Raw genomic sequence first — 57,671 nt, 5'->3', positions numbered from 1 at the left:
TACTGTTTGCCAATTTTGCAGAAGCGATAGCCGAAGCAAGAGGGAAAGCTCAAGCCGATAGTTTGAGAAAGACAAGAGAGGAAACTCCGGCAAAGAGGTTGTCTGGAGATAAAATTAAAGTCGTACCGAGTTCTGAATTGAAAAAAGGAGATATCTTTTTGTGCGAAGCCGGAGATGTTATTCCGGCAGACGGGGAAATTATCGAAGGTTTGGCTTCTATCGATGAGAGTGCAATAACTGGAGAAAGTGCCCCAGTCATTCGTGAAGCCGGAGGAGATAAGAGTTCTGTAACAGGCGGTACTAAGGTCCTTTCCGATGTTATAAAAGTTTTGGTGACGAGTCGTCCCGGTGAAAGTTTTTTGGATAAGATGATTGCCCTTGTTGAGGGGGCTTCTCGTAAAAAAACACCGAATGAAATAGCTTTGACTATATTGTTGGCAGGATTTACTCTTGTTTTTGTGATTGTTTGTGTAACCTTAAAACCGTTTGCAGATTATAGCGGTGCTACAATTGCAGTCGGATCACTTATCGCACTGTTTGTCTGTCTTATCCCTACGACGATCGGAGGATTGCTTTCTGCAATTGGTATAGCCGGTATGGATCGTGCTTTGCGGGCTAATGTGATTACGAAATCAGGTAAAGCTGTTGAGACTGCCGGTGATATAGACACATTACTTTTGGATAAAACGGGTACGATAACGATCGGTAACCGGAAAGCGACGAAAATGTATTGTACAGATGCTTCGGTAGATTTTAAAACATTTGTTTCATGGTGTGTGCTCTCTTCACTTTCTGATGAAACACCGGAAGGCAAATCTATCGTTGAGTTAGGTAAAGGGCTTGATGTAAATGCTTCAAGACAAGGTATGATGGTAGAACGGATGATCCGGTTTACTGCCGAAACAAAGTGTTCAGGAGTAGATATGAAAGACGGTATGCAGATCAGAAAGGGTTCTTTTGATGCAATCCGTACGATTACTACTCAAGCCGGATATACATTCCCGAAAGATGCCGAAGAATTGGTCAATGTGATTTCAAGTAACGGGGGAACTCCTTTGGTTGTCAGTGTAGATCGCAAAGTAGTAGGAGTTATTGAGTTGCAAGATATTATTAAGCCGGGAATACAAGAACGTTTTGAACGTCTGCGTAAAATGGGAGTGAAGACCGTTATGGTGACCGGGGATAATCCTCTTACAGCTAAATATATTGCAGCAAAAGCCGGAGTTGATGATTATATTGCAGAAGCTAAACCGGAAGATAAGATGGAATATATCAAGAAAGAGCAAAACAGCGGCAAGTTGGTTGCAATGATGGGAGACGGAACAAATGACGCTCCTGCTCTGGCACAGGCTAATGTCGGTGTTGCTATGAATAGTGGGACACAAGCTGCTAAAGAAGCCGGTAATATGGTAGATTTGGACAACGACCCTACAAAATTGATAGAAATCGTGGAGATAGGAAAACAGTTGTTGATGACACGTGGAACTTTGACAACTTTCTCTATTGCGAATGATGTGGCAAAATATTTTGCAATTGTCCCGGCTCTGTTCATGATTGCCATTCCGCAACTTGCAGCGTTAAATATAATGAATCTGCATAGTCCTGAAACGGCTATCCTCTCGGCAGTGATATTCAATGCATTGATTATTCCGGCGTTAATTCCTCTGGCTTTGAAGGGTGTAACGTATAAGCCAATAGGAGCATCCGCTCTTCTTCGCAGAAATCTGTTGATATACGGACTTGGAGGTATTATCGTGCCTTTTATAGGAATTAAATTGATAGATATGTTTGTAAGTTTATTCTTTTAAATAATAATGATAGAGATGAAATCAATAGTTTGGAAATCGATAAAGATAACGCTGGTATTCTGTGTATTCTTTTCTTTATGCTACATCTTCGTTTTATGGGCTTTTGCCAAAGTAGCAGGACCGGGAAACGGAAATGCCGAAGTTGTGACGTTGGATGGAAAAGTCGTTGGAGCGGCGAATGTCGGACAAAAATTTACTAAGGATATTTACTTTTGGGGACGTCCTTCTGCTGCCGATTATACAGCAGATGCGTCTGCCGGAAGTAATAAAGGTCCTACAAATCCCGAATATCTCGAAGAAGTAGAAGTGCGTATTGATACTTTTTTGGTGCATCACCCTTATTTAAAACGGAATGAAGTACCTGCAGAAATGGTAACAGCCAGCGGTTCGGGACTTGATCCTCACATAACACCGCAAAGTGCAGAAGTGCAAATAAAACGAGTAGCAAAAGCTCGGGGTATGCAAGAAGATAAGGTCCGTAAAATTGTAGAGGAAAATACCGAAGCTCCATTATTAGGACTTTTCGGAACGGCAAAAGTAAATGTCTTGAAACTGAACGTTGCGTTGGACCAACAAAATAAATAATTAATATTAATAATAGAATATATCAAAGATAAGAAAATTGGAAATGAAAAAGTTTATAATTATATTGTTGAGTGTTATATCTCCCGTAGTTCTCAAAGCACAAGAAGAAAATAAAGGAGTAAGTTTTAATGTACAGGGAGATTTAGTAAGTTCTTATATTTGGAGGGGTATGTACCAGTCTGGTGCTGCTGTTCAGCCTACATTAGGTCTTCAAGTAGCCGGGTTTTCTCTGACAGCATGGGGTAGTGTCGATTTTACAGGACAAGGTCATAAAGAAGCCGATATTACGGCTGCTTATTCTATTGCCGGTTTGACTATTTCTGTTGCCGATTTGTGGTGGGCAGGTCAGTCTGGTATTTATAATGATCGAGAAAATGGTAAAAATAACTATTTCAATTTTGATAATCACACTACAGATCATATTTTTGAAGCGGGATTGTCCTATGCGCTTCCGGTTGAGAAATTTCCGTTAAGTATTTCTTGGTATACGATGTTTGCAGGAGGTGACCGTAAGACGATTTCTGATGGTAGCCGTGTCAACGCTTATTCTTCTTATATGGAATTCGGGTATCCTTTTACCGTTAAGGGGGTACAGTTGAATGCTGCCGTCGGTTGTAGTCCTTGGCGTTCAGAACAATATAAAAATGATGATTTTGCCGTTACGAATGTGTCATTGAAAGCGACAAAGGAGATCCATTTTAATGAGCGTTTTTCCTTGCCGGTTTATACGCAAGTAATTTGGAATCCTAATCGTGAAGACGTACATTTCGTTTTCGGGATTACTATACGATGATAAAGTTGTGTTGTTCTATTTAAATATGTTTTGTTTATACCCCTCGGTGATTAGCGACACCGGGGGTATATGTATTTTATAAAGCGGTGGAGATGGATAAAGAAAAAAGTGTCCAGCATTTTTTAGATTTAATAAAGCAATCGAGACGGGGTAAGTTTAAGATATATATCGGCATGATTGCTGGAGTAGGGAAAACTTATCGAATGCTTCAGGAAGCGCACCAATTGTTGGAAAGCGGTGTAGATGTACAGATCGGTTACGTTGAGACTCATGGTCGTACAGATACGGATGCACAGTTGAAAGGGCTTCCCGTAATACCACGTCGGAAAATCTTTTATAAAGGCAAGGAATTGGAAGAAATGGATGTGGAAGCGATTATCCGGATACGTCCTGAAATTGTAATCGTCGATGAATTGGCGCATACTAATGTGGAGGGAAGCCTGAATGAAAAAAGGTGGCAAGATGTCCTTCAGCTTCTTGATGAGGGAATCAATGTAATCAGTGCGGTTAATATCCAGCATATAGAGGCGTTGAACGATGAAATTCAGCGAATATCGGGAATAGAAGTAAAAGAGCGTATTCCGGATAGCGTTTTGGAAGAAGCCGATGAAGTCGTAAATATAGACTTGACGGCAGAAGAACTTTTGGCACGTCTGAAGGCAGGGAAGATATATCGTTCGGATAAAGTGGAGTGGGCGTTGTCCCATTTTTTTAATGCCGATAATATTTTACAATTGAGAGAGCTGGCATTGAAAGAGGTCGCTTTGCGTGTCGCAAAAAAAGTCGAAGATGAAGTCGTAGTAGGTAATGTAGGAGTAAGACATGAAAAAATATTAGTGTGTATTAGTACCAATGAAAAAACACCTCGTAAGCTGATACGGAAAGCTGCACGGTTGGCAATTCATCATAATACGCAGTTCTCGGTTTTATATGTTCAGACACCGAAAGAAAGTGCCGACAGAATTCCGCTGGCGGTGCAGCGTCACTTGTTGAATCATTTTAAATTGGCGACGGAACTTGGGGGAGAAGTAATTCAGTTGCAGAAGTCAAATGTAATAGACGGAATTATAGAAACATGTGCAAATAATCATATTACTAAATGTTGTATAGGAAAACCTGAATTATCCTTTTTCTCGGCAATCTTTTCTATTATGAATTATAAAAAATTAGTGGACTTTTTATCAACTTCCAATATAGATTTAATTATTTTGGCTTAGATTTGGATTTCAAAATCTGAAAGAGTATGAGAATAAAAAATAAACTTACGTTAGGCATTTGCATCCTTTTTGCGATGATTCTTATGTTAGGTACGCTTGCCATAAGTTCGGTATATGAATTAGACCGGAATTCAAGAAATATTTATGATGCGAATAATAATTCTCTGAATTATGCCCGTAGTATGCTTGTGGCATTGGAAAAGATCGATTCAGATCCTGCCGCTTTAGATGTTTTTATTGAAAATTTTAGGTTGCAGGAGAAAAATATTACAGAAACAGACGAATTGCAGGCAACCCGTATTTTGAAGGAGCATTTAGAAGAATATCAAAAGAATCTGGATCGAAAATCTATCGGGAAAATGCGTGCCGATTTATATCGTATCATGGAGTTGAATATGATATCTATTTCTCATAAAAACCAGATGGCGGAAGCGGCGGCGGAGAACTCTCTATTATGGATTTCTGTTTTGTTCGTTTTCTGTATTTTGGTTTCCATAGGTCTTTTAGCCTATTTCCCTAAATATATCGTTAAGCCGATAAAAGAGTTGATCAAAGGAATTCAAGAAGTTGCTGATCAGAATTATAAAAAAAGGCTACCAACTGGGTTGGGTGTAGAGTTCGGCGGTGTTGCGGCTTCTTTTAATAAAATGGCAGAAAGGCTTGAAGAGTTTCATGATAGTTCAATATCCGATATTTTGTCGGGGAAAAAATACATCGAGGCGATTGTAAATAGTATCACAGAACCTATTATAGGTTTGAATGAAGAGATGCAGATTGTATTTGTCAATGAAGAAGCTCTTAATTTGTTGCATTTGAAAAAAGGTGATTTGTTATATCGTTCGGCAACAGAAGTTGCGTTAAAAAATGATCTGCTTCGTCGTTTAGTGAAAGAGTTGGTGTCTCCGAATGAAAAACAAGAACCTCTGAAGATATATGCAGATAATAAAGAAAGTTATTTTCAGGCAAAATATATTCCGATTCGGATTGTTGAAGCCGGTGAAAATGAACAGAAGAACATAGGAAATATTATTTTGTTGAATAATATCACGGAGTTTAAAGAGCGGGATTCGGCAAAGACAACGCTTATCTCTACTATATCTCATGAGTTGAAGACTCCTATTTCGGCGATTTTAATGAGTCTTAAACTATTAGAAGACAATCGGGTTGGAGAACTGAATGATGAGCAGAAACAACTTTCTGAGAGCATAAAAGAAAATAGTAACCGGCTTTTGAGTATCACGGGAGAGTTGTTGAATATGACTCAGGTCGAGACCGGCCGGTTGCAACTGATGCCTAAAATAACAAAACCGATAGAATTGATAGAATATGCGATAAAAGCAAATAAGGTTCAGGCAGATAAATTCGGTTGCCAGATAGAAGTCGAATATCCAGAAAAGATCAGCAAGCTGTTTGTTGATAGTGAAAAGATTGCTTGGGTGATCACGAATTTATTAAGTAATGCAATACGCTATACTCCGCAAAACGGACGTATAATTATCGGAGCGAAACAAGAGGGCGATATTGTGGAAATTTATGTACAAGATTTTGGTAAGGGAATAGATCCCCGTTATCATCAAAGCATATTCGACCGTTATTTCCGAGTTCCCGGAACAAAGGTGCAAGGTAGCGGTTTGGGGTTATCTATATCTAAAGATTTTGTCGAAGCCCATAACGGAACATTGACTGTAGATAGTGAATTGGGAAAAGGTAGTCGGTTCACTCTTCGTTTTAAAGTTTAATAAAGTATTCAGCCAAATGAAACAACACACCATTTAATTTTCTCTTGAGAGATTGTATAAAAACTCAAAAACAAATAATAATTCATCTGTTTTCATTCTAAAATAGGAATGAAAACAGGAATACCCCTTTTGGACTGTACAAGCTTTTATTTCACAACCTATTCGGTTCAAGTAATCGTAAAAGTAGAGTTCGGGCGAATAGGCCTTACGTCCTGTCGCATTATTACCGGTTGTATTATACTGTATTTATCGGAATACGCCTGATAAATTTGTCTATTAACAAATCTATCAGGCGTATACTGATTATCTCTGCTAATCCAGTCTTCTATGTTGTTGAACAGAAAACTTTGGCTGCGGAGTTGTAGTCTCCGGTATTATATCTCTTGGATTTGGATAACCGTAAGTAATTGCTTCTTACTAATTAACAAAATTTTACTCTCTTTTCCCCTATATGACTTTTTATACAGTATCTCAAGAGAAAAACCGACTATTCATGCGGATTTCTATCAAACTTGATCCGAACAAGATTTAGACAGGCTCTTAGAATTTATTCCGACCGGTCAAGTTTTTCATATTCTTTATCTGAAACAGGTTCAAGCCATTCGTTGGAAGCATCCTTACCGGGAATTTCGAACGCAAGGTGGGCAAACCAGCTATCGGATGCAGCTCCGTGCCAGTGTTTGACATTCGCGGGAATATGAATAATTGTTCCGGGAAGAATTTTTACTGCCGGTTTCCCTTCTTCTTGATACCAGCCACGTCCGGCTACTCCGATGAGCATTTGTCCACCACCATCTGTTGCACGGTGGATATGCCAGTTATTGCGGCAACGAGGTTCGAATGTAACATTGGATATATTTACCTGCTCGCGTGAAATAGGAGCAAGATAGCTGTTACCTATAAAATATTGAGCGTATGCGGTGTTTGGCTCTCCAATAGGGAAAATCATTTCACGCTGAAATTTGGCTTTTGCGTCGTTGCCGACACTGTCTTTTGCCCATACCTCTTTTGCGAGGTTGAAGGCAGCCCAAGCTTTTGGCCAACCTGCATAAAAGCCGATATGAGTGATAATTTCGGCAATTTCAGTTCGTGTAATTCCATTTTTCTTTGCTGATTGAAGATGGAAAATCAGAGAATTATCTGTAATACCTTGACTGATAAGGGATGTGATCGTAACCAGACTCCGGTCACGTAGCCCGAGTTTGTCAGTACGACTCCACACCTCACCGAAAAGAACATCGTCATTAAGTTCTGCAAATTTAGGAGCAAATTCTCCCAATTGATCACGTCCGGCCGTTTGTTTGATTTTTTCTTGTGCCATAATAAAAGGGATATTTATAACTAATGCAATAAACGTATATAAAATTTTATTTCTCATAGTGATTCTTATTTAATTATTTACTGTTATAAGTTCAGAAAAAATCAGTATAGTACTATTTTTGCAAGAATGTGAGAAAAGCTCAGTAGTTGTTTCGGTTATACATGAAACATCGTTTACTCCTTTTTCCCGGAAAAATTTGTGATCCATAGCTTTCTATTTTTTTTGTTAAGATTTCTGATTACAAAATTATTATGATAAGACAAATGGACTTGTATATGATTTACGGATAATTGTACCCGAATCCCTGATTTTGAAACGAAATATATTTATTTTAGGAGCGATAGAATCTTTTTATTTGAAAATTAGTTATAAAGATTTTCAGATATAGGGGGAGATAGAGATGTTGTTCAAAACTAAAAACAGATCAATGTGCTAATCTTATGTATTATCCAAATAAATTTCGAATCGACTATGGGTCGCGAAAGCATGTCTTTTTGTGACCTTTTGTGTCTTAGGTCATGGATTTATATAAAGAAAAAATATGTATTTTTAAAACATAAAACCTATATTTGCAACGATGAGAGTGATTTATTTATCCGAATGCGAGCAAATTATTTATGTACAGTCTCCAAAAATTACTACAACTACGTAATTTAATTAAGAACCCTGTACATAGAGAAAAGCTCCATTTGTCCCCTAAGTATAATTAAGCCTTTCTTTTTAGAAAAGCGGTATATTTTATTTATAGGGGGCGGGGCTGATTTCTTTTGGGTTTAAGGCCGTAGCAAGTTTTGGAGACGACAGATGTTCGGCTTCCGCCCTTTTTTTATGAATACCGAGCAAATATAAATGATGAATGAGGATATGAAAATCTTTTCCAGCTGTATTGAAAATCGTTATGAGTTGCCGAAAGGTAATGTATCAGAGGAATTTAGTAAAAATCAGTATTATAAATAAAAAGAATACTATATTTTTGTATTTGATAACCACGAATTTTAGTACATCCAATAAAATTATGTATATAGAAAATATTATTAACAGAATAAATAATGCTAATAAATCCAGATCTGGGTTTTACTTTGAGTTGTTGATTCAAAACTTGCTCAAATTACATTTTAGTAAGCAAGGGAAAAATTTTATTACTGACTTTCAGATTGGCAAGATTAGATTAGATGGCTATATTGAAACGGGTATAGATATTTATGATGGTCCGATTGGCTTTGAGATAAAGTATGTTCATCAGATGAACTGTACGATGATGAACTCTATGTTAAAGCGATTTACGGAATTGTTACATACGTCTCCTATTAAATATATTATTATTATTTGCCTTAGCCCTTCAATAGGAGTACGTTATAAAGAGATAACAAACAAATCCCCCAAAATTATTTTCTGGGATAATAAGAAAATAGATGAATTAATAGAGGAAAATGCTGACGCTATAGAGTCTATTGTGAATAGCTTGTTTAAGTTAGATATAGAAAATGAAATAAGAAAAAGTAGTGATGATTGGAAAAAGTCAAGATTAGATATCCTCAATGAAATAAAGAAAGCATATAAAAAAGGTAATATGTCATTGCTTTTAGGTGCTGGCGTATCTTGCAGTGCAGGTTTCCCAAACTGGAGGACTTTATTAAACTCTTTATATGCTAATTTTGTTAATAAGGTTTTCAATAATGATGTTGTAGCAGATGAAACTCTTCAGTCTATTACGAAGAAATTTATTGAAATTAATAACAGCTCAACCTTAGCAGCGGCTCGTTATCTGAAAGCAGGATTATCTCAAAAAGATAATGATGTACATTTTATAACAGCTGTAAAAAAAGCTCTCTATGATTCACCGAAAAAACCGTCACCATTGATGGATGCGATTATAAATTTATGTACCCCAAAAAGAAGTGGTGCAAAAATTAAATCTGTAATTACATATAATTTTGATGACTTAGTCGAAGAATATTTAGACAAAGTAAAGCTGGAATATAAAACGATATATAAGGATGAAGAGCAACATGATTCAGACGAGCTGCCTATATATCATGTGCATGGTTTTATTTCAAGTAGAGGAGATATTGAAAAAGATGTTTCTTTAATCTTTTCAGAGGAAGCATATCATAAGGTTTATTCAGAGCCTTACCATTGGTCTAATCTTGTCCAATTAGCAACGTTACGTGAAAATAACTGTTTAATGATTGGATTGTCACTAAGTGACCCTAATTTACGTCGTTTATTAGAAATTGCAGCTCAAAAGCATTCTAAGAATAATCGACATTATGTTTTTATGCAACGGTTAAGCAATGATAATCTTATAGATGAGGAAAATAAGGAGAGAATAGATATAATATCTGCCAATAAAATAATACAAACTCATCATGTTATTCAAGAGATGATGATGTCAAGTTTGGGAACAAACATTATTTGGTTTGAAGATTATGATGAAATTCCTAAGTTATTAGATTCTATAAAAAAGTAAGTATATTTGATTCCTTATTATAGAACCTTCTTTTTCAGTCTGATAAATGGTATTTTCCCTGTGTCCCTTTAGTTTTGGAGGGTACAAGATGAGATGCGCAAGAATTGGTAAACCTATCGGTTAGTGAGGTCCTTTTCGTCATTAAGGTGCGGTGTTTGATTTTGCAGGGTTTGTTGAATGGTATCTGAAAGCTCATTCAAAGTCATAAAAATGAACCCATTTGCGGAGATTTATTGTCAAGTATATCCATGATTCATTGATTCTTAGTTTCTCATATAATCGCCTATCGTGGCATTTATATTCATTCTTGGTTTAACTCTCGGTTTAACTGAACCATGTAAACCAACGCAATTTGAGCGTAAAAAAAGAGAGTTACTTTGGTATAACTCTCTGATTTTCTGGTGATCCGCCTGGGATTCTCCAAAGAGAGTTACCACGCTGATATTTAAAACTTTATATTTTTAGCTTCAAGCATATCCCATGATTTTTCCTACTTATTTTTTGCACACTTTTGCAGTAGTTTTCATCATGTAGAATACTAATACAAAGATAGTTATTTTTATTGATTTTACAAGAGTAAAAAATGCTTTTATTTAAAACTTATATAACAGATCTTTATCACTTCTATATAATAATGTTCTTTATTTGATTATGACTTATTTCCAGTTAGGATAATCAATAAGATGAATTAACTCTCCTATAACTATTCGTATATCATCTTTTATAGAATCTAAATCAGCTTTTAAAGCAACATAACGTCGATTATGTGCAGACATATCTCCTATTTTCTTTATTTTAGGAAATGCTTGTTTTGCATTTCTTGTTATATTCCATTTTGGGTCTTTTAGAAGTTCTGTAATAAGATCACTTAAGAAATAAAAAGAGCCATCACTTTTTTTTATTCGATTTTCTATTGAATGTTTTTCGAAACATTCAATAATTAATATCTCAATAAGTTTACGGGTAAGTACAGAACACCCATCATATATTCCTTTATTATATGAAGCTAAAGCTTGATTTGCAACGTTGACAAGATATCCACGTGTGTTTAATAACAGATCTATTGGGAAAAACTCGGAAGTAACCTTTGCGGGTAATACAGGAGAGCCGAATCTTTCATCTAATTTTTGCTTAAAAGTCCTTTGAATATAATATTTCCCATTTTGTTTAATAAACTTGCTGTTTTTATCTTTTGAGTTAGATGATAAATAATAAGGGATATTGGTATGAGGCTTTAAACGAAGAAGATGAAAACATAATGCAATCTCTTTAGCAATAAAACCATCGTATTTCTGATTGATTAATATAAAATATGCGAATGTATCTATTTGTTCACTCAATGAAAAGTTTTCAAATCCTTCTAAATTACTAATAAAATCATCAAGTTTTTTCTCCATTTTTAATTATCTTTTTTAGGCAAGTCAAATTTAATTGCATTTCGCCCCTTTATTGATAAATCAATGTCTTCTAAACTATCATATTCAAGCCAACCATTTCTGTTTTTAGTGTTATTTATTACAGTATTCAATGCTGATGGTATCCTAATATTTAATTCATTCAGACAAGTATAAATTGCACTCATATTTATGTTATCTACCTTTAATATCTCTTTTAAATAATAGACTATTATAACGATGAATTTAGGAGTAGAATCACAATTAAATTTTGTCGAAAATTCTATTAAACTTTCCGTTCCTTCTGGATATAGGTTTAAAGATCGGTCTAGCAATGTGGATTTTGTTACCTTAGTATTTTTTCTGTTTCCATTATTAGTTGTTTCTTTAGAGAGTTTCTTGCTCTTGTTAGTTGATGAAGATTTGCTATTTGAGTTCCCTTTAATAATTTCCATAGCATATTTAATTCCTGCTTCCTTTATAAGAAAATCATCATCATTATGTACTCCTATAAAGTCCCTTGAAACAAGAGATTTTATATTATTGGATAAGTTTGCTACTCTATTATCATTTTTCCGATTTGTTTGCTCATATAAAGCTTTGATTTTTTCTTTGGTAAATGTGTCTTTTCCAAAGTCGGATGCAAAATAGCAATATATGAGTAACCAATCAGTTTCGGTTTTAGGAAGTCCTTTAAGAGCAATTTCTTTCAATGAAGGGATTGGTAATTCTTCGAAACTATTAGTATCTTTAGATTCTATTAATTGGACTTGTGTATTAGTTTTGTCAATAGCCCCTTCATTATACACAGTATTGTTTATTCGTGGTAATAAGTCATCTGTTACAAAAGCTTTGAAATTCTCGAATTGTTTAGTTACAATATCTTGATTTCCTTCAAGTTCAAATTCCATTTGATTTAATTTGAACTTCATTTTTAAAGTATTATTATCTCCCATTATGAAAGTTTATTTATTGTTTTAAATAAAATGAATATTGCAAATATATTAAAATAACCATTAAAATACAACAGCTTATTGAATATTTTTTAAATAATGTATATATATTCGAATATTATATCCTCTTCCCCAGCTTCTTCTTTTTCATCCTCACTCTCCATTCCATATCCCTAATTAGAGAATCATCCGGCGCAGGGCTGTAATAAGGCTCGAAAAATCCGTCGAGCAGATTCGAGAAAGTTTGGACGATGTTTTCCACAGGTGGCGGGGTATATCGGGTCTCGTACCGGGTCTGTTGAATAAGAGTACCGGAAGAAGTATAATTTACCGGGACTCTTCGGGTCGCATTTGTTTCCGCATTCTGTTTAATTAGTTTATCGAGATTGGCGAAACTGAATTTCCGGTCTATCTCCGAACCCTTAAAAGAATAACCGTTTTTCTCGAAAGAGATTCCCTGTATCTCTTTTGTATTTCCTTTAAACTTGGGTTGCATTTTCACTCCCTGTTTGTAAACCGCCTTTATAAACTCATCCCAGTTTTTGGACTTAACCAGTGCGGCTGAAACCGCCCGGTGTATCTGGTATTTTGTCTTGTCCGGTTCTTTGAGTTTGTTTCGATTCACTTGCATTTTTCCTTTTCCGAAAGTCAGCCCGTATTTCTCTTTCAGCTTTTTCGTAACCTGCCCGTTGCGGTAAAAGTCGTTCTTGTCGCTGATCACTTTTCCGTCGTTGCCGATGCGGTTATAGACGATATGGCAATGGGGGTGTTTGGTGTCGTTGTGCCGTACGATGATAAACTGGGTGTTTCCGATTCCCATTTCTTCCATATATTCCTGTGCCAGCTGGGCTATTCCCCGGTCCGTTAAGCGGTCGGCATCCTGTAGCGAGTAACTTAGCGAAATGTGTCCTACGGGTTTCTTTATTTCGGGGTTTAACTGTTGCTGCGCTTCGAAGTTTTCGGCTATCGTGGTTGCGTCTCCCATCAATACTCCGCTTACTGCGAGCAGTTCGGCTTTCTCTTTATTCAGCACGTATTTTACGCACCCTTTGAAACTACCGCCTTTTGTTATTTTTCCAATCATCGGAGAGTCGTTTTATGATGTCGTTTATTTTCACCGCCAGATAAGCGTTTACTTTCATCATCGGCTCGTAGCCTTCGGCATTGGCTTTATGTGCGAGCTGATTGATATTGTTGGCTTCATTGGCAAGCAGACGTAACGTTTTTGCGTCTTCGGGGGTTATGCGTTGTACGATCTTCCCTTTCAAAAGCATCTCTCTGGCATATCGGCTGAGTTTTACTCCCGCCTGTTCCGCCCGTTGCGTTACCAATATCAATTCGTCTGCCGTCAGGCGTGTAGAGACTATCCGGGATTTTTGCCGGATAGCTTCAATTTTCGGACGTCCGTTCTTCTTGTTTTCCTTCATTAGAAAATACATTCGGTTCTTAAAATATTCATTCTCAAATCTGCGACCACCGGGAGAGGATTCCCTTTGCCCGGGGCAAAGCAAGGCGGTTTTTGTTTACGAAAACATAACCTTGCTCTTTCTCTAAAAAAGAGGATAAAAGAAAACGGCATACCCGTGCAACCGGGTACGCTTGTTCATTCGTTTCTGCGGGATTAGAACTTTTTCCATCTGGAAATTTCTTTTTCATACGTCTGTATTTTTAAAATTCCCGGCAAATAAAGCGGATCGGCGGCACGTAACAGATAGGTTTTATTGAATATCGGTTAAGCATGTCCGCTTATACTGCGTTTCGCTTCGTTTTTCCCGAAACAACGGATACGACCGTATATAGTGTGCCTGACCGACCGGGTTTGCCCATAGTACACAGCGGGAGTAACGACATATGACGACTTAGACGGACTTGTGAAGCCGGCGTACAGCAAATGCTGTCGAAAGTGAAATACCGTCTCTATATTCGAACCGGAAACGGAGTTATTTACTTAAAAAACAGATGAAATGAATGTGTTTATGGTGGAAGAGAAGGTTATAGAAAAGGTTGCTGAACAGTTCAGACGGCTGACGGATAAGGTGGAGGAGGTTTGTGACGTGTATAGAGTGAAAGGCGCAAAGGAGTATCTGGATAATCAGGATGTATGTTTGCGGTTGAATATCAGCAAACGAACGTTACAGAATTACCGGAATACAGGGAAATTGCCCTTTACCCGGATCGGTCAGAAAATTTATTATCGGACAAGGGATATCGAGAAATTTTTAAACGAGGACAAAAATCTGAAATAAGAATATATGGAAGAGTATGTAAGTATGAAAAATAAAAAAGTGAAACAGTTCTTTGCAAGAGCAGAGGGTTTAATGGGCAGACTGGATGAACTGGGTAGGGTATGCCGTCCTGCTCTGGGAAGTGAACGGTATTTGACGAACCAACAGTTGTCGGAACTGCTGCATCTCAGTCGGAGGACATTGCAGGATTACCGGGACGGGGGAATACTTCCCTTTTACCGTCTCGAAGGGAAGATCCTGTACCGGGAGTCGGATATTGAAAGAATTCTTACGGTGAACTACAATAAACCTTTTGATTGATTGTCCGGCTATCCTTCCGGCTGTATCTCCGGCTGTATTGCCAGCCCTCCGGCCGGAGATACAGCCGGAGGGACGGACAACCCGGCATCGTGATTCTTTCGAACGTTAATCCATTTTTAATAACTTTTCTATAGCGTTTGAATAATCCGTAATTCTTTCTATATTTGTAACGTGCTGCCCGGAGAAATGGGCGGTCTTTCGGAGAAGCGTTTTTTATTATTCTTACATCTTAAAATCGCCAGTTTTAAACCAAGCAAGAATAATAAACAATAACCGTTCCGTGCCTGTGTATGTTCTAAACATGCAATAAAGGCGTGGAGCTATTGTTTATTATCTGCTTGGGCGGTGTCTGGCGATACCTAAGATGTGGAGAATAGCAATAGTTTCCACGCTTCTTTATTAATAACCCGTCTGCCCCGGAAACACCAGACACACATACCCGAGTAAAAAAACATGAAATAAACCTTTCTTTTTTCTTTTGTAGTTTCCGGGGCGAAACCTTTTCCCGAAAATATTCATACCCCAAAAGATTTTGGAAACAAACAACGGTCATGCGGCACGATGGAGTGGCTGATGCTCGATACAAACGCATCGATATTGTTTCACTCAAATCTTTATCGTATGAATATCTTAAAAAGGAAATGGGCTTTATGCTACATGAAAAGACTTCCGGCTGTTTCAAAACTCGAGGTCTGTGATAAATTACGCCCTTATCTCAGGCATTACGGGTTGACTTTGTCCGATACGGAAATCATTTTCCCAAAGAGACGTTGCTATTATCAAAAGCTATTGCAGTTCATTTACGCCTATGGGATATATGAAGAATCGATCCCGTATGAGTCGGTCATATACATAATGGAAACTCCCGTCGGACTGCACCTTCTTTTGCGTACCGGACACGAATTCACATTCACCCTGGAATCTCCCCACTGGCAGATAAGGAACCTGTATGATTACGACAAACCTTTAATGATTACCGTATGCTGGTGGAGATTCAGCGGACAGGCCGTTATGCTCTGGTGGAAAGTGGAAGAGTGGCTGGGCATCCGGGAAAAGAAACAGCCCCAACTCTGAAATTCACGCAATGACGGGAACGAAAGAAGAAAAAAATCATGTATCTTTACCCTGTTTAACATAAAAAGGATTCCTGATGAAAACCTCGACTTCCCGTCTGCCTGAATATGCCCGTAAGGATCTACAGCAAATCGTTTCGCTGGTGTTAGAAAATCTTCCCCGGTGTGAAATGATCATCCTGTACGGAAGCTACGCCAGAGGAACTTATGTAGAATATGACGAAAGGGACGAGTTCGGCATCCTCACCTCATTTATGAGTGACTATGACATACTGGTGGTAACCAGCAAAAGCGATGTGAAAGAAGCGGGGCAGATACTCGATTCGGTAGATCAGATGTATTATAAACGCCCCGATCACCAAGTCCCTATACAATTTATTAATGACGATATAGAGAAGCTGAACTCCGACCTGTCGGAAGGGCGATATTTCTATACCGATGTAAAGAAAGAGGGAATTATGTTATACGATAGTGGAAACTACAAACTGGAACGTGCCCGGAAACTCGACTTTGAGGAAATCCGGCAACAGGCGCAGGAGTATTTTGATGAGAAGTTTAAAGAAGCTAATGAATTTTTAGTTGATGTTGCTAATGCATATAGCAGAGGAAATTATAAAAGAGCCTCCTTTTATTTACATCAAGCCTGTGAAAACCTGTTTTATACATTACGATTAGTCCATACCCTAAAAAACAGCAAACAGCACAATCTGTCTAAACTGTTAGGTGCGACACATAAATACTCCGACGAACTGCGAAAAATCTTTCCCCGGAACACCAAGGAGGAAAAACGGCTGTTCGAGCTGTTACGGCTCGCCTATGTCGAAGCCCGATACAATCCTAAATTCGTAGTGACAAAAGAAGATATCGATGCCATACTCCCCAAAGTGGAAAGATTGCGGGATGTGGTATCGGAAGTCTGCAAATCGCAAATAGAAACATACCGGGAAAACGAAAAATAATCATCTTCCGAAAAAATGCCAAAACAATGAAGGGCGGATGTTTCCGCCCCTATAAGTTGAAAAAAAGAAACGGACAACCCTAAAAGTTGTCCGTCGCCATTACCTAAACAGCCAGATCAGATAAAAAACTATTTACCTTTTCCATATCCCTGTAAATACTCTGATCCAATACCCGGGCGTAGTGTTTGGTTATAGACGTGTCGGCATGCCCCAACATCTTCGCTACATTTTCCATACTCACCCCGTTAGCCAGACAAACCGATGTGGCATAAGAATGCCTCGCTACATGCGTTGTCAAATTCTTACCGATACCACAAATATCCGCAATCTCTTTCAAATAACTATTCATTCGTTGGTTACACAATACTGGCAGCAATTTACCGGTACATCCCGCCACTTCTTTATACTTATCGAGAATCGAAGCCGCAACCGGTAAAACCGGGATATTGCACATAACACTGGTTTTCTGCCTTTTTTTCCTGATCCACAAATTGCCGTTATTATCCCGTACCACATGTTCGGAAGACAACTCCTTTACATCGCTGAAAGCCAAACCCGTAAAGCAACAAAACACGAAAATATCCCGCACCTGAGATACACGTTTAATCGGAAATTCCTTGCTGAGAATAACCTTAATCTCGTCCATCGTCAAAAACTCCGGGTCGGTATCTTCAATCTTAAACCGATAATAAGCAAAAGGATCTTTCCTGATCCAGTCGTTTTTCAAAGCCAGATGAATAATCTTTTTCAGGTTCTTCAAACGAGTAATCGCCGAATTTTGCGCACAACCTTTCTCAATCTTTAAAAAAGCATCGAACCGGGAAATAAAATCCGCCTCCAAATCATTCAAAGCAATATCCGAAACCCGGTATTCCTTTCTGATAAATTCCGACAAGTAACGTGTAGTCGTTTCGTAGCGCTGTACAGTCTTACTCACAAAATCCTTGCCGATTAAATTACGGCATTGCGCATTATGTTCACCGAAAACCTGCAATAAGGTTTTATTCCCTTCATCCTCTCCATAATAAAGTTTACGGATTAGGTCGGCGGTAATAGTCTTTCCGGACGTTTCCAACTCCCGGTAAATTTGGTGAATGCGTGAACGGGTTAGTGCCAGATAACGGTTCAACTCTGCCGACATCCGATCTTTCCCCCTAGAACACTCTTTCGCCTGATTCCAGAAATTTACCGGACAACTGCGCTTTACCAGAATATCCACCATGCAGCCGTTCACCGTAATACGCATACAAACAGGCGCTTCTCCATTCTTCAGCAGCTTACTCTTTTTGATAAAAAACAAAACGCTGAAAGTCTTCCTTTCCATTTTCACATCGTTTTTAGAATTACAAAACTATGTATTCCCTTCCAGAATAAAACCATGCAAAACGCTGTAAACCAATGAGAAATAAGCTAAATCGTGGGACTAAAACCGGAGAAAAAAAAGTCCCACGATTTAGACCCGGATAATATGCCTGAAAGTGCGTTTTTTTGCTATTTGCCAGAAAAAAGAAATCCCCGATAATGCTTGATTATCAGGGATTTGCTCTATTTTCCTTTTGTTTTCAGTGATCCGCCTGGGGCTCGAACCCAGGACCCCAACATTAAAAGTGTTGTGCTCTACCAGCTGAGCTAGCGAATCATCGCGGGCATTTGTTTTTCCAAATGCGTTGCAAAGGTACGCTTTATTTTCGTTTCTGCAAATTCTATATATACTTTTTTGAATTTTTGTTTATAACTGTCTAATTTACAATAATGATAGAACTACTCTAAATTCTTCATTGGAAAAATATATGTTCAAATTTTTAGACTGACTTTTGATTCTTGCTAATATTTTTTCTTCTTAAATTATATTTTGACAATCTGTTATAAAGTATCCTATTTTAATTTATGTTTTATATAAATTGATGCTATAATATTTTAAAATATAACCACCCGTTTCTCTTACAAATATTTTTTATATTGATTTTTTTACTTCTGATATTTCATAAAGAAATAAAATAATACATTTGTAATACATTTTGCTAATATTATTGCTTATATTAAAACAAAATGATTTTAATAATGAAAAAAGTGGATCAAATTAATATTGAAAGAGGTCTGTATGATACTTCTTATGAGCATGATGCTTGCGGTGTCGGGATGTTGGTAAATATTCATGGTGGCAAATCTCATGATTTGGTCGATTCGGCTCTTAAGGTTTTAGAGAATATGAGACATAGAGGAGCTGAAGGTGCTGATAATAAGACAGGGGATGGTGCAGGAATTTTGCTTCAGATTCCTCATGAGTTTATTTTGTTACAGGGAATTCCAGTTCCGGAAAAAGGGAAATATGGTACTGGGCTAATATTCCTTCCTAAAGATGTAAAATTGCAGGACATGATATTGAGTATCATGATTGACGAGATAGAGCGGGAGGGATTGACATTGATGCATTTGAGAAAAGTTCCGGTAAATTCGTCTATATTAGGTCGTGAGGCTTTAGCAACAGAACCTGATGTGCGTCAAGTGTTTATTACAGGGTGTAATAATCAGCAAGAGTTGGAGAAAAAGTTATATCTCATTCGTAAGCGGATTGAAAAGAAAATACGTTTGTCGGATGACACGATACAAAAGGATTTTTATATCGTGTCGCTTTCTTCCCGAAGTATTATTTATAAAGGTATGCTTTCCTCTTTACAGTTAAGGTATTATTATACCGATCTTACTAATCACTATTTCACGAGCGGCTTGGCGTTGGTACATTCTCGTTTCAGTACCAATACTTTCCCGACATGGAGTTTGGCTCAACCGTTCAGATTATTGGCTCATAATGGCGAGATCAATACAATACGGGGAAACCGGGCTTGGATGGATGCTCGGGAGAGTGTTTTGGAATCTCCCGCATTAGATAATATAGGAGACATTCGTCCTATCATACAGCCGGGTATGAGTGACAGTGCCTCATTGGACAATGTATTAGAATTTTTAGTGATGTCGGGATTGAGCCTTCCGCATGCAATGGCTATTCTTGTACCGGAAAGTTTCAATGAAAAAAATCCTATATCCGAAGATCTCAAGGCTTTTTATGAGTACCATAGCATTCTTATGGAACCGTGGGATGGTCCGGCTGCGCTTTTATTCTCGGACGGACGTTATGCCGGTGGAATGCTTGATCGGAATGGACTACGTCCGGCTCGTTATCTTATTACTAAAAATGATATGATGGTGGTAGCTTCGGAGGTCGGCGTTATGGATTTTGAGGCGAACGAGATAAAAGAAAAGGGGCGGTTACAGCCCGGTAAAATATTATTGGTCGATACCGAAGAGGGGAAAATATATTATGATGGGGAGTTAAAAAAACAATTGGCAGAGGCTTTCCCTTATCGAACATGGTTGGCAGCTAACCGGGTTGAACTTGATGAGTTGAAATCCGGGCGTAAAGTTGAACATCGTGTGACCGACTATGACCGTATGTTACGAGCATTTGGTTATACACGAGAGGATATAGAGCGTGTTATCATACCAATGAGTGTGAATGGTGCAGAGCCTGTATCTTCGATGGGAAATGATACCCCTCTGGCAATATTGTCTTCTCGTCCGCAATTATTATATAATTATTTTCGTCAACAATTTGCACAAGTAACTAACCCTCCGATCGATCCTATAAGAGAGGAGCTGGTCATGAGCCTGACAGAGTATATCGGAGCTGTCGGTAACAATATTCTTGTTCCGAGCGAATCTCACTGCAAAATGGTAAAACTCAATTATCCCATATTGAGCAATACTCAGTTGGATATCCTGTGTAATATTCGTTACAAAGGTTTCAATACGATAAAGTTACCTATGCTTTATGAGGTAGCTGAAGGAAAGAACGGTATGCGTGATGCTCTTGATCATTTGTGCAAGAGTGCCGAACAAGCAGTCGATGATGGAGTAAATTATATTGTATTGAGTGACAAGAATGTTGATAGAGTACATGCGCCTATACCTTCATTATTAGCTCTTTCTGCAGTACATCATCATTTGATTTCTGTACAGAAGCGTGTTCAGACGGCATTGATTGTCGAGACCGGAGAAATGAGAGAAGTTATGCATGCTGCTTTATTATTGGGATATGGAGCAAGTGCCATTAATCCTTATATGGCTTTTGCCGTGTTGGATGAATTGGTTCGGAAACAAGAAATCCAGTTAAATTACGAAACGGCAGAAAAAAATTATGTAAAAGCTATATGTAAAGGCCTTTTCAAAGTAATGAGCAAGATGGGCATTTCTACGATCCGAAGTTACAGAGGAGCTAAAATATTCGAAGCAGTCGGTTTATCTGCCGAGTTGAGTAAGAGTTATTTCGGCTCTACGGCAACACCGATAGGAGGTATTCGTTTAGATGAGATCGCTTCTGATGTGGCAGCGTTTCATTGGGATGCTTTTGGTGGAGATGTAGGTGCTTTTCTGCCGAATAGGGGAGTTTATTCATATCGTAAAGACGGAGAAAAGCATGCATGGAATCCGGAAACGATATCTGCTTTGCAGTTAGCTACACGTTTAGGCAGTTATAAGAAATTTAAAGAATATACACATAGTGTCGATGAAAAGAGTGATCCTGTATTTTTACGCGATTTTCTAACGTTTAAAAAGAATCCTATTCCTATCGAAGATGTAGAACCCGTTTCGCATATTATGAAGCGTTTTGTTACAGGAGCAATGAGTTTCGGGTCTATCAGTAAAGAAGCTCATGAGACAATAGCTTTGGCAATGAATAAAATTGGCGGACGTAGTAATACTGGAGAAGGAGGAGAAGATCCCGTTCGTTTCGTTCCTTTGGAAAACGGACTTTCCATGCGTTCGGCAATAAAACAGGTCGCTTCCGGACGTTTCGGTGTTACGACAGAATATTTGGTGAATGCCGATGAAATACAAATAAAAGTGGCACAAGGGGCTAAACCCGGAGAAGGCGGACAACTGCCTGGTTATAAAGTGAACGAAGTCATTGCAAAGACGCGTCATTCCATTCCCGGTATTTCCCTTATTTCTCCGCCACCGCATCATGATATTTATTCGATTGAGGATTTGGCTCAGCTTATATTCGACCTGAAAAATGTGAACCCCAAAGCGGAAATAAGCGTCAAGTTAGTTTCTGAGAGCGGAGTCGGAACAATTGCTGCCGGAGTTGCTAAAGCCAAGGCCGATCGAATTATCATTTCAGGTGCTGAAGGAGGAACGGGAGCTAGTCCTGCCAGTTCTATCAGATATGCCGGTATGCCTCCTGAGATCGGGTTAAGTGAGACTCAGCAAACACTCGTATTGAACGGACTTCGCGGACAGGTGAGGTTACAAACCGACGGACAATTGAAAACCGGAAGGGATATTGTCTTGATGGCTCTTCTTGGGGCAGAAGAGTTTGGCTTTGCAACTTCAGCTTTGATTGTTCTCGGGTGTGTTATGATGCGCAAGTGTCACATGAATACATGTCCGGTAGGAGTTGCTACACAAGATAAAGAGTTACGCAAACGTTTTCACGGTCGTCATGAATATTTGGTGAATTTCTTTACGTTCCTTGCAGAAGAAGTTCGGGAATATCTTGCAGAAATGGGATTTACAAGTTTAGATGAAATTATCGGACGTGCCGATTTGTTGGAAAGAAAGGATATACGTAGTAACCCAAAGTATGACCTGCTCGATTTTTCACGGTTGACTTATTTCCCTGAACAAGCTGCAATGACGGCAATTCGGCAGATAAAAAGTCAAGATCATCGTATCGATCATGTAAAGGATAGAGAGATAATTCAACAAGCTGCAGCGGCAATCGAATCTCGGAAAGAAATATCTTTAGATTATACGATTGCCAATACCGATCGTTCTGTAGGAGCTATGTTGTCGGGACACATTGTTTCTTTATATGGAAGAGAAGGTTTGCCTGAACATACGTTGAACGTAAAATTCAAAGGTTCTGCAGGACAAAGTTTCGGCGCTTTTTTGGTAAATGGAGTTCATTTCAAACTCGAAGGTGAAGCGAATGACTATCTTGGGAAAGGATTGAGTGGAGGACGCATCAGCCTGATGCCTCCAATACGTTCTACATTTATCGCTGAAGAGAATACGATTGCAGGAAATACATTACTCTATGGCGCTACATCGGGAGAGGTGTTTATAAATGGACGTGTCGGAGAACGTTTTGCTGTTCGCAATTCAGGAGCAATAGCGGTTGTTGAAGGGGTAGGCGACCACTGTTGTGAGTATATGACCGGAGGAAGAGTTGTGGTTTTAGGTGTTACCGGACGGAATTTCGCTGCCGGAATGAGTGGCGGAGTTGCTTATGTTTGGAATAAAAATAATGATTTCGATTATTTCTGCAATATGGAGATGGTAGAGCTATCTTTGATTGAAGAAAGCTGCTATCGGAAAGAGCTACACGAACTGATCCGTATGCATTATTATTATACGGGGAGTAAATTAGCAAAAGTTATGCTTGACGAGTGGGATAAGTATGCAGATCAATTTATTCAGGTTGTTCCTATTGAATATAAAAAAGTCTTGCAGGAAGAGCAGATGCGTAAATTGCAGCAGAAGATTGCTGACATGCAAAGAGATTATTGATACTCTTTCAATATCTTAATTTTTAGTTGTTTATTAGATGAATTGTTAAAAAATAGATATAATGGGAAATCCGAAAGCATTTCTTACTATACACCGGCAAGAAGCCGGATATCGTCCGGTACATGATCGTATCGAAGATTTTAGTGAAGTGGAACAAACATTAAATAGCGCTGATCGGAAAAATCAGGCATCTCGTTGCATGGATTGCGGTGTGCCGTTTTGCCATTGGGCTTGTCCTGTCGGGAATAAACAACCTGAATGGCAAGACTTGCTTTATAGGGGAAAATGGCGGGAGGCCTATATGATATTGGCGGAAACTTGCGATTTCCCGGAATTTACAGGACGCATCTGTCCCGCATTATGTGAAAAAAGCTGTGTGTTGAAATTAAGTGCGGATGAGCCTGTCACGATCCGGGAAAACGAGGCCGCTATTATGGAGGCCGCTTTTAGGGAAGGATATGTAAAACCCGTATCTCTGAAGCGTAACGGAAAAAAAGTCGCTGTGGTCGGTTCTGGTCCAGCAGGTCTTACTGTTGCGAATCGTTTGAATCATAAAGGGTATGAAGTTACCGTGTATGAAAAACATGAGCTGCCTGGAGGTCTGCTTCGTTTCGGTATTCCGAACTTTAAATTAAGTAAGGTTGTAATAGATCGCCGTATTCGCCTTATGAGAGAAGAAGGAATCAATTTTGTCTTGAATACAGAAATCGGAAAAGATATTCCGGCAAAAGATTTGGTTGAAAAGTATGATGCCGTGTGTATAGCAATCGGTGCGGAAGTCCCGAGAGATTTGCCGATTGAGGGACGAGATATGAAAGGTATATATTTTGCGTTAGAATTGCTCGGACAACAAAATCGAGTGTTAGAAGGTATTATTCCGCAATCTGAAGATTTGATTTCGGCTAAAGGAAAAAAAGTTTTGGTCATAGGGGGTGGAGACACTGGTTCGGATTGTGTCGGAACATGCAATCGTCATGGAGCTGCGAAAATAACGCAGATAGAAATTATGCCGAAACCTCCGGTACATGATAATCCGCAAACACCTTGGCCTATGTATCCTATGGTGTTGAAAACAAGTAGTTCGCATGAAGAAGGCTGTGAACGGCGTTGGTTGTTGAATGCTATCAGATTTATCGGTGAAAAGAATAGGCTAAAGGCCGTAGAGGTAGAAGAAGTGACTTGGAAACGAGATGAAAATGGCCGTATGCAGATGCTTCCGACAGGTAAAAAAGAGGTCATTGATGCCGATTTGGTATTTTTGGCAATGGGCTTTGTACACCCTGCATTGGAGGGAATTGTTTCCGAGTTGGGGCTTACTGTGGATGCTCGGAAAAATATAGCTGTCGATTCTTTACAAAAAAGCAATGTAGATAAGGTCTTTGCTTGTGGCGATGCGACTACGGGGGCAAGTTTGGTAGTAAAAGCGATGGCTGCCGGAAAGAAGACAGCTGAAGCCATAGACCGATATTTAAAATAACCAAATAACAATAAATGATATGTGTGGGATAGTAGCAGTATTAGATATAGCTTCAGGAGATGTAACGAAATTACGTTCTCAAGTTTTGAAAATGTCCGACAAGTTGCGGCATCGTGGTCCGGATTGGTCCGGTATTTATACCGGAGAGAAAGCGATTCTTGCGCATGAAAGGCTTTCGATCGTAGATCCTCAGTCAGGAGGACAACCGCTTAAGAGTAAAGACGGAAAAATCATTTTGACGGTGAATGGTGAAATTTACAATCATTTGGCGATTCGTGAACAGTTAAAAGGTGAGTATGAATTTCAGACGGGTTCCGATTGTGAGGTGATACTTGCTTTGTATCGGAAAAAAGGAATTCATTTTCTTGAGGATCTGAACGGGATATTTGCCTTTGTGTTATATGATGAGGAAAAAGATGAATATCTGGTTGCCCGTGATCCGATAGGGGTTATCCCTCTCTATATAGGTACAGATAATGCCGGACATATTATGGTAGCTTCAGAGTTGAAAGCTTTGGAAGGGTATGCCGTTCATTATGAACCCTTTTTACCGGGGCATTATTATTATAGTAAAGAGAAAAAACAAGTGCGTTGGTATGTTCGCGATTGGATGGAGTATGATGCTGTAAAAGACAACCCGGTCGATATATCTGATTTAAAGAGGTCTTTAGAAGCTGCTGTACAACGGCAGTTGATGAGTGATGTCCCTTACGGAGTTTTATTGTCCGGAGGCTTGGATTCTTCGATAATCTCAGCTATTGCGAAAAAATATGCGGCAAAACGGATAGAGAATGACAGTAAGACGGATGCCTGGTGGCCACAACTGCACTCTTTCGCTGTAGGTTTGAAAGGCGCTCCGGATCTGAAGGCTGCTAAAAAAGTCGCGGACTATATCGGGACGGTTCACCATGAAATCAATTATACGGTACAAGAAGGATTGGATGCTATACGGAACGTTATTTATTATATCGAAACTTATGATGTGACTACAGTAAGAGCTTCGACACCGATGTATCTTTTAGCTCGAGTTATCAAGTCAATGGGGATTAAGATGGTATTGTCCGGAGAAGGAGCGGATGAAGTATTCGGAGGATATCTCTATTTCCATAAAGCACCGGATGCAAAAGCTTTTCATGAAGAGACTGTACGAAAAATTAGTAAATTGTATCTATATGATTGTCTGCGCGCTAATAAATCCTTATCAGCTTGGGGAGTTGAAGGGCGTGTGCCTTTCCTTGATAAAGAGTTTCTTGATGTTGCCATGAGATTAAATCCCGAAGCTAAAATGTCACCGGGAAAAGTTATTGAAAAGAAAATTTTGCGGGAAGCCTTTTCTGATATGTTGCCGGATGAGGTTGTATGGAGGCAGAAAGAGCAATTCTCGGATGGCGTCGGGTATAGTTGGATCGATTCGTTAAAACAGTTGACTTCAAATTTAGTCTCGGATGAAGAAATGGCTCATGCATCCGAAAAATTTCCCGTACAAACCCCTATGAATAAAGAAGAATACTATTATCGTTCGGTATTCGAAGAACTGTTCCCGAGTAGGAGTGCGGCGTTGACAGTTCCGTCTGTTCCATCTGTCGCTTGTAGTACGGCTGAAGCGTTGGCTTGGGACGAGGCATTTAGAAATTTGAACGATCCTTCAGGTCGTGCGGTAAAAGGAGTTCATGCCGATAGTTATTGAGCTCTTTCAATATTTATAGTTGGATGGTATCAAGAGACTGTTTCGTTTTGAAATAGTCTCTTGTATTTATTTTTATTATTCAAATAGATGATCGCATTTTGTAATGATCGGTTTTACTTTTATCCCTCAAAATAACTTCTATTTCATTACTACAGTTTTCAGATCATTATGAAATAAATCGTATTCGGTTTTTGTTATCATTCTTTTTGTCGATAAAACTATTAAAGAATGTCCTTCAAATTCTTTTCTGTATGCCGGGTGAATATGATGGTAATCATTGGTGAAGAATCCGCATTTTTGATAAAATCTTAATCGTGCAGTAGAAATCTTGTCTGTGATGGGATCGATTTCCAGTATGATGATTTTGGAATGTTCCCCAATAAACTTGTTTAAAAGGTTGCTGCCTATACCGTTCCCTCTTAATGATTGGTTCACGGCAAAATGTTCGATGTATATGTAGGCAGGAAATTCCCAATAAGAAATGAAGCCGATAAATTTGTTTCCTTCGGCGTAAGCAATTAGATGGTATTGAGGATGTAAAAAAGCGATCTTTTGTTGTTCTTCAGTTCTCTGTTCGAAAATTGGAAAACTGCTTGAATATAAGCTCTTAAATTCAGAATAGGATACGTGAGACTGGTTATTTATGATGATACTTTTCATTAGAAACGAAAGACAACGGTTGTTATTTCAGGTTGAACATATAGGACAATGCAACGGAAATAGTCTGATTAGATGATGCCGAGAAATAATCGACTTTACGATTTTTGAAAAAGTCTCCTAACCCGAAATAGTATCGCCCTTCGAGGATGAAACTGTTTTTCTTGGCTTTGATCTCGATTCCTGCTCCTCCGCAAATGCCGTAATCAAATTTATGTGCAATGGGCATGTTGTATTGTGTAGATTCCCATGTTTGAGAAAATTGTGGAAGTTCTTTCAAATTGAAACTGCTTATTTCTTTATCCGATATAAGAAAACCTACTTGCGGTCCTAAGTTTACAAATCCGCGAAAAACTTTGTTTCCAAAAAAGATATGAGTCATGAATGGTAGTTCGATATAATTTAGTTTTCGGCTATAACTATAATCTCCTTCATCGCTGAAATTCTCTTTCCATCCATGCTGAGTAAAATTTAATTCGACAATAAAACCGAAGTATTTTTCTTCGATATATCGTGCGGATATTCCTCCCATATAGCCCATTTCATAATTTTGTCGCACACTCGGACGGAGAGTTACTCGTGAAAAAGTAGTTCCGAATTTCGCACCGACAGCAAATTCACGTTTGTAATTCCTTTGTGCCGAAATCGTGGCGATACAGAAAAGCAAAATACAACTGCTTATGATGATCTTTTTCATGCTTTTATCTTATTACCCGTTTCTCAATAATATATGAAGGCTTAAAGTAGACAAAATAGAAACTTTTGTTTATAAATCCGCTCCAATTATTGATTCTCTGGAATTTAAAGTCGGTTTGTATACTTGAAGACTCTACTTGGTTAAGATGGTTTTCAAAATTTTTTCCGTATTGTTTTAATACACTCAAAAAATACATACCCGTATCAAATCCTAATAATCCGTATTTGGGGTTGGCATTGATCATATCTTTGTTATACCAGAAATAAAATTTCTTTTGGAATTCTTTCCAGTCATAATCTGTCGGATTTGTGTAAAATCGAGTAAATATAACCGTATTTAGTTTATGAAAATTATTCAGATACTCTTTTGTATATGTCTGCCATTCGGGATATCCGAACAACGTAATAGAAAGATCGGCACGATCATCTTTCAACTTGGTCAATGGTGCAATGATTTTACCGACAGAATTTTTTGTAGAAGAATTGCTGATAATAAGAATATCGGAGTTTTCCGGTAAGGAGCTGTTCAGCATTGTAAGTTCAGGATCTGAAGCAATATGAAGATCTTTGGATTGAATATTTTTATGTCGCAATTCCGCTTTTACAGAGTTGATGAAATCTTTCTTTTCATCCGCATTGTTATCGTCAAGTAAAAATATGACTTGCTTGTTTCCGAATTGACGTACCAATTCGGTTGCAGCCTCAGCATATAGATAGGAGTGCGGTATATTTGTTTGTAAAACATGGGCGTTGTGGTTTGCTTCGTCATTTTTCAGAGAAAATGCATTTACCATGTTGATCTCGTTTTTGAGTGCAAATTCTGCTGTTTTCTGTATCAGGTTATTATCGGCAGGGCCGATAATCAAATCAATCGATTTCATTTCGGGTTTTGACAGGATATTGTCGAGGGTAGAACTTTTCCCTTCTGTGTCATAAGCATATACATTAATAGATGTTTCCCGTTTTTTCAAGCTGTCCACAGCCAAAAGAAATCCCTGATAATATTCAAGATAAAGAGCCGATCTGGCATCTTCTTTTTGGGAAAGCATAAAAGGAAGTAAGACGGCAACGTTGATTTTTCCGTCTTTTTCTATTGAATAAAGATCATTGTATATTTGATTAATATCTTCGTGAGTTAAGGCTTGAGAAATATCGGTCGGAGATTCTTTTACCGGAATATTTATCGTATCGTTTTTTTTGAGCTCTCCGATTCCCGGATTACAAGCCCTGATATCGTCTATTGTAATGTCGAATTGTTGAGCGATACTGTACAAAGTCTCTTTTTTCTTTACTGTGTATAAAAAAGTTTTAGGACCATTGTTTTTTTGAACCCTTTCATTATTTTGTTCAGGGATAATTCGTATAACTTTCCCGATTGAGAAGTTCGAAGGTGATAGCCCGGGATTTTGTTTTAATACGGATTCTACGGAAATGCCATATTTTCGGGAAACGGAAAATAATGTCTCTTTAGGAGCAATCGTGTGGAAAATATATTGGTTTCGAGTATTATTGGATATTGAAGAATCGGACGATGTATTCGAGTTAATTTGAGGAATCTTTAATTTTGTTCCTATTTGTATTCCCTTTTCCGATCCCGGGTTTAAAGCTACTATGGAGTCTGTACTGATATGGTACATGCGGGATATTGCATATAGCGTTTCTCCTGCAGATACGGTATGAACGAAATATGGCGATTCTGTTTCTTGAATAGCAACTTTTACACCTTTAATCGGAATCAGTAATTCTTGCCCGCTTTTTAATCCGTATTTAGCCGACGGATTGAATTGTATGATTTCCTCTTTAGAGACATCGAATTTTTTGCAAATAGAATAAAATCCTTCTGCACGATTTACTTTATATAAGTAAAACCCTTTACCGTCTATCGATTTTTGCGGGAAATTATCGGCATGCAATGATAAATATCCGATAAAAAAAATGAAAAGTAAGAAAGATATTTTTTTTAGAATCATGCGATCAGCTTATTTGTTTTTATTGTTATCCGTATATGATATATGAAAAACAAAGGTATAAAATTTTCCTTGTTGTGGCAATGTCTTAGAAAAACTTCATGATTATGAGAGTCTGTTTAAGTTTTGTTCAGATATTTTTGACAGCTATTTTGAGGATATTTTTTTGATTCCATCTTGTGACATGCAAAAATAGAATAATGAACTTAAAGAGGCAGAGAGACCCTTTTACCGGAAAATTTGAACAGGCTTGTATAATCCTTTTTTGATTTTTTATTTATTTCTTTCTTTGAAATGCCGTATCTTTGACGATTAACTATTATGGAGAGTTGGAGATGAAAAGATTCTGTATTTTATCGTTATATATATTCTTCGTATCTCTTTTATATGCGCAAACTGTAGAAGTTGACGGAGCTTATCGTTGGACAGGAGTAAATAAATCGGAGACAGGGTTAGATTATGTTTTTGTAATCCCTTCATCGTCACAGGCTACGATTCGGTTTAATTCTACATCGGGATCACCTGTCAATTGGTATAGATTTGATCGTACGGGGATAAATAATAAAACTCCTATTTCTAACGGAAATTCTTTGACGTATTCATCTGCAGAGAAAGATTATGGGTATGTCATCGAACAAGGAGATGCTTCTATTTATCTTTGGTTATCGACTTATAAAGAAGTATCTTCTTTGTATGCGGATGAGGAGTATGCTAATCAGTGTGAAGATGTTCGTTTGGCCGGAACGGGTCTTGATATTGCCTATTATACAGTCAATGGGAAATGGAAAGGAGTAAATCGTGCAGTCGCTTATAAAACTTGGAAATGGGATGACACATTGAAAGATTTGAAAATGGTAGAAGATACGGTACAAGGTCTTGTTTCAAAGAGTGGGGAAACCGTCAGTTTGTATGCTCCAGCACCGTATGAAAAAACGCTGTTTACAGTGATCGATTCTATTCCGTATAAAGGTTGGAACGGTGCTATAAAAACGTTTTCTACATCTGATGAATATGAACCTCGGGCAATTTTAATGAAAGCTGTAGTTTCTCAACAATTAAGAGATGCAAAAAATGAATGGAATACAGCTCCGGAAGATGGATCTTTCGGTGGTTCAGCTCCTGTAGAAATGGAATTTAAAGCTTATGTAAGCGGAGATAATTATTATGCATGGGAGTTTATGCAGGAGAATCCGAGTGAGGTGGATGATCCTATTGTAGATGCTATATATCCGGATAAAATATTGCGATACACGTTCAAGGATGAGGGAACGACTTATGTCCGGCTTAAAGCGACCAATTCATATTGCAGCAGAGATACCTCTTTTACTATAACGGTAGGCGAGTCTCGCCTTGAAGCTCCGAATATTTTTTCTCCCGGAACAAGTCCCGGTGTGAATGACGAGTGGAAAGTCGCCTATAAATCGATAGTTCAGTTTAAGTGTTGGATATTTAATCGATGGGGAGTTGAAATTTTCCGTTTTAGTGACCCGGCACAAGGTTGGGATGGAAAGTATAAAGGGAAATTAGTCCCACCCGGAGTTTACTATTATATTATAGAAGCAAAAGGAGCTGATAACCAGAATTATAAATTAAAGGGGAATATAAATATTTTAAGACCTCGTAATTAGAGTCTGTTTCTTTCCTCATCGAAAAATTTAAATAGGTTTTTAGAACCGGGTATATTGGGTAAAAAAATGAAAAAAAAGTATATTTACATGTCGATAGTTGCGATTATGCCACTATTGACGATATTATCAATCGTTTCTTTTAAAACTCCGCAAAAAGATCTGCTTACATCATCTCTTATCGTTAATATTATACCGGATTTTCCTGCAAAAGTAGAGTGGGGAGGCGAGAGAGTTGATTTGGACAGATTCGATATGAGAGAACGGTATGATCGGGAGCTGACAAGTTTTTGTTATATGCATTCGAATACGCTCTTGATTTTAAAACGGGCTAATCGTTATTTTCCCCTTATCGAACCAATTCTTAAAAAGAACGGTATTCCTGAGGATTTCATTTATTTAGCAGCTATTGAGAGTTATTTAAATCCTCGTGCAGTTTCTCCTGCAAAAGCTGCGGGACTGTGGCAACTGTTACCTTCTACAGCAAAAGAAGCAGGACTCGAGGTGAACGATTATGTCGATGAACGGTTTAATATCGAAAAGTCAACAGAGGCGGCTTGTCGTTATCTGAAATCGGCTTATGCCAAATATGGTAGTTGGACTACTGTTGCGGCCTCTTATAATGCAGGAATGGGGAGAATTTCGAAAGAACTGGTGAAGCAACAACACGATTCTTCATTTGATCTTTGGTTAAATGAAGAAACCTCCAGATACGTTTTTCGGGCGTTGGTATTGAAAGAAATTCTCGAAGACCCGTATCGGTTTGGATTTGCCGTAAGAAAGCACCAGTTATACCATCCGGTGCGTGTGCGAGAAATAATGGTAAATACGCCGATTGAGGATCTTGCTACATTTGCAAAAAATCATGGTATTACCTATGCTCAATTAAAAGAATTTAATTCATGGTTGAGAGATCGCAGCCTTCCGAATAAAAACGGGAAAACATATAAAATACTGATTCCGGAAAAGAAAGATCTATATTATAGTACACGTCAGATACCGGTATATAATAAAAAATGGACAATAGACTGATATTATCAGGCTATTTCATTTGCTGATTTTAAATGATTTGTAGTAAAAAATGATAAAGAAAGACGATAAAATAGAAGTGCTCGGGGCTCGGGTACACAATCTTAAGAATATAGATGTTGAAATACCTCGTAACAGTTTTACTATCATTACCGGATTAAGCGGAAGTGGGAAATCTTCATTGGCATTTGATACTATATTTGCCGAAGGCCAACGTCGTTATATTGAGACGTTTTCGGCTTATGCCCGTAATTTTTTGGGGAATATGGAACGCCCGGATGTCGATAAAATAACCGGATTGAGTCCGGTGATATCCATAGAACAGAAAACAACGAATAAAAATCCTCGCTCTACGGTAGGAACAACAACGGAGATCTATGATTTTTTAAGGCTTTTATACGCTCGGGCAGGAGAGGCTTACTCTTATATCTCAGGAGAAAAGATGGTCAAATATACCGAAGAGCAGATTTTAGCTTTGATTCTTGATAGATATAAAGGACGGAAAACTTATGTTTTAGCGCCATTGGTGAGAAATCGTAAAGGTCATTATAAAGAACTTTTTGAACAGGTTCGTAAAAAAGGATATTTGACAGTTCGTGTCGACGGAGAATTACGCGAAATTTTACGCGGAATGAAGCTCGATCGTTATAAAAACCATAGTGTAGAGCTGGTGGTAGATAAATTGATCGTTTCGGAAAAAGACGAACGACGCCTGAAAGAAAGCGTACAAACCGCCATGAAACAGGGCGATGGATTGATAATGATTTTGGATGCGGAGACTGGAGAGGTACGTCATTATAGCCGTATGTTGATGGATCCGAAAACCGGTCTTTCGTATAGTGAACCAGCTCCGCATAATTTTTCATTTAATTCTCCGCAAGGTGCATGTCCCAGGTGCAAAGGATTGGGGTATGTCAATGTTATAGATAAAAGCAAGATAATTCCTGACCCGAATCGGTCGATATATCAAGGAGGGATTGTTCCGTTAGGAAAATATAAAAATACCCTTTTATTCTGGCAGATAGAGGCTATTTGCGATAAGTATGGAGTTACACTGAAGACCCCTCTGAAAGATGTTCCGGAGGAGGCTTTGGATGATATCCTGAACGGAACGGATGAACGGTTGAATATCAAAAACCAATCACTGGGAAATTCTAATTATTTTCTCACTTTCGATGGTCTGATAAAGTATATCGAGATGCAACAGCAGAATGAGGCTACAGCTCAGGCTCAGAAATGGGCAGGCCAGTTTGTAAAAACAGTTATTTGTCCTCAATGTAACGGTCACAGGTTAAATGAGGAGGCTTTGCATTATCGTATTCAAGGAAAAAATATTGCTGAATTGGCGGAGATGGATATTTCTGAGCTTTCTTGTTGGTTAGACGGGATAGAAATGCAAATGTCCTCAAAGCAGGCTGCGATTGCGAAAGAAATTTTAAAAGAAATACGCTCCAGACTGCATTTTTTGGTAGATGTCGGATTGGAGTATCTGAATTTGAATCGAGCTTCGGCAACTCTTTCCGGAGGAGAAAGCCAACGCATACGTTTGGCTACACAAATAGGGTCTCAGTTGGTCAATGTCCTTTATATTTTGGACGAACCGAGTATCGGATTACATCAGAGGGATAATACTCGTTTGATACGTTCGTTGAAACAGCTTCGGGATGCCGGAAATTCTATTATCGTTGTTGAACATGATAAGGAAATGATGCTGGAGGCAGATTATGTCATAGATATGGGACCCAGAGCCGGCCGTCTTGGCGGGGAAGTGGTTTTTGCAGGAACTCCGAAAGAAATGTTGAAGACAAAAACGTTGACGGCGGCATATCTGAATGGTAATATGGAAATCCCGATACCCAAAACGAGGAGAAAAGGGAATGGAAAATCTATCGTTTTACAAGGTGCGACAGGAAATAACCTGAAAAATCTGACCGTTGAATTTCCATTAGGAAAATTTATTTGTGTAACGGGAGTTTCCGGTAGTGGAAAATCGAGTTTGATTAATGGCACATTGCAACCGATAATTAGTCATCTTTTTTATCGGGCACAACGAGAACCTCTTCCTTATGTGAATATAGAAGGGTTAGAATATATTGATAAAATCGTAAACGTTGATCAGTCACCATTAGGCCGTACGCCTCGTTCGAATCCGGCAACTTATACGGGGGTGTTTTCTGATATACGGAATGTTTTTGTTGATCTTCCGGAAGCCAAAATACGAGGATATAAACCGGGGAGATTTTCTTTTAATGTTGCCGGAGGACGGTGCGAAGTGTGTGGAGGAAACGGTTATAAGACTATTGAGATGAATTTTTTACCGGATGTATTAGTCCCTTGTGAGGAATGTCATGGAAAACGATATAATAGAGAAACGTTAGAAGTCCGTTTCAAAGGAAAATCTATTGCAGACGTTCTTGATATGACGATTAATCAGGCCGTTGAATTTTTTGAAAATATCCCGGCAATTTTAAATAAAATAAAAGTCCTCCAAGATGTCGGGTTAGGCTATATTAAATTAGGGCAACCGTCCACTACGTTATCGGGTGGAGAGAGTCAGCGTGTGAAGTTAGCTACCGAATTATCTAAAAAAGATACAGGAAAAACTCTTTATGTATTGGACGAACCGACCACAGGTTTACATTTTGAAGATATTCGAGTTTTGTTGAATGTCCTCAATCGTTTAGTAGATAAAGGAAATACGGTTTTGGTAATAGAACATAATTTGGATGTTATAAAGTCTGCCGATTACATTATAGATATGGGACCTGAAGGTGGACAAGGAGGAGGACAAGTTCTTGCTACCGGTACACCGGAAGAAATATGTAAAACGGAAGATACTTATACAACGCAATATTTAAGAAAGGAACTTAATTTGTAATATACATAACGTTGTTTTGTTATTGGCTTTGTGAGGTAGAAATATAAAGATAAAATATACTCAAATAAAATTTTTTACTTGAGTATATTCGTATAAAGTAGAATTTTTTATATCTTGAAATCTGTAAATTGAAAAGATTTTTTCCCCATAAAAAAATTTTAAGAGAAAATTCTTCTTTTGTAGATTGGACTAAAGACTTTCTATTTTTTCTTCTGAATCTTTTTCTGGAGAGTTATCTTTGATATATGTCATTACCTCATTAAGTCCTGATGTGAATTTGTCGAAATCTTCTTGATATAAAAAGATTTTATGTTTTTCAAACTGGACTATGGGATTACAGTCTTCACCGGAAATAATTTTTTTACTTTCTGTAATAGCTAGAAAAAATTCATCTTTTTTGTTCTTCTTAACATCTAAATAGTAAATTCTTTTTCCGGCTTTCAGTGTTTTTGTAAATACTATATCATTCTCCTTCTTATTGAGTGTGTCTTCCTTTTTCAGATTTTCCATATTAAGTAATGTTCTTGTGTGTGATGAAATATTTTATTAATTATGTATTCAAATGCAAATATGCTATTTTATTTTGAAGAAACAAATATTTTGAGATAACATTTTAGAAATATAATGAAGTTCGTTTTTTCTTGTGTTGATTTTTGAGAAAAAAATAGGCATTTAAGACGGAGTACAATAAAAAAAGTAATACCTTTGCAGCCGCATAATACAAAAAGGATCTTTAAAAAATGGTGAATCGAATTTTAATCCGAATCAAAGTTGTACAAATAGTATACTCTTATTTGGTAAATAAAGATAAGAGTATAGATACTTCAGAGAAAGAATTATTTTTCAGTTTGGAAAAAGCTTATGAGTTGTATCACCGTTTGTTACTTTTGATGATCGAATTAACAGATGCTCAAAATAAACGTATAGAGAATGCCCGTTTTAAATATACGGCGACTGCAGCAGATAAGAATCCGGATACACGTTTAATAAATAATCGTTTTATTGCGCAATTGCGGGAAAACAAGATGTTAAAGGAGTATGTCGATCGTCAATCTGTTTCTTGGGTGAATGAACCGGATTTTATTCGTATTTTGTTAGATCGCTTATTGGCATCTGACCTTTATAAAACATATTTAACTTCAGAAGAAGATTCGTATGCTGTTGATCAGGATTTCTGGAAAAAGGCATTCAAACACATCATTGTTGAAAATGAAGATCTGTCGGAAATTTTAGAAGCGCAAAGTCTTTATTGGAATGATGATTTGGAAACGATTTCTACTTTCGTATTGAAAACGATTAAACGGTTCGACCAAAGTAAAGGTGCGGAACAGGAGCTTTTGCCGATGTTTAAAGATGATGAGGATGCCGAATTTGCTAAAATGCTTTTTAGAAAAACACTCATGAATGTCGATGTTAATAAGGCTCTGATAGATCAACATACGAAGAATTGGGAAATTGACCGAGTGGCTTTTATGGATATTGTCATTATGTTAGTTGCCATTGCAGAAATAAAATCATTTCCTACCATTCCTGTCAAAGTAACATTGAATGAATATATAGAAATAGCCAAAGCATATAGTACTATAAAGAGTGGACATTTTATAAATGGAATTTTAGATGCTATTGCTTCTCAGTTAAAAAAAGACGGTTCTTTAGTCGGTAAAGTATAGAGAGATTCGAAACTTCACGATTTTTATAACAAATAGAGGCTATACAGAAACTTCTGTATAGCCTCTATTTGTTATAAAATATGTTCTTTACATAACACAGAGTCTAAATTTTAAGAATTGAATTGCCGTACCGATACCGTCAATATCGTTATAGATCCCAAAAACGCAAAAATGACCTGATAATATTTCCTTATTGAAAAATTTAGGCAGTTCCTAAGATAGTTTGGGGAATATTGAATCGATTTTAGTTCAGATAAAGCGACAATAAAAATGTTTCTAAAAATTAAATAGGCTCTTCTATTATATTTTTTTCTCAATCTCACTTTTTTGTCATATCTTTGTTATTAAATAAAACAGTTGTATTTGTAACTGTATCTTTAATTGTTTAACAAATAAGTTGAAATTATGACATTATTGACAATTTTACTGCAACAACAAGGACAAGGCGCTGGATGGTCAAGTATAATTATGATGGTGGCCTTAGTTGCTATTTTTTATTTCTTTATGATTCGTCCTCAGACAAAAAGGCAAAAAGAGATTCGTAAGTTTCGTGAAGCGTTGAGCGTTGGAGACAAAGTCGTTACCGCCGGAGGAATTTATGGAAAGATTAAGGAAATCAAAGATAATATTATCGTTCTTGAGATTGCGGATAATGTACGGATTCGTATTGATAAATCTTCTATTTATGCTACTGCTGCCGATTCGACGACTACAAACCAAGCTTAATCGGCCTGCCTTTTTGTAGAAGATCTTATCTTAAGAGATTATTAAAGATAAAGTTTTTTATTTGTAATTTTATTTCGAATAAAAAACTTTATCTTTGTTTTATTAGAGTTATTGGTTAAATGAAAAAAGCTACAGAACGCTATATTCAAATCAAAATAAAAAAATGGTTGCATAATGCAAAAGTTTTTTTTCGTAGTGAAAGGAGCAAAGAAGTTATTACTTTTTTGTTATTTTTGGGTTTGTCGTTTCTTTTTTGGGTGTTGCAGTCATTGAATGAAGAAGTAGAGGCATCGTTCAAGATTCCTATACGCTTTACGAATGTCCCGGATAAAGTAATGATTACAAACGAATATCCTCAATATTTGGACATTCGTATAAGAGATAACGGGACAACGATGATGAACTATATGATAGACCGCTTTGTTCCTGTCGAGATAGATTTTAATCAGTATCAGAATAAACGAGGACAATTTACTATTTCATTGGCGAAGTTGAGCGCATTGGTTCGTAAACAACTTAAAAATACTACGGGTTTGGTTTCTATTTCTCCGGATTCTTTGACATTATATTATTCTCAAAATAGAGGAGCGAAGTTTAAGTTACGTTTGGTCGGCTCTGTATCAACAGTTCCACAATGTGTTATTAATGGAGAAATATCTTCCGGGATAGACTCAGTTACAGTCTATGCCCCTTCTTATATTTTGAACTCCATTAGAACGATAGAGACAGATTCTTTTGCTTTGAGAAATTTGTCAGATACGACAGTTTATGATCTTTCTTTGAAAAAAATAAGAGGTGCTAAAATTGTTCCGGATAGAGTGAAAATTATGGTTCCTGTTGAAGAGATAACCATGAAAAAAATGACGCTTGCAGTAAAAATAGAGAATATTCCTGATAATATGACGATGCTTCTTTTCCCGGCGACTGTAGAAGTCAGCTATATGCTTCCTATCAGTCATTTTGCAAAAGTTACCGCAGGGGATATAGAAATAGGAGTAGATTATGGACAGATAAAGAATAACTCAGGAAATAAATTGGCTGTAAAAGTTTTGAAACAACCGTCTTTTGTTAAGCATTTGCAAGTAGTGCCTGACAGCATAGAATATATTTTAGAGGAAAAAATATTATGAAATCGGTAGGAATAACTGGTGGAATTGGAACAGGAAAGTCGGTGGTAAGCCATTTCCTTCGTATATTGGGGTTTCCCGTATATGACAGTGATTCCGAAGCGAAAAGATTAATGAATACACACCCGGAAATACGAAATAAACTTATCGCTATGTTTGGTCCAGATATATATATAGGGCAGGAATTGAATAGAGTTTTATTAGCTCGTTATATATTTATAGACCTGTTATTATTACAAAGAATCAATGAGATTGTTCATCCGATAGTTCGGGAGGATTTTAAATCTTGGTGTATGCGCCAAAAAACCGCATTTGTTTTTATGGAGTCTGCAATTCTGTTTGAGTCGGGATTCGAAAATTCTGTTGATGAAGTTTGGGTAGTTACTGCTCCGGAAGACATGCGTATTTGTCGTGTGATGGTAAGGAATAATTGTAGTGAAGAAGATGTGCGGCAAAGAATATCGGTGCAGTTAGATGAAACTGAAAAATGTAAAAAAGCAGATCAGGTTATCCGAAATGATGATAAAAAACCTTTGATACCCCAAATTTTGAACTGCCTGAATTATAAGGGGAAACTTGAATGTTAAGAATCTTTTGATACAAAAAAGAGTATAACGATTGATAAATTGAATATTGAATGTTACATTTGTGCCGATTTAATCTTTAAAATTATTACGATATTATGTTGAAAGCAATCCTTTCTATATCTGGAAAACCCGGGTTATATAAATTAGTGTCACAAGCAAAAAACATGTTGATTGTAGAGTCTGTAGTTACGGGAAAACGGACACCAGCATACGCTCATGATAAAGTTATATCATTAGGAGATATCGCTATTTTTACAGAAAGCGGAGAAGTACCTTTAAGGGAGGTATTGATTAAAGTGAAAGAAAAAGAAAACGGTGCAGTGTCATCTATAGATTTAAAATCGAATCCGGATGTGTTAAGAAAATATTTTGCGGAGATTTTGCCCGATTTTGATAGAGAGCGAGTATATCCCACCGACATAAAAAAACTGCTCAGTTGGTATAACTTACTTGTAGAAAAAGATCTTGCCGATTTTTCAGAAGAGAAAGAAGAAAAAACAGAGAAGTAGTTATTTAAACATAGAGAATAGATACCCTGATTATTAATACAAAATTATTTCTTGTTTAATGATCAGGGTATTTTGTTTGGAAAGCATTTAAAGTTTTTTATCGGGAAATTTAGATAAGTTCAAATTCTAAAGATGAAACAGTTAGTAGATATTGATAATTGGAAAAGAAAAGAAAACTATCTTTTTTTTAGGAACTTTGCGAATCCGTATTATACGGTAACATCGGTTGTAGATGTCTCGAAAGCTTATGATACATCTAAACGTTTAGGAATAAAATTCTCTCAATTTCTTATGTACGCTTCATTGAAGGCTGTAAATGAGATCGAGTTTTTGCGGTATAGGCAAATAGATGGGAAGGTCTGGCTTTTTGATTCGATCAGGCTTAATACGGCAGTATCGCTTCCTGGTCACTCTTTTATTTCAGTAATAGTCCCTTATAAATCGTCTTTAAAAGAATTCGTAATGTCGATTCAAGAGCAGATAGATTTGGCCCGAAAAGGTTTGGGTGATGCATATGGGCTCGATTCTGAAAAAGACGTTATTGTCATTAGTATTAATCCGTGGTATAGCTTTACCGGAATGCAATTCCAATTTCCCGAGAATGCAGGAGAAAATATGCCGCTATCTATTTTCGGAAAAGTAACGGAAGATAATGGAGTAAAAAAAATGCCGGTTGCAATGAGTTTTCATCATGGTTTTGTTGACGGATATTATGTGGGGCAATATTGGGAAAAATTTCAACAAAATTTAAATACCCCTTATGAATGAAGTTGAAAAAACAAAGAATATTTGACTAAATTGTCCTATTGGAAAAGGTAACTGTTATAAAGTTTTAAAGCCGAAAATTTTCAGAGTATGATGAATGAACGGGAAAGTCATTCGTTATGCTCTTTTTTATTTTTTTGTCTGGAAAATTTACGACCGGCTCTTTGTCTTTTGAAATATTTGAATAATATAAAAGAATCTGTAACTTTGTTACAATATTTACACATACATTTAATTTATCGTATCATGAAAAATCTGATTTCGATTGTCATTTTGACAATATCATTATGTGCATGTACACAGCACCGGAGTCCAGCAGTCGAGTGGATAAGTACTACTGCCGATTCGCTTTTTGTTTCTCATCCGGGTATTTTTATGTCGGAGTTTGTGGATAGTGCGGACGTTGAAATTCTTTTAGATAATCCTATGCAGGAAATTGATGGGTTTGGGGCATGTTTTAATGAACTGGGGTGGACTTCATTATCTGAGTTGAATAGTGAGGATAGAGAAAATATCATAAAAGATCTTTTTAGTAAGGATGGTATGAACTTCTCTGTCGGACGAATGCCTTTAGGAGCAAATGATTTTTCTCGGGATTGGTATTCCTATAATGAAACGGATAAAGATTTTGAAATGGAGAACTTTTCGATAGCCAATGATGAGGAAACATTGATCCCGTTTATTAAGGCAGCTTTGGCAGTACGTCCCGATTTAAGACTTTGGGCTTCTCCTTGGTGTCCCCCTACATGGATGAAATACAATAAACATTATGCATGTATGTATCAAGATCCTGAGACTGTACAGGAAAATATGAAACAGTTGGGGATCAGTAATAGCATAACTACGGTTAATCATCTTATTCCTGATCAGCAAGGAGCAGAAGGGGCGGATATGTTTATTCAGAAACCCGAATATCTAAAAGCTTATGCTCTGTATTTTAAAAAGTTTATCGAAGCTTATCGCTCCAAAGGTATTCGTATTGAAATGGTTGCACCTCAAAATGAATTTAATTCTTGTCAAGTATTTCCTTCATGCATTTGGACGGCCGAGTCTTTATCGCGTTTTGTCGGAACATATTTGGGTCCGGAAATGCAGAAATTGGGAGTGAAGATATTATTTGGAACGATGGAACGGAAAAATGATCTGATGATAGATACCGTTATGAAAAGCGAAGCAGAAAAATATGTCTCGGCTATCGGTTTTCAATGGGCCGGAAAAGGTGCAATTAAGGCTGTTCATGAAAAATACCCTGAATTAAAGCTGGTGCAGACTGAAAGCGAATGTGGAGATGGAAAGAATAGCTGGGATTATTGTTTTTATACTTGGAATCTGATGAAACACTATCTTAGCAATGGAACATCTGTTTACATGTATTGGAATATTTCGTTAGAAGAAGATGGCCTGAGCCATTGGTTCTGGCGTCAGAACTCCTTAGTATCGGTTGACAAGGATACAAAAACATATAGATATACCCCCGAATATTACTTAATGAAACAGTTCAGCCATTTTGTACAGCCTGGAGCGCGAAGAATTGAGACTTCGGGAAGATATGATAATTTGTTGGCATTCAGAAATCCTGATAATTCGATTGTTGTTATTGCAGCAAATGAAGAAAATTTTGAACAACCTTTGAAAGTCAGAATAGGGAAATTTATATTACCGGTGAATTTAGAATCTCGGTCTATAAATACGTTTGTAATACCAAAAAAATAAAGTCTATATCAAATAAGTGGAAAACGGGTAAGCAGATTTGTTTATCCGTTTTTTTTGAAATAAAGAAAACAATATTAAGCTAAAAACTGTTATGTAAAATATATTAATTTTATTGTGTTGGATTTATTTATAAAAAGCTAATTATGACGATCCGAAAATTATTTTTGTTGATGACATTATTTGTTGGGATGAGTATATCTGAAATTAATGCGGAAACTAAGGATTCTTTGTGGACGACTTCTGGATATGCAGGTCTTAAGTTGACTCAAGTCAGTTTTACAAATTGGGCGACAGGAGGGGATAATGCTTTTGCCTTTGATTTGCAAGGAACATATCAAGCAGATTATAAACATAATAAGCATGTATGGAAAAATAGATTGGAGTTGGCTTATGGATTGAATAAGACCAGAGGAGATGGATTAAAGAAAACCAGTGATAAGATTTATTTGAATTCCAATTACGGATATGAAATATATAAAAATTTATATGCGAGTGCCATTTTGAATTTTCAGTCACAATTTACAAGAGGATATGATTATGCAATCAGCCGGGATATCTCTGTTTCGGAATTTATGTCTCCCGGATATTTAATGACCGGACTTGGGGTGACATGGATACCTAATAAATATTTTACAGCGGTATTTTCACCTGTAGCATGGCGCGGAACATTCGTTTTAAATAAACGACTTTCCGATGAAGGTGCATTTGGTGTAAAGCCGGGTAAAAACCTCTTGTCTGAATTAGGAGCTAATCTAAAATTGGAAGGTAAATATGAATTTTTGAAAAATATGACAGTTTATTCTCGGTTAAATCTATATTCCGACTATTTACGGAAGCCTCAAAATGTCGATGTAAATTGGGAAGTTCAATTAAATATGGTTATTAATAAGTGGTTCTCTACAACATTAACAACAAATCTGGTATATGACGATGATGTCCTTATCGGATTGAGTGACGGTCGTAGAGTAAAACGGGTTCAATTTAAAGAGTTATTAGGAGTCGGGCTTCAATTTAATTTTTAGAATGTCTAATATACAATAAGAGGTGGATTTTTTAATCCTCCTCTTATTGTATATTAGGTTAAGTATAACTGTTTATTTACTTAGTTCAAATCCGATCAGCATGCCGTCATAACCCTCGGCAACGGACCCGATTGTCTTGATTGTCGAGCTCTTAGATGCTGAAGATAATTTAGTTAATATCTGTAACAATTTATTGGCATTAAATAACAGTTTTATGTTATTCCCGGATTTCTCGATTTTAGCTTCAGATTTTCCAATATTTATTAATCCGGCAATTTGATATTGTAGGTTTAGCTCTTGATTTTCTGCATCGAACGTGTATGTTCCCTTAGAATTGCGTCCCATAAATTTATTTACAAACGTACTATCGGCGAATGTATATCCGAATTTTTCTGAACTGATGCCTATTTTTGAATAAATGCCGGCCAATTTTTCACTAACTTCATTAGCGACTATTGCACCACCGGCTTTTTTCAAAAGATCTTCAGTAGTAAATGAACATGCGGGACTTGCATATTTCCATGTACCCTCCAAATCAGATTGTTTAACACCACTGACTCCCGATACAATATTTGATACAGCGTCTTTTACATTTGAAGAATTAAGAAAATCCTTCAGACTTTGTGCATAAGATGAAATAGTTGTGGCAAACAATAAAACCACCGCAAGTGATACAACTTTTCTTTTCATGATGAATTTTATTATTTAATAATTATTTTGATTGTTCTAATTTTAGTTCAATAAATCTTTTAATGAAAAGAGCTGTTTCTTCTGATCCTAAAATAGAAGAGTCTATCGATAAATGATAAGAAGCAGAATCTCCCCATTCTTTATCTGTATAAAAGTTGTAATAGGCAGCACGGTGCTTATTTATTTTCTCGGCTTTTTCCAAAGCTTCTTTTACATCGATAGGTTCTGTTCTGGTGATTCTTTCTATGCGATTTTGCATAGGAGCGTGAATAAATATATTGAAACAATTGGGAACATCCCTTAATATATAGTCAGCGCACCGCCCTACAATTACACAAGAGTGTTCTTGTGCTATTCGTTGAATGACATCAGACTGATATTTAAAAATGTTCTCATTACAAAGAGAACCGTCGCTACCGAACGTACTGCCTAAAGATGCCCAGCTCATGGAGAGCATGTGCCGTAGGGAACCGGGGGCTTTTTCATCGGCTTTTTCAAAATATTCTGCATTGAGACCACTTTCTTTGGAAGCCTCTTTGATTAGTTCTTTGTCATAATAAGCAATATTAAATAATTGTGATAATCTTTTCCCGATTTCTCGTCCTCCGCTTCCATATTGACGGCCTATAGTTATGATAAATTTCTGTTCCATGATTGATCAAAATTTTAGATTCTGTTTATTATCCGTTCTAAAAAACAGAAACAAATTTACAAAGTTTAATCGGAAATGATTCTCTTGACCGTGTAAATTTTTATATTTCAAGTTTTTCATATCGCTTAAAGCCGGTCATCTAAATTTTTTATAGGATGTCTTTATTCCGATAAATAATGGGTGTGGCATTATGATTTATAAAATTCTTGTGTAATTCAGGAGAATGAGTTTATTGAGTAATAATAAATGAAAACTTTTGCATGTTTATAAGAAAGAAAAAGCTATAAAATATGATGATAGAGTAAAACTTTATACTATAAAATCCCTACATTTGCGATTTAGAGTTTATATGAAATAATAATCAAGGAGAATGAAAGTATTTTTAGAGTGTCCCAACTGTTTTAAGAGATCGGAATGGTACTTTGTTTTGAGATTTACAGTTTGGAAGATTCGAGAATAATACATCCTTGGATAGACAATCAAAATATTTCCGTAGGATTTTCGACCTACAAGAAATAATAGATTAAAAAAGAAGATACCGAAAGATGAAAATACAGTTTCCCCATAATATAATGGTATATTTAAAGAGAATCATTTTGTCGTTTTTGGGATTAATAAGTTTTTTCGTTCCGATTCAAGCTCAACTGAATACGGAACGTGTAATGAATATTGGTCGCAATGCTCTCTATTTTGAAGATTATATACTTTCCATACAGTACTTTAATCAAGTCATAAAAGTAAAGCCTTACATGGCAGAACCTTATTTTTATAGAGCTGCCGCCAAGTTAAGTCTGGAAGATTTCAGAGGTGCAGAGGAGGATTGTAATTTATGCCTCGAACGTAACCCTTTTATAACAGGTGCATATCAGGTTCGAGGAATTGCCCGTCAAAATTTAGGAGATTATCAAGGAGCGATTGATGATTACAATGAGGGACTGAAATATGCTCCTGAAGACCGAACCTTTTTGGGAAATAAAGCAATAGCAGAAGTCCAGCTCAAAAAATATGATGATGCGGAAAAAAGTTTTGATAAACTTATCAAAACTCATCCGTCTTATTACAACGGCTATTTAAGTCGTAGCCAGTTTTGGTTAGAAAAAAAAGATACTTTGAAGGCAATCGAAGATATAGACAAAGCTATATCTTTAGACAAGCATCTTTCGTATGCATACGCACAACGGGCTATTATTAAATTTCAATATACAAAAGACTATCAAGATGCTTTGGCAGATATGAATGAAGCTTTACGGCTTGATCCGAATATGTCTTCTTATTATATTAATCGGGCATTGATAAAATATCATTTGGATGATTTGAGAGGTACAATGGCCGATTATGACAGAGTTGTGGAGATAGATCCTAATAATCTGATGGCTCATTACAATCGAGGTCTGTTAAGAGCCCAGGTCGGAGAAAAAAATAAAGCAATAGAAGATTTTTCCTTTGTATTGAAATATGAACCGGATAATTATTTTGCTTACTATAATCGGGCTGTATTATACGATGAATTGGGAAACTATAGAGCTGCAGTCAAAGATTACAATAAAGTATTGGATCAATATCCCGATTTTTATTCTGGATATTATGCCCGTTCTGAAGCAAAAAGGAAATCGGGAGATATTTCCGGCGGAAAATCAGATTATCAGAAAGCTATGAAACTTTATGAGCAACAGAAGAATACAAATAAGAGTTATGAGGAAGTAGCAGATAATATTGATGAATCTGAAAATGACACTTCAGAGAAAGATGCTGATAAGGTAAGAAAAGAGTCCGACAAAAATATAAATAAATTTGATCGATTATTGGTTGCGGACAATACCGATATGAAGAGTAAATATACTAATGAAATAAGAGGTAGAGTGCAAGATAAGAATTTCAATGTAGAGATAGCTCCGGCATTTGTTCTTACATGTTCTGAAAAACCGGATCAGGTAAAACAGACAATTTCTTTTGTCCCCGAGGTTGAAAATCTGAATAGAGCCGGGATATTGCCTTATCGGGTGTTATTGACAAATGCTGAGATGGCATTGGACTCTGCAAAAATTAATAAACATTTTGTCTCGGTCAATGATTATTCTAAATTGATAGAAATAAATCCGAATAATGCAGTCCCATATTTTGGACGAGCTCTCGATTTTATGTTGATACAAGATTTTGCAAGTTCTTTAGATGATCTGAATCGGGTGATACAGTTAAGCGATAATTTTGTTTTGGCTTATTTTATGCGAGCTGTCGTCCGGTTTAAGCAAATTGAATATCGAGCTTCTACCCAAGATTTCGATACTCAAAATAGCAAATCTGTTACAGAAGCGTTTAGTTTACCAAAGAACTCGGCATCATCGATATTATTACCCAATTCATCGTCAAATAAAAAAGAATCGGTCGGAATGGATTATGAGATGGTTCTTCGAGATTACGATAAAGTTATAGAAATGTCGCCGCAATTCGTTTACGCTTATTATAATCGAGCTAATGTAAGATGTGCACAAAGAGATTTTCGGGCAGCTTTAGCAGATTATAATGAAGCAATTCGCTTACGTCCGGATTTTTCAGATGCGTATTTTAATAGAGGATTAGTGTATGTCTTTTTAGGAGAGACTCAGAAAGGTATTGCCGATTTAAGTAAAGCCGGAGAATTAGGAATCGTTTCTGCCTATAATGTTATTAAAAGGCTGGGAGATTAAATTTTTGCCATGGTTTTGGGCAATGTAATAAAACGCCATTAAGACAAGACCTAATAATCATTTCAAAGGTATATTTATTGACGTTTAGATAGGGTATAAGAATTTGTTTAAACTTTACACTGACATTTTTTGAGGACTGTTTTTGAGAAAGGATGAGAAACGTCGGACTACATGACGTGTAGAAACAGTAATATAGATCGGGAGCAGAGTAAAAGTCTTATTATCGGAAAATTTAGATAGGCTCTTAAAGGATCTGAGAATCGTCTTATTGGATAGTAAAAAAATATTGCCATAAAATTTAAACAGGGTCTAAAAAATTATTACTTTTGTGCTCTTGATAAAATATCTCTTTTTATAGAGACTTAGGAAATAAGAATTATAAAAACAATTGTTACATTTTGCGTGTTGTATTAATGCTATGCGCAACAAGAAAACAAAGATTATGATAAAAATAACTTTTCCCGATCAATCGGTTAAAGAATTCGCTAAGGGAACTACACCGTTGCAGATAGCCGAAAGTATCAGTCCTCGTTTAGCTCAGGATGTTCTTGCAGCTTCGATAAACGGGCAAGAATGGGATCTTTCTCGTCCTATAAATGAAGATGCCGCCATAAAATTATTTAAATGGGATGATCCTGAAGGAAAACATGCATTCTGGCATTCATCAGCCCATTTGTTGGCTGAAGCATTACAAGAACTTTATCCTGGAATAAAGTTCGGAATCGGTCCGGCAATAGAGAACGGATTTTATTATGATGTGGATCCAGGTGATACACCTATTAAAGAAGGCGATTTTGCAGCTATCGAAACTAAAATGGCTGAACTTGCTTCTAAAAAAGAAGCGATTGTACGGCATGATATATCGAAAGCTGATGCTTTGAAAATGTTCGGGGACCGTAATGAAGAATATAAAGTGGAGTTGATTTCCGAATTGGAAGACGGAACGATCTCAACATATACACAAGGGAATTTTACCGATCTTTGTCGAGGTCCGCATTTGCCTAATACAGCTCCGATTAAAGCAGTGAAAATAACATCTCTTGCTGGAGCATATTGGCGAGGCGATGAGAAACGTCATCAGTTGACACGTATCTATGGCATTTCTTTCCCGAAAAAGAAAATGTTGGACGAATATTTAGCTTTGATGGAAGAAGCTAAAAAACGGGATCATCGAAAAATCGGAAAGGAATTAGAATTGTTTACGTTCTCACCAGCTGTAGGGCAGGGGTTACCTTTATGGCTTCCGAAGGGAGCTCTTTTGCGTGATCGGCTTGAAAATTTTTTACGTCGTATTCAGAAACGATTCGGGTATCAACAGGTCATAACTCCCCATATCGGAAATAAATTATTGTATGTGACGTCTGGACATTATGCCAAATATGGTAAAGATTCTTTCCAGCCTATTCATACACCTGAAGAAGGTGAAGAATTTTTGTTGAAACCCATGAATTGTCCTCATCATTGTGAGATATATAAAGCATTTCCTCGTTCATATAAAGAATTGCCCTTGCGATTTGCAGAATTCGGAACAGTATATCGTTATGAACAAAGCGGAGAATTGCATGGATTGACAAGGGTTCGGGGATTTACTCAGGATGATGCTCATATTTTTTGTCGTCCCGATCAGTTGAAGGAAGAATTCTTAAAAGTAATGGATATTATATTTATTATATTCAAAGCTCTTGATTTTAAGAATTTTGAAGCTCAAATTTCTTTGCGTGATCCGAATAATCGGGAAAAATATATCGGTTCTGACGAAAATTGGGAAAAAGCAGAACGTGCTATAGTTGAGGCTTGTGAAGAAAAGGGCTTAAATGCCAGAGTCGAATTGGGAGAAGCTGCTTTTTATGGACCGAAACTCGACTTTATGGTAAAAGATGCTATCGGACGTCGTTGGCAATTAGGAACTATTCAGGTCGACTATAATTTACCGGAACGGTTCGAGCTTGAATATACAGGAAGCGATAATCAAAAACATCGTCCTGTTATGATACATCGAGCACCATTCGGCTCAATGGAACGTTTTGTTGCGGTTCTTATCGAACATACTGCCGGAAAATTCCCTTTATGGTTGACTCCGGAACAGGTCGTTGTTATGCCTATCAGTGAGAAATATAATGACTATGCACATGAAGTTGCTGCACAACTCGAAATGCAGGATATACGTACCACTGTAGATGACCGTAATGAAAAAATCGGGCGGAAAATACGCGATAATGAGCTCAAAAGAATTCCGTATTTGCTTATTGTCGGAGAAAAAGAAGAACAAAATAAAGAAGTTTCTGTAAGAAAACAGGGTGAAGGTGATAAAGGTTCGATGAAAATTACTACCTTTGCCGAACTTCTGACTGAAGAAGTTGAAAGAATGATAACCCAATGGTAATTGAATGGAGAAAAAAAACAATTTAGGAGTTAATAAAAATTATCCTTCAAAGAAAAATGAAGGAATGAAAGAGTTGTACCGTACCAATGAAAAAATTAGGGTAAAAGAAGTTAGATTGGTAGGAGAAAATGTCGAACAGGGAGTTTATTCTATTCAAGACGCTTTGCGTATTGCAGAAGAGCAAGAACTCGATCTTGTAGAAATTTCTCCAAATGCGGTTCCTCCTGTTTGTCGTATTACGGATTATCAGAAATTCCTTTATCAGCAGAAAAAACGTTTAAAAGAACAGAAAGCTAAATCGACTAAAGTAGTCGTAAAGGAGATTCGTTTCGGACCTCAGACCGATGATCATGATTATAATTTTAAATTAAAACATGCCAAAGGTTTCCTTGAAGAAGGTGCGAAAGTTAAGGCTTATGTTTTCTTTAAAGGGCGTTCTATATTGTTCAAAGAACAAGGAGAAGTGCTTTTACTTCGTTTTGCCAATGATCTGGAAGATTATGGCAGAGTAGAGCAGTTACCCGTTTTGGAAGGTAAGCGTATGATTATAATGATTACTCCTAAGAAAAAGTAGAGAATTGAGGAGACTCAATATTATATGTTTTAGTAATACATAAATTAAAATTTAGTAAGATGCCAAAGATGAAAACTAACTCCGGTGCCAAAAAAAGGTTCGTCCTTACCGGATCAGGAAAAATCAAAAGAAAACACGCTTTCAAAAGTCATATTCTGACGAAAAAGACTAAAAAGCAAAAAAGAAATCTTACTCATTTCACTCTTGTATCTTCTGCAGATATCAATAATGTGAAAGAGTTATTGTGCTTGAAATAAGCCTTTGATTTTTTATTTAAAGCAAAAAGCGAGTTTAAAATTTTATTAACCGAATGTCATAGCTCGAAGATCATCCCGTGAGGAGGTGACGCTAACATTCAAAACAAGTAAAAACTATGCCAAGATCAGTAAATCACGTTGCTTCAAGAGCAAGAAGAAAGAAAATTTTAAAATTAACCAAAGGTTACTATGGTTCTAGAAAAAATGTTTGGACCGTAGCTAAAAATACATGGGAGAAAGGTTTAACCTATGCTTACCGTGACCGTAAAGCTAAAAAACGCGAGTTCAGAGCATTGTGGATTCAGCGTATTAATGCGGCAGCTCGTTTGGAAGGTATGTCATATTCCAAATTGATGGGGGCTTTGCATAAAGCTGGTATTGAAATCAACCGCAAAGTTCTTGCAGATTTGGCAATGAACAATAATGATGCTTTTAAGGCTATTGTAGAGCAGGCAAAAAAAGCTTAACTCATTTGTTATTATATAAATAAGGTTTCTTATACAAGAAGCCTTATTTTTTTGTCCTAAAAATTTGATTATTGTACTACTTTTACTATATTTGTAATACAGAAAGCGAGTAAGACATAAGGTTGCATCCTAGTAGATTGGGAAACTCATCAAATCTTATGAAATACCGAGAACAAAGCTTTCTCTTCTAATGGCGGGCCACGCCGAGAGGTATGCATTATGCACGGTGGATTACAAAGGAAGGGGGCACTCAAATCCTGTTATTCGGAGTTTCATCGCATCCTATGATGCAACCTTTCTTTATAAAAGGCAGACTATTTAATGGTTTGCCTTTATTTTTATATATTTTCTACTGGAAAAACTGCTTTAGATGTTTTGAAAGTTTTTTTAAAGGTGTTTTTCAGTTCTGATAAAGAACATCGTAGGGAAAAGAAAGTTTTACCCTAATTATGATCGGCAATTATGCGGAACATTTGCTGATTCCGATTAAAAAAATACTACTCAGGAACAATGCCAAATTTATAAAATTGATAATATGTGTACTTATTGGTTGGAGCTGGATGAAAATCTCTCATTTGATGTTTCTTTGAAAAAGATAAGTACGATTTCAATCTTTGAAGTATTACTCAAAGGGAAACTTATTTAGTAGTTTATAAATTGATTTCAATAAGATATTCGATATGATATAGAATAATAAAATAGGATTTAGTTTTGTTATTTTATTCTTTTTTTTGTAAAATTACGGTTGTTAATAATAAACATATTTACAAACCAAAAGATTAATTTTATGAAGAAGCTATTTTTACTACTCTTTGTTTCTATGGGGTATTTCTTTTCTTCCTATGGTCAAGAAAAATTGACATTTAGTAAGGTTATAGAGGTTAAAGATGTAGATAAGACAAGTATTTATATTTCTTTACGAGATTGGATATCAACTTACTATAGAGATACTCAAGAGGTTTTGCAAATGGATGACAAAGACGCTGGTATTATTATAGGTAAAGCAATTTTTTTGTATTCAATGAATAAACTGGCTTATGCTGCCTATGATGGAAAGATATGGTATTCTATTAAATTGCAAGTTAAGGATGGTCGGTTTAAAGTTGAAATGTTAAATTTTATTCATGAAAATAAAAAAGGTAATGCTCCAACTTGCAACTTAGGACTAATTACCATTGCGGAAAATTATACAGATAAGGGGGCGCAAAAGTTTTTTCATAATAAGGTTTGGAAAGATATTAAAGTAAAAAGTGAACGGGAATCAAATAGTATATTTTCAGATTTAGAGAAATTGGCAGCATCAATACAAACGGTTAAGGAAGACTCTGATGATTGGTAATTGATATTTTTTATTTGCTTGATATGCTAAATTATTGGCTGCGTTGTTAAAATTACCTTTTAACTCTCTAAATCATACTGAAATAAATAAAAAGGGACATTCAGTAAATAATATAAAATCAGCCAACTAATTCATACACAAAATATTGCGAATTAGCTGGCTTTTTTGTATCTTTAGGTATCCCCCCGCAAATAAGGTTTGAAGGCCAAAACGGGGGAAATTCCCCGACTAAGATATGGCTAAGGTACAAAATATTTCGGAAATTCACCCAACTTTGGGCTTCACAGAATTTGATGTTCTAGAAAAATATCGCAAAAGTTTTCATGAGAGTGAGCTTGGCAGGCTTCATTCCGTATTTCCGTTTGAGCGTATGGCGAAGGCGGCGGGTCTGTCACGGCAGCATCCGGGCCGACGGAAGATCTTCAGCCCTTCGGCAAAGATTGCCCTTATGGTTCTGAAGGCATACACCGGATTTTCTGACAGGCAGCTGGTGGAACATCTTAACGGGAACATACATTACCAGATGTTCTGCGGAATCATGATAGATCCGACCTCTCCCATAACTAACTTCAAGATAGTCAGTGCTATCCGCAATGAGATAGCATCCCGTCTTGACATTGATACCCTCCAGGAAGTTCTGGCTTCACATTGGAAACCTTATCTTGACAACCTTCACGTGTGCATGACCGATGCCACCTGCTATGAGAGCCACCTGCGTTTTCCAACGGACATGAAACTGCTTTGGGAAAGTATCGAATGGCTCTACAGACATATCTGCGGCCATTGCAGGGAACTCGGTATAAGGCGTCCGCGCAACAAATATGCGGATGTGTCAGAGTCCTATCTTTCCTACTGCAAGAAAAGAAAAAGGAAGGTTTCACGGACAAGAATGCTCAAGCGGCGTATGATCAGACTCCTTGAAAAGCTCCTCATACAGAGGGATGAGATTCATCGGGAGTACGGGGCATCACTCCGATATACAAAGGATTATCGGAAGCGTCTTTCCATCATCAGAAAGGTTCTTGTACAGGAAAAGGAAATGTTTGAAGGTCGGAAATTCAGTGACCGCATCGTCAGCATCGACCGTCATTATATACGTCCCATCGTAAGAGGCAAGGAAACCAAGTCCGTCGAGTTCGGCGCAAAGGTTAACAACATACAGATAGACGGTATATCGTTCATCGAACACCTCTCGTTCAATGCTTTCAACGAGGGGATACGGCTTAAGGACTGTATCCGTATGCAGCAGAAACTTATGAGTGTAAGGGTTAGATGCGTGGCGGCCGACTCTATATATGCCAATAAGGCCAACAGAAAGTTCTGTACGAAATATGGAATCTCCACATCCTTTGTGCGCAAGGGAAGGGCGGCCAGGGATGAACCCTTGAGGAAGGTTCTCAGATGTGAGTTGTCAAGAGAGAGGGCCACCCGGCTTGAAGGCAGCTTCGGAACTCAAAAACAACATTACTCACTCTCAAGAATAAAGGCACGGAACAGGAAGACGGAAATCCTGTGGATTTTCTTTGGAATACATACGGCAAATGCCGTACTGATGATAGACAAGATCAGGAACAGGACGGTGAAAGCGGCATGATATGATTTTACAGGCAGAGGCAGAAGATGTCTTCGGACTTCTTCCCGAGTGTCATGTCCTGTAGGGTAAGATTGTGTGAGAAATTACAGGAATAGGACTATAAAAATGGCATATGAAGTGAGTATGCTCTATCATCTTCATATGCCATTTTGATTTTTAGAGACATTTACTGAATATCCCTAAAAAAGAGGAAGCTAATTTACTTAACTTCCTCTTTTTTGTGTCGGGGTACCAGGATTCGAACCTGGGACCCCCTGCTCCCAAAGCAGGTGCGCTAACCGGACTGCGCTACACCCCGAATCTTCATTAAAAATATTGTTTGCGGTGCGGACGGGACTCGAACCCGCGACCCCATGCGTGACAGGCATGTATTCTAACCAGCTGAACTACCGCACCAGTTAACAAAATTAAGAACGCTTCTTTTTTCTTTTGCGTTGCAAAGATAGTCACATTTTTTGATTTAACAACAGTCTTGAATGAAAAATTTTCAGGAAAATCTTTATTAAAAATCGTTCGATACACAATCGGTTGAAAATCAGATAATGCAGAAAACAGGTTTTAAATAAAAATTATTTTTGTTTCTCGGTTAAATGTTTCCAAAACCTTACGGGCAAGTTTTGACGATGTAGTTTGGGGTTGTTTCTTTCCTTAATATTAATTGCTTTGAAATATTCTTTCCAAAGCTTTTGAAATAATTCTTCATCGGGATGCATTTGATTTTTGTCTAATATTCCGGATAGAAGATGAGCGTTACTGTTTTCGAACTGTATTTCTGTAACCGAAGACAGATCATAATAGTATCCGTATTCTCGTTTTAAATCATAAATTATCCATTTCTGGTCTGAAAAGCGATCCTTGCAGTGAGGAACGATTAAAGACAATACATTATAAATCGGCTCTATTGCTGCAAAGAATGTTCCATCCATAGCTTTTTGGAAACGTAGAAACTGAATAATTCGGTGTTGTTCACGATGTACTTTTTTCCAGATTTGAGAAAGTTCCAAGACATCATTATCTCCGAAATTCAGTTCAATAGAACAGGGGGAATCTATAGCTTTTCGTATATAACGAAAAATCAATAGATCTATTTCGGGCAATTCAGATAACCAACTGGCAGCAAGACAGGAGAGGGCAGGTCTCGACAACTTTTTCATCAATCCGTTCCATACCCGTTCCGCTTTATCATTATCCGTATATACTATATGTAAATCGTCATAGAATAGTGGAAGAGTTTCGTCTTCGCTCAGTAAAAGATCCGGAAATGTTTTTCGAGAATAAGCGTCGAAAATTGCATTCAACAACCCTTCAAATGTTTTATCATATATGAATATATTCATGTTTTTAATCTTCAAAAGAGAGCGTTAGTTGTCGTGAGTCTTTCGTTCGAGGTCTCCCTACTAAAAGTTTGCGGATATTTTGTGGATTCATTTCGTTTACTGTTTGCATCGGAAGTTCGTTGCAAGTAATAAAATACTGCGCTTTTTTCATTACCACGCCGATTTTTTTTAATTGGGACGCTCCTAATCGGGAGTAACGGCGGGAAACAACGATTAATTTTGCAGATTTTATACCGATTCCGGGTACTCGCAGAAGCATTTCGTAGTCTGCTCGGTTTATATCTATCGGAAAAATTTCCGGATGACGTAAAGCCCACGCAAGTTTAGGATCGATATCCAGATCGAGATTAGGATAAGCATCATCTACGATTTCATTTACTTTGAATTGGTAGAATCTCAATAGCCAGTCGGCTTGGTACAATCTGTTTTCCCTCACCAATGGAGGTTGTTTTAGAACCGGCAATCGATTATCATAATCGTTTACATGAATATATCCGGAATAATATACTCTTTTCATCGTTGGTCGCTGATATAAAGCAGACGATATGCGGAGTATATCCTTATCTGTATCTGACGTTGCTCCTACAATCATTTGTGTACTTTGTCCTGCCGGGGCAAAACGGGGTGCATGGCGGAATCTTTTTTTTCTTCCGCACTTTGTAAGATCCCTTGTTGTATGTAACGCATTGGCGTAAATACACTTTTAAAGTCTTTTTCAGGTGCTAATATTTTGAGGCTTTCTTCATTAGGAATTTCTATATTTACACTTAATCTGTCAGCATATAATCCGGCTTCGTTTACTAGTTCACGGCTAGCTCCCGGAATGCTTTTCAAATGGATATATCCGTTGTAACGGTGCTTCAATCGTAATTCTTTTGCTACACTTACCAATCTTTCCATGGTATAGTCCGGGTTATTTACTACTCCTGAACTTAAAAAAAGCCCTTCAATATAATTTCTTCTATAAAATTCAATGGTAAGATCAACCAACTCTGATACAGACAAAGTCGCTCTTTTCAAGTCATTACTTTTACGGTTGATACAATAAGCGCAATCATATATACAATAATTGGTAAGCATAATTTTCAAAAGCGAAACGCATCTTCCGTCTTCTGTAAAACTATGGCAAATACCCCAGCCCGAAGCACTTCCTATGCCACCTGTCATTTTGGAGCGGGAAGTTCCGCTTGAGGCGCAAGATACATCGTATTTTGCCGATTCCGCAAGAATTTTCAGTTTTTCGAGAACTTTTTCATTCATAATTATATTTCGCTCTGATAACTGCAAAAATAGAGAAAGACTTTGTTTTTATGTAGAAATTGTTCCTTAAATTATATCTTTGTATGAGTTAAAAAAATGAGTGTTTTTTATCAGGAAAATATGTCCTTTTAAGGACTGTTTTTGGGTAATTAAAAATGCTTAAAGCAATGTAATTTTTGAAGAATTAAGATTAGACTATTATCATTAAATCGGAATTGGTTGAATATGATGTAAAAACGTTGGACGTAAATTTTGTTGACGTAAATGTGTAAAATGAACAGGCCGTAAGATTTTATTTGCATCAGTGATTTCATGTAATAGGTCGTGATGCAACAGATAGTACCGGAAAGCCGTATTCTGTTTTACACGTGCGATTATAAATATAAAAATGCAAGTTGTATGAATGACACGAATATAATACCGATAGAAAATCATCCGTTAAAACCATTTATTCCACAAAATACTCGGATGCTGATGTTGGGGAGTTTTCCTCCGAAAAAGATATGTTGGAGCATGAATTTTTATTATCCGAATCTTCAAAATGATATGTGGCGTATTTTCGGACTCGTTTTTTTCGGAGATAAGGATCATTTTTTAGATGATACAAAACTATTCGATAAGAACCGCATTACCGTTTTTTTGGAAGAGAAAGGCATTGCTTTAAGTGATACTGCTCGATCTGTAAAGAGGTTAAAAGATAATGCCTCTGATAAATTTTTGGAAGTTGTAGAAGCTGCCGATATTAATACTTTATTAGAGCAAATGCCAATGTGCAAAGCTGTTGTCACTACAGGACAAAAGGCTACCGAGATATTGAGTGATCTTGTTTCGTCTGCAATTCCTCCTGTCGGAAGCTTTGTTGAATTTG

At 37.1% G+C, this 57,671-nt stretch carries 46 protein-coding genes, 3 tRNA genes and 1 pseudogene (2 of these 50 only partly in view); 32 read left to right on the top strand and 18 right to left on the bottom strand.

Annotated features, from left to right (window positions below; translation table 11 throughout):
* The 5 genes from kdpB to QUE35_RS02755 all read left to right on the top strand — a co-directional run.
* Nucleotides 1-1,808: the 3' portion of a potassium-transporting ATPase subunit KdpB gene (kdpB, locus tag QUE35_RS02775; protein WP_022389980.1), read on the top strand. Its footprint begins 229 nt before the window's first position; only the last 1,808 of its 2,037 coding nucleotides appear in the window; its start codon lies beyond the left edge, outside the window; its stop codon occupies nucleotides 1,806-1,808.
* A gap of 15 nt (nucleotides 1,809-1,823) precedes the next feature.
* The gene (locus QUE35_RS02770; RefSeq protein WP_009319443.1) at nucleotides 1,824-2,393 is read left to right on the top strand and encodes a K(+)-transporting ATPase subunit C; all 570 of its coding nucleotides are present in this window, start codon (nucleotides 1,824-1,826) and stop codon (nucleotides 2,391-2,393) included.
* A gap of 43 nt (nucleotides 2,394-2,436) precedes the next feature.
* Nucleotides 2,437-3,186 (top strand): TorF family putative porin, encoded by a 750-nt coding sequence (locus QUE35_RS02765; RefSeq protein WP_022389979.1) that lies wholly within the window; start codon nucleotides 2,437-2,439, stop codon nucleotides 3,184-3,186.
* Between the two features lie 92 nt (nucleotides 3,187-3,278).
* On the top strand, nucleotides 3,279-4,403 hold the full coding sequence (locus tag QUE35_RS02760) for a sensor protein KdpD (protein ID WP_009319441.1): 1,125 nt from the start codon (nucleotides 3,279-3,281) through the stop codon (nucleotides 4,401-4,403).
* Nucleotides 4,404-4,429: 26 nt separating this feature from the next.
* Nucleotides 4,430-6,142, top strand: a complete 1,713-nt coding sequence (locus QUE35_RS02755; RefSeq protein WP_022389977.1) for an ATP-binding protein — start codon at nucleotides 4,430-4,432, stop codon at nucleotides 6,140-6,142.
* Between the two features lie 547 nt (nucleotides 6,143-6,689).
* Here the strand turns inward: QUE35_RS02755 and QUE35_RS02750 are convergent.
* The gene (locus QUE35_RS02750) at nucleotides 6,690-7,520 is read right to left on the bottom strand and encodes a carboxymuconolactone decarboxylase family protein (protein ID WP_022389976.1); all 831 of its coding nucleotides are present in this window, start codon (nucleotides 7,518-7,520) and stop codon (nucleotides 6,690-6,692) included.
* A 958-nt stretch (nucleotides 7,521-8,478) separates the two neighbouring features.
* On the opposite strand from QUE35_RS02750, the gene QUE35_RS02745 reads away from it, so the two are divergent.
* Nucleotides 8,479-9,933, top strand: a complete 1,455-nt coding sequence (locus tag QUE35_RS02745; protein WP_022601216.1) for an SIR2 family protein — start codon at nucleotides 8,479-8,481, stop codon at nucleotides 9,931-9,933.
* A gap of 656 nt (nucleotides 9,934-10,589) precedes the next feature.
* On the opposite strand, the gene QUE35_RS02740 is transcribed toward QUE35_RS02745, so the two are convergent.
* The 5 genes from QUE35_RS02740 to QUE35_RS02720 all read right to left on the bottom strand — a co-directional run bounded on the left by QUE35_RS02740 (nucleotide 10,590) and on the right by QUE35_RS02720 (nucleotide 13,936).
* Nucleotides 10,590-11,330 (bottom strand): hypothetical protein, encoded by a 741-nt coding sequence (locus QUE35_RS02740; RefSeq protein ID WP_022601217.1) that lies wholly within the window; start codon nucleotides 11,328-11,330, stop codon nucleotides 10,590-10,592.
* A 2-nt stretch (nucleotides 11,331-11,332) separates the two neighbouring features.
* The gene (locus QUE35_RS02735) at nucleotides 11,333-12,283 is read right to left on the bottom strand and encodes a hypothetical protein (protein WP_022601218.1); all 951 of its coding nucleotides are present in this window, start codon (nucleotides 12,281-12,283) and stop codon (nucleotides 11,333-11,335) included.
* Nucleotides 12,284-12,398: 115 nt separating this feature from the next.
* Entirely contained in the window at nucleotides 12,399-13,364 is a 966-nt protein-coding gene (locus tag QUE35_RS02730; protein ID WP_022601219.1) for a relaxase/mobilization nuclease domain-containing protein, read from the bottom strand.
* Nucleotides 13,336-13,707, bottom strand: coding sequence for a plasmid mobilization protein (locus tag QUE35_RS02725; RefSeq protein WP_022601220.1), 372 nt, complete (start codon nucleotides 13,705-13,707; stop codon nucleotides 13,336-13,338). The genes QUE35_RS02730 and QUE35_RS02725 overlap by 29 nt, the downstream gene beginning before the upstream one ends.
* Before the next feature lie 34 nt (nucleotides 13,708-13,741).
* Complete coding sequence (locus QUE35_RS02720) at nucleotides 13,742-13,936, bottom strand: hypothetical protein (RefSeq protein WP_022601221.1); 195 nt, start codon at nucleotides 13,934-13,936, stop codon at nucleotides 13,742-13,744.
* A gap of 308 nt (nucleotides 13,937-14,244) precedes the next feature.
* Between QUE35_RS02720 and QUE35_RS02715 the strand changes: the two genes are divergently transcribed.
* From QUE35_RS02715 to QUE35_RS02700, 4 genes are all read left to right on the top strand, one after another.
* Nucleotides 14,245-14,526 carry a helix-turn-helix domain-containing protein gene (locus QUE35_RS02715; RefSeq protein ID WP_031258609.1) on the top strand — a complete coding sequence of 94 codons (282 nt, stop codon included), beginning with the start codon at nucleotides 14,245-14,247 and terminating at the stop codon, nucleotides 14,524-14,526.
* A 6-nt stretch (nucleotides 14,527-14,532) separates the two neighbouring features.
* A complete protein-coding gene (locus QUE35_RS02710) occupies nucleotides 14,533-14,826 on the top strand; it encodes a helix-turn-helix domain-containing protein (RefSeq protein ID WP_022601223.1) in 294 nt (97 codons plus the stop codon).
* 621 nt (nucleotides 14,827-15,447) lie between these two features.
* Complete coding sequence (locus tag QUE35_RS02705) at nucleotides 15,448-15,900, top strand: hypothetical protein (RefSeq protein ID WP_147404859.1); 453 nt, start codon at nucleotides 15,448-15,450, stop codon at nucleotides 15,898-15,900.
* A 76-nt stretch (nucleotides 15,901-15,976) separates the two neighbouring features.
* Nucleotides 15,977-16,858, top strand: coding sequence for a HEPN domain-containing protein (locus tag QUE35_RS02700; protein WP_022601227.1), 882 nt, complete (start codon nucleotides 15,977-15,979; stop codon nucleotides 16,856-16,858).
* A gap of 103 nt (nucleotides 16,859-16,961) precedes the next feature.
* Here QUE35_RS02700 and QUE35_RS02695 read toward each other — a convergent pair whose 3' ends face one another.
* Both QUE35_RS02695 and QUE35_RS02690 read right to left on the bottom strand, forming a co-directional pair.
* Nucleotides 16,962-18,182: a site-specific integrase gene (locus QUE35_RS02695; RefSeq protein ID WP_022601228.1), complete on the bottom strand. Its 1,221-nt coding sequence runs from the start codon at nucleotides 18,180-18,182 to the stop codon at nucleotides 16,962-16,964.
* Between the two features lie 242 nt (nucleotides 18,183-18,424).
* Nucleotides 18,425-18,497, bottom strand: a tRNA-Lys gene (locus QUE35_RS02690).
* A 422-nt stretch (nucleotides 18,498-18,919) separates the two neighbouring features.
* Between QUE35_RS02690 and gltB the strand changes: the two genes are divergently transcribed.
* From gltB to asnB, 3 genes are all read left to right on the top strand, one after another.
* Nucleotides 18,920-23,431, top strand: a complete 4,512-nt coding sequence (gene gltB, locus QUE35_RS02685; protein WP_031258610.1) for a glutamate synthase large subunit — start codon at nucleotides 18,920-18,922, stop codon at nucleotides 23,429-23,431.
* 61 nt (nucleotides 23,432-23,492) lie between these two features.
* The gene (locus tag QUE35_RS02680; protein ID WP_022601230.1) at nucleotides 23,493-24,908 is read left to right on the top strand and encodes a glutamate synthase subunit beta; all 1,416 of its coding nucleotides are present in this window, start codon (nucleotides 23,493-23,495) and stop codon (nucleotides 24,906-24,908) included.
* A 19-nt stretch (nucleotides 24,909-24,927) separates the two neighbouring features.
* Nucleotides 24,928-26,595 (top strand): asparagine synthase B, encoded by a 1,668-nt coding sequence (asnB, locus tag QUE35_RS02675; protein ID WP_022601231.1) that lies wholly within the window; start codon nucleotides 24,928-24,930, stop codon nucleotides 26,593-26,595.
* A gap of 138 nt (nucleotides 26,596-26,733) precedes the next feature.
* Here the strand turns inward: asnB and QUE35_RS02670 are convergent, their stop codons facing one another.
* The 3 genes from QUE35_RS02670 to QUE35_RS02660 are packed head-to-tail and all read right to left on the bottom strand — an operon-like array spanning nucleotide 26,734 to nucleotide 29,918.
* On the bottom strand, nucleotides 26,734-27,255 hold the full coding sequence (locus tag QUE35_RS02670; protein ID WP_022601232.1) for a GNAT family N-acetyltransferase: 522 nt from the start codon (nucleotides 27,253-27,255) through the stop codon (nucleotides 26,734-26,736).
* Between the two features lie 22 nt (nucleotides 27,256-27,277).
* Nucleotides 27,278-27,949, bottom strand: coding sequence for a porin family protein (locus QUE35_RS02665; RefSeq protein ID WP_022389966.1), 672 nt, complete (start codon nucleotides 27,947-27,949; stop codon nucleotides 27,278-27,280).
* Between the two features lie 4 nt (nucleotides 27,950-27,953).
* The gene (locus tag QUE35_RS02660; protein WP_022601233.1) at nucleotides 27,954-29,918 is read right to left on the bottom strand and encodes a LysM peptidoglycan-binding domain-containing protein; all 1,965 of its coding nucleotides are present in this window, start codon (nucleotides 29,916-29,918) and stop codon (nucleotides 27,954-27,956) included.
* Nucleotides 29,919-30,250: 332 nt separating this feature from the next.
* On the opposite strand from QUE35_RS02660, the gene QUE35_RS02655 reads away from it, so the two are divergent.
* The 3 genes from QUE35_RS02655 to uvrA all read left to right on the top strand — a co-directional run bounded on the left by QUE35_RS02655 (nucleotide 30,251) and on the right by uvrA (nucleotide 35,447).
* On the top strand, nucleotides 30,251-31,543 hold the full coding sequence (locus tag QUE35_RS02655) for a T9SS C-terminal target domain-containing protein (protein WP_022601234.1): 1,293 nt from the start codon (nucleotides 30,251-30,253) through the stop codon (nucleotides 31,541-31,543).
* 66 nt (nucleotides 31,544-31,609) lie between these two features.
* The gene (locus QUE35_RS02650; protein ID WP_022601235.1) at nucleotides 31,610-32,572 is read left to right on the top strand and encodes a lytic transglycosylase domain-containing protein; all 963 of its coding nucleotides are present in this window, start codon (nucleotides 31,610-31,612) and stop codon (nucleotides 32,570-32,572) included.
* Nucleotides 32,573-32,621: 49 nt separating this feature from the next.
* A complete protein-coding gene (uvrA, locus tag QUE35_RS02645; RefSeq protein WP_022601236.1) occupies nucleotides 32,622-35,447 on the top strand; it encodes an excinuclease ABC subunit UvrA in 2,826 nt (941 codons plus the stop codon).
* A 189-nt stretch (nucleotides 35,448-35,636) separates the two neighbouring features.
* Here the strand turns inward: uvrA and QUE35_RS02640 are convergent, their stop codons facing one another.
* Nucleotides 35,637-35,957: a DUF3276 family protein gene (locus QUE35_RS02640; protein WP_009317142.1), complete on the bottom strand. Its 321-nt coding sequence runs from the start codon at nucleotides 35,955-35,957 to the stop codon at nucleotides 35,637-35,639.
* Between the two features lie 230 nt (nucleotides 35,958-36,187).
* Between QUE35_RS02640 and nusB the strand changes: the two genes are divergently transcribed.
* The 8 genes from nusB (at nucleotide 36,188) to QUE35_RS02600 (ending at nucleotide 43,566) form a co-directional block, all read left to right on the top strand.
* Nucleotides 36,188-37,117, top strand: coding sequence for a transcription antitermination factor NusB (gene nusB / locus QUE35_RS02635; RefSeq protein WP_022389740.1), 930 nt, complete (start codon nucleotides 36,188-36,190; stop codon nucleotides 37,115-37,117).
* 405 nt (nucleotides 37,118-37,522) lie between these two features.
* Entirely contained in the window at nucleotides 37,523-37,843 is a 321-nt protein-coding gene (gene yajC / locus QUE35_RS02630; RefSeq protein ID WP_022390048.1) for a preprotein translocase subunit YajC, read from the top strand.
* Between the two features lie 119 nt (nucleotides 37,844-37,962).
* On the top strand, nucleotides 37,963-38,973 hold the full coding sequence (locus QUE35_RS02625) for a YbbR-like domain-containing protein (protein WP_022601237.1): 1,011 nt from the start codon (nucleotides 37,963-37,965) through the stop codon (nucleotides 38,971-38,973).
* A complete protein-coding gene (gene coaE, locus QUE35_RS02620) occupies nucleotides 38,970-39,557 on the top strand; it encodes a dephospho-CoA kinase (protein ID WP_022601238.1) in 588 nt (195 codons plus the stop codon). Before QUE35_RS02625 ends, coaE begins: the two co-directional genes overlap by 4 nt.
* 95 nt (nucleotides 39,558-39,652) lie before the next feature.
* Complete coding sequence (locus QUE35_RS02615; protein ID WP_022601239.1) at nucleotides 39,653-40,066, top strand: DUF5606 family protein; 414 nt, start codon at nucleotides 39,653-39,655, stop codon at nucleotides 40,064-40,066.
* Nucleotides 40,067-40,198: 132 nt separating this feature from the next.
* Nucleotides 40,199-40,834, top strand: coding sequence for a CatA-like O-acetyltransferase (locus QUE35_RS02610; protein ID WP_022601240.1), 636 nt, complete (start codon nucleotides 40,199-40,201; stop codon nucleotides 40,832-40,834).
* 243 nt (nucleotides 40,835-41,077) lie between these two features.
* Nucleotides 41,078-42,544, top strand: coding sequence for a glycoside hydrolase family 30 protein (locus tag QUE35_RS02605; protein WP_031258612.1), 1,467 nt, complete (start codon nucleotides 41,078-41,080; stop codon nucleotides 42,542-42,544).
* A gap of 149 nt (nucleotides 42,545-42,693) precedes the next feature.
* Entirely contained in the window at nucleotides 42,694-43,566 is an 873-nt protein-coding gene (locus QUE35_RS02600; RefSeq protein WP_433996983.1) for a DUF3078 domain-containing protein, read from the top strand.
* Nucleotides 43,567-43,638: 72 nt separating this feature from the next.
* Here QUE35_RS02600 and QUE35_RS02595 read toward each other — a convergent pair whose 3' ends face one another.
* Nucleotides 43,639-44,256: a DUF4923 family protein gene (locus tag QUE35_RS02595; protein ID WP_022601243.1), complete on the bottom strand. Its 618-nt coding sequence runs from the start codon at nucleotides 44,254-44,256 to the stop codon at nucleotides 43,639-43,641.
* Between the two features lie 22 nt (nucleotides 44,257-44,278).
* A complete protein-coding gene (locus QUE35_RS02590) occupies nucleotides 44,279-44,908 on the bottom strand; it encodes a cytidylate kinase-like family protein (protein WP_009317132.1) in 630 nt (209 codons plus the stop codon).
* 545 nt (nucleotides 44,909-45,453) lie between these two features.
* Between QUE35_RS02590 and QUE35_RS02585 the strand changes: the two genes are divergently transcribed.
* The 7 genes from QUE35_RS02585 (at nucleotide 45,454) to QUE35_RS02555 (ending at nucleotide 54,206) form a co-directional block, all read left to right on the top strand.
* Nucleotides 45,454-47,592 carry a tetratricopeptide repeat protein gene (locus QUE35_RS02585; RefSeq protein WP_286262101.1) on the top strand — a complete coding sequence of 713 codons (2,139 nt, stop codon included), beginning with the start codon at nucleotides 45,454-45,456 and terminating at the stop codon, nucleotides 47,590-47,592.
* A 442-nt stretch (nucleotides 47,593-48,034) separates the two neighbouring features.
* The gene (gene thrS, locus QUE35_RS02580; protein ID WP_031258617.1) at nucleotides 48,035-49,975 is read left to right on the top strand and encodes a threonine--tRNA ligase; all 1,941 of its coding nucleotides are present in this window, start codon (nucleotides 48,035-48,037) and stop codon (nucleotides 49,973-49,975) included.
* 64 nt (nucleotides 49,976-50,039) lie between these two features.
* Complete coding sequence (gene infC, locus QUE35_RS02575; RefSeq protein ID WP_044261685.1) at nucleotides 50,040-50,549, top strand: translation initiation factor IF-3; 510 nt, start codon at nucleotides 50,040-50,042, stop codon at nucleotides 50,547-50,549.
* A gap of 59 nt (nucleotides 50,550-50,608) precedes the next feature.
* The gene (rpmI, locus tag QUE35_RS02570) at nucleotides 50,609-50,806 is read left to right on the top strand and encodes a 50S ribosomal protein L35 (protein WP_009317128.1); all 198 of its coding nucleotides are present in this window, start codon (nucleotides 50,609-50,611) and stop codon (nucleotides 50,804-50,806) included.
* Between the two features lie 116 nt (nucleotides 50,807-50,922).
* Nucleotides 50,923-51,273, top strand: a complete 351-nt coding sequence (rplT, locus tag QUE35_RS02565) for a 50S ribosomal protein L20 (protein ID WP_022389765.1) — start codon at nucleotides 50,923-50,925, stop codon at nucleotides 51,271-51,273.
* Between the two features lie 787 nt (nucleotides 51,274-52,060).
* Nucleotides 52,061-52,612, top strand: a complete 552-nt coding sequence (locus tag QUE35_RS02560) for a DUF4468 domain-containing protein (protein ID WP_022601247.1) — start codon at nucleotides 52,061-52,063, stop codon at nucleotides 52,610-52,612.
* A 235-nt stretch (nucleotides 52,613-52,847) separates the two neighbouring features.
* Complete coding sequence (locus QUE35_RS02555) at nucleotides 52,848-54,206, top strand: transposase (protein WP_022601248.1); 1,359 nt, start codon at nucleotides 52,848-52,850, stop codon at nucleotides 54,204-54,206.
* 223 nt (nucleotides 54,207-54,429) lie between these two features.
* On the opposite strand, the gene QUE35_RS02550 is transcribed toward QUE35_RS02555, so the two are convergent.
* The 4 genes and pseudogenes from QUE35_RS02550 to QUE35_RS02535 all read right to left on the bottom strand — a co-directional run bounded on the left by QUE35_RS02550 (nucleotide 54,430) and on the right by QUE35_RS02535 (nucleotide 56,803).
* Nucleotides 54,430-54,504 (bottom strand) — tRNA-Pro (locus tag QUE35_RS02550).
* A gap of 24 nt (nucleotides 54,505-54,528) precedes the next feature.
* Nucleotides 54,529-54,602 (bottom strand) — tRNA-Asp (locus QUE35_RS02545).
* Nucleotides 54,603-54,775: 173 nt separating this feature from the next.
* Nucleotides 54,776-55,543, bottom strand: a complete 768-nt coding sequence (locus QUE35_RS02540) for a TIGR03915 family putative DNA repair protein (RefSeq protein WP_022391159.1) — start codon at nucleotides 55,541-55,543, stop codon at nucleotides 54,776-54,778.
* A gap of 4 nt (nucleotides 55,544-55,547) precedes the next feature.
* Nucleotides 55,548-56,803 (bottom strand): annotated as a pseudogene (locus QUE35_RS02535) (putative DNA modification/repair radical SAM protein).
* A gap of 399 nt (nucleotides 56,804-57,202) precedes the next feature.
* Here QUE35_RS02535 and QUE35_RS02530 point away from each other — a divergent pair.
* A protein-coding gene (locus QUE35_RS02530) for a uracil-DNA glycosylase family protein (protein ID WP_031258619.1) crosses the window boundary here: on the top strand, nucleotides 57,203-57,671 show its 5' portion. The gene runs 122 nt beyond the window's last position; 469 of the gene's 591 nt are visible here — the first part of the coding sequence; its start codon is at nucleotides 57,203-57,205; its stop codon lies off the right edge, out of view.

The sequence above is a fragment of the Coprobacter fastidiosus genome (assembly GCF_030296935.1).
Classification (GTDB): Bacteria; Bacteroidota; Bacteroidia; order Bacteroidales; family Coprobacteraceae; genus Coprobacter; species Coprobacter fastidiosus.
Note: the sequence above shows the minus strand (reverse complement) of the source record. Positions and strands in the feature narration are given on the sequence as shown.

What these genes read in the sequence shown, in the direction of transcription:
- QUE35_RS02770 (WP_009319443.1), top strand. Translation starts at nt 1,824, where the DNA reads ATGAAATCAATAGTTTGGAAATCGATAAAGATAACGCTGGTATTCTGT.
- QUE35_RS02765 (WP_022389979.1), top strand. Translation starts at nt 2,437, where the DNA reads ATGAAAAAGTTTATAATTATATTGTTGAGTGTTATATCTCCCGTAGTT.
- QUE35_RS02760 (WP_009319441.1), top strand. Translation starts at nt 3,279, where the DNA reads ATGGATAAAGAAAAAAGTGTCCAGCATTTTTTAGATTTAATAAAGCAA.
- QUE35_RS02755 (WP_022389977.1), top strand. Translation starts at nt 4,430, where the DNA reads ATGAGAATAAAAAATAAACTTACGTTAGGCATTTGCATCCTTTTTGCG.
- QUE35_RS02750 (WP_022389976.1), bottom strand. Translation starts at nt 7,520, where the DNA reads ATGAGAAATAAAATTTTATATACGTTTATTGCATTAGTTATAAATATC.
- QUE35_RS02745 (WP_022601216.1), top strand. Translation starts at nt 8,479, where the DNA reads ATGTATATAGAAAATATTATTAACAGAATAAATAATGCTAATAAATCC.
- QUE35_RS02740 (WP_022601217.1), bottom strand. Translation starts at nt 11,330, where the DNA reads ATGGAGAAAAAACTTGATGATTTTATTAGTAATTTAGAAGGATTTGAA.
- QUE35_RS02735 (WP_022601218.1), bottom strand. Translation starts at nt 12,283, where the DNA reads ATGGGAGATAATAATACTTTAAAAATGAAGTTCAAATTAAATCAAATG.
- QUE35_RS02730 (WP_022601219.1), bottom strand. Translation starts at nt 13,364, where the DNA reads ATGATTGGAAAAATAACAAAAGGCGGTAGTTTCAAAGGGTGCGTAAAA.
- QUE35_RS02725 (WP_022601220.1), bottom strand. Translation starts at nt 13,707, where the DNA reads ATGAAGGAAAACAAGAAGAACGGACGTCCGAAAATTGAAGCTATCCGG.
- QUE35_RS02720 (WP_022601221.1), bottom strand. Translation starts at nt 13,936, where the DNA reads ATGAAAAAGAAATTTCCAGATGGAAAAAGTTCTAATCCCGCAGAAACG.
- QUE35_RS02715 (WP_031258609.1), top strand. Translation starts at nt 14,245, where the DNA reads ATGAATGTGTTTATGGTGGAAGAGAAGGTTATAGAAAAGGTTGCTGAA.
- QUE35_RS02710 (WP_022601223.1), top strand. Translation starts at nt 14,533, where the DNA reads ATGGAAGAGTATGTAAGTATGAAAAATAAAAAAGTGAAACAGTTCTTT.
- QUE35_RS02705 (WP_147404859.1), top strand. Translation starts at nt 15,448, where the DNA reads ATGAATATCTTAAAAAGGAAATGGGCTTTATGCTACATGAAAAGACTT.
- QUE35_RS02700 (WP_022601227.1), top strand. Translation starts at nt 15,977, where the DNA reads ATGAAAACCTCGACTTCCCGTCTGCCTGAATATGCCCGTAAGGATCTA.
- QUE35_RS02695 (WP_022601228.1), bottom strand. Translation starts at nt 18,182, where the DNA reads ATGGAAAGGAAGACTTTCAGCGTTTTGTTTTTTATCAAAAAGAGTAAG.
- gltB (WP_031258610.1), top strand. Translation starts at nt 18,920, where the DNA reads ATGAAAAAAGTGGATCAAATTAATATTGAAAGAGGTCTGTATGATACT.
- QUE35_RS02680 (WP_022601230.1), top strand. Translation starts at nt 23,493, where the DNA reads ATGGGAAATCCGAAAGCATTTCTTACTATACACCGGCAAGAAGCCGGA.
- asnB (WP_022601231.1), top strand. Translation starts at nt 24,928, where the DNA reads ATGTGTGGGATAGTAGCAGTATTAGATATAGCTTCAGGAGATGTAACG.
- QUE35_RS02670 (WP_022601232.1), bottom strand. Translation starts at nt 27,255, where the DNA reads ATGAAAAGTATCATCATAAATAACCAGTCTCACGTATCCTATTCTGAA.
- QUE35_RS02665 (WP_022389966.1), bottom strand. Translation starts at nt 27,949, where the DNA reads ATGAAAAAGATCATCATAAGCAGTTGTATTTTGCTTTTCTGTATCGCC.
- QUE35_RS02660 (WP_022601233.1), bottom strand. Translation starts at nt 29,918, where the DNA reads ATGATTCTAAAAAAAATATCTTTCTTACTTTTCATTTTTTTTATCGGA.
- QUE35_RS02655 (WP_022601234.1), top strand. Translation starts at nt 30,251, where the DNA reads ATGAAAAGATTCTGTATTTTATCGTTATATATATTCTTCGTATCTCTT.
- QUE35_RS02650 (WP_022601235.1), top strand. Translation starts at nt 31,610, where the DNA reads ATGAAAAAAAAGTATATTTACATGTCGATAGTTGCGATTATGCCACTA.
- uvrA (WP_022601236.1), top strand. Translation starts at nt 32,622, where the DNA reads ATGATAAAGAAAGACGATAAAATAGAAGTGCTCGGGGCTCGGGTACAC.
- QUE35_RS02640 (WP_009317142.1), bottom strand. Translation starts at nt 35,957, where the DNA reads ATGGAAAATCTGAAAAAGGAAGACACACTCAATAAGAAGGAGAATGAT.
- nusB (WP_022389740.1), top strand. Translation starts at nt 36,188, where the DNA reads ATGGTGAATCGAATTTTAATCCGAATCAAAGTTGTACAAATAGTATAC.
- yajC (WP_022390048.1), top strand. Translation starts at nt 37,523, where the DNA reads ATGACATTATTGACAATTTTACTGCAACAACAAGGACAAGGCGCTGGA.
- QUE35_RS02625 (WP_022601237.1), top strand. Translation starts at nt 37,963, where the DNA reads ATGAAAAAAGCTACAGAACGCTATATTCAAATCAAAATAAAAAAATGG.
- coaE (WP_022601238.1), top strand. Translation starts at nt 38,970, where the DNA reads ATGAAATCGGTAGGAATAACTGGTGGAATTGGAACAGGAAAGTCGGTG.
- QUE35_RS02615 (WP_022601239.1), top strand. Translation starts at nt 39,653, where the DNA reads ATGTTGAAAGCAATCCTTTCTATATCTGGAAAACCCGGGTTATATAAA.
- QUE35_RS02610 (WP_022601240.1), top strand. Translation starts at nt 40,199, where the DNA reads ATGAAACAGTTAGTAGATATTGATAATTGGAAAAGAAAAGAAAACTAT.
- QUE35_RS02605 (WP_031258612.1), top strand. Translation starts at nt 41,078, where the DNA reads ATGAAAAATCTGATTTCGATTGTCATTTTGACAATATCATTATGTGCA.
- QUE35_RS02595 (WP_022601243.1), bottom strand. Translation starts at nt 44,256, where the DNA reads ATGAAAAGAAAAGTTGTATCACTTGCGGTGGTTTTATTGTTTGCCACA.
- QUE35_RS02590 (WP_009317132.1), bottom strand. Translation starts at nt 44,908, where the DNA reads ATGGAACAGAAATTTATCATAACTATAGGCCGTCAATATGGAAGCGGA.
- QUE35_RS02585 (WP_286262101.1), top strand. Translation starts at nt 45,454, where the DNA reads ATGAAAATACAGTTTCCCCATAATATAATGGTATATTTAAAGAGAATC.
- thrS (WP_031258617.1), top strand. Translation starts at nt 48,035, where the DNA reads ATGATAAAAATAACTTTTCCCGATCAATCGGTTAAAGAATTCGCTAAG.
- infC (WP_044261685.1), top strand. Translation starts at nt 50,040, where the DNA reads ATGAAAGAGTTGTACCGTACCAATGAAAAAATTAGGGTAAAAGAAGTT.
- rpmI (WP_009317128.1), top strand. Translation starts at nt 50,609, where the DNA reads ATGCCAAAGATGAAAACTAACTCCGGTGCCAAAAAAAGGTTCGTCCTT.
- rplT (WP_022389765.1), top strand. Translation starts at nt 50,923, where the DNA reads ATGCCAAGATCAGTAAATCACGTTGCTTCAAGAGCAAGAAGAAAGAAA.
- QUE35_RS02560 (WP_022601247.1), top strand. Translation starts at nt 52,061, where the DNA reads ATGAAGAAGCTATTTTTACTACTCTTTGTTTCTATGGGGTATTTCTTT.
- QUE35_RS02555 (WP_022601248.1), top strand. Translation starts at nt 52,848, where the DNA reads ATGGCTAAGGTACAAAATATTTCGGAAATTCACCCAACTTTGGGCTTC.
- QUE35_RS02540 (WP_022391159.1), bottom strand. Translation starts at nt 55,543, where the DNA reads ATGAATATATTCATATATGATAAAACATTTGAAGGGTTGTTGAATGCA.